The sequence below is a fragment of the Anaeromassilibacillus sp. Marseille-P3371 genome, assembly GCF_900169665.1.
GTDB lineage: Bacteria > Bacillota > Clostridia > Oscillospirales > Acutalibacteraceae > Anaeromassilibacillus.
Genome location: NZ_LT835157.1, coordinates 3182471 through 3240141 on the forward strand (window position 1 = coordinate 3182471; position 57671 = coordinate 3240141).

Sequence of the window (57671 nt, forward strand, 5' to 3'; positions counted from 1 at the left end):
ACTGGCCTGTACCAGTGTCACTTCTGCAGTGAAAGTCTTACCGGTTAAATCGTTGACGACTGTCAGGGTTACCTTATCACCTGGCTTTTTCTTGCTGACATAGGAGGTGATGGTCGTACTGTTGGTAACTTCCGTATCGTCAATCTTGGTGATGATGCATCCCTGAGTGATCCCCGCATTCGCAACGGACTCATTGTTGATGGATGCCACATACATGCCCGGCGTCAAACCGTAGAAACGGGCCGACATGCTGTCCAGATATTGGCCAGTAATCCCGAGCACCGCTCTGTCTTTGACATAACCGTACTCCTTCAGATTGCTGATGACAGATTGGGCGTCGTCAATCGGGATAGCAAATCCCAATCCCTCAAAGCCCTCTGCCACGATCTTACTCGAGTTGATGCCGACCACCTGGCCGTACATGTTCACCAGAGCACCGCCGGAATTTCCGGGATTGATCGCTGTATCCGTCTGGATGCAGTCCATGGTGTAACCTGAATCGCTGCTGGTGATCTGGCGGTTCAACGCTGAAACAATTCCTTGCGTTACGCTGGAACTCAGTTCCAGACCGCCTGGATTGCCAATTGCCATCACGGTATCGCCAACCTCCAAATCGCTGGAAGAACCAAATTCAGCGGCTTGCAAACCGGTGGCCTCTATTTTGATGACGGCCAAGTCTGTGATATTATCGCTGCCAACCAGCTTTGCCTCATAACTTTTGCCGTCAGACATAATCACTTTCAGAGAAGAGGCTCCTTCTACCACATGCGCATTGGTGATGATATATCCATCGCTTGTGGCAATGATTCCAGAACCTTCGCTTGCCGGGGATACTTCATCGCCGGCCTGCCCATTCTGCGGTACCCCATTAAAGAAGTACAGAATGTTGCTATTGTTGGTGTTTTGATAGTTTTGAATACACACGACGGAAGGAATGACTTTCTTCGCCACCTCCTGGGGTGTGAGTTCCCCCGAAACCGTGCTAGTCGGTTGACTGTTTCCCACCAATTTATTGATGGTAAACGCGGGTTCCGTAGAGCTGCCAGAGTTATTGACGGAAATGTATCCGTTGTTGATGAGGGCAACAAAGCCGCCGATCGAACCAACCGAAACCATCAAACACGCCATAACCCCTGCAAGAACCTTCAAGGCGGTTTTTTTACCCTTGGACATCGGCTTCTTTTCTTTCTTAGGTTTTTGCGGCTTTGGTGCGGCCTGTGCATATGGGTTTTGGTAGCTGTGGTAGTAGTCTCCCTGCCACATCACCTGATTCTGATGGCCGCTGTACTCATGCTGCCCGTTTGCATTGGGATAGGCGCCATAAGTGTTTTGATAGGGTCCATTCCCCGGTTGATTGTTGTAAGCATTGTACGGCTGCTGGCCATAGTTTGCCTGATAACTGGTATAGCTGGCTGGATTCGTATAAGCAGAATGATAAGACGGCGCCTGCGGCTGTCCGGCAGGCATTTCGTTTGAGGCCGGTTTTGTATGGCCTTCCTGACCCTGTACAGCTTCCGGAGCTGTCTGTACCGGCTCGTTCTTTTCTTCCGCCACAGCCTTTTCAGCGGCATTCTGCTCTGTGGAAGCGGCGTCCGCCTCCAACTTGTTTTCCTGCGGGATGTTTAACCCTTCGTTTTGAGTATTGTCCATTTCATTCGGATTATACATAAGCTCATTTCCTTTCCCAGAGAACCTTTATCGCAAGTCGATTGTTTTCTTCATGCACCCTTGGGTTTCTTTCATCCCCCTCGGTGTGCTTTTATTATGCCAATACAATGTGACCGCTGTGTGAAGGCTATTTTATGTTTTTCTGATAACTTGCGGAAGAGTCTCTGTCGAAAGAACTTCTTCACTCCATTGTTTCCAGACACTCTCTTCACTTATGATACCTATTATAAAAGCTATTTTACGGCTACTTTTGAAAAGGACGCCTTACCAATTTCTTAAATTTTAAGGGAGAATTGTATTTCCTACCAAATTGTGCTATTCTAAATTTTGTTGGACCACTGTGACAATCGGCAGTGTATCCGAAATGGAACCCATACAAACGAAAAGGTTTTGTTTCTATGAAGGAGGTAAAACAGAATGTCTGTAAAGCAGAGTTCCCGGTTCGTTTCCCTAATGCTTATATTGACCCTAGTATTCGGTACATTTTGTGGTACGGCCGCTTTTGCTGCGAGTTCCACAACCGTGACGATCTATCATACCAACGACATCCACGGAAAAGTGAACAGCACTTATGCGGAGGACGGGACGCTCACACAGATCGGTATGGATGTATTGAAAAACGTCAAGGCCAACACGCCGAACTCCCTGCTGATCGACGCGGGCGACGCCACCCAAGGCGTTGCCTTGGCTACCTACAGCCAAGGCGCAGACATCATCAAACTGATGAATGCGGCTGGTTACGACGGTATGACATTGGGCAACCATGAATTCGATTATGGCCGCGATGCGGCACTGTCGAACGCCAAGTTGGCCGGTTTCCCCGTTGTGGCTGCAAACGCAATGGACAACGGCCAGACTCTTCTAAAAGGGGTCAACAGCGCCAAGACAAAGGGTTCGGGAGACCTCTATGATGAAAATGGCGGCTGGTTTATAAAAACTGTCGCAGGTAAGAAAATCGGTTTCTTTGGTATCTCTACCACAGAGACCGCTTATAAAACCAATCCGAACAACCTAAAGGGTGTGACATTCGCCGACGAAATTGCAACTGCAAAAGCCCAAGTTTCGGCCTTACAGGCGCAGAAAGCAGATGCAATCATCGGCATCATGCATGTGGGAATCGACGGGGCCAGCAAGCCCACCAGCCATGAAATCGCGCAACAGGTGGCAGGAATTGACGCGATTATCGATGGGCATAGCCACAGCACCGAAAGCACCAAAGTCGGCAATACGGTCATCCAGCAGACGGGTACCGGCGCCGCCAACCTTGGAAAGATGGTGCTCTCCTTTGATTCGTCCGGCAATCTGACGATTACGGCGTCGAACCTCACCCCCGCCGAGGTGGGAAAACAGTTCCAGGCAGACGCAACCGTCACCGCCCTGTATGATCGTATGGCTGAGGCTCTGGCTCCCACGCTGGAGCAGGAGGTCGGTTTTACCGATACCAGCTTGTATGGAGGCACCTACCATGGAATGAACATTTGCCGTGTGGGTGAGACAAACCTTGGTAGCCTCATTGCGGATGCAATGATCTATGGAGGAAAAGAGCTGATTGCCGGTCAAACGCAGTATGAAAACCTGCCGATGGTCTCCCTGGAAAATGGTGGCGGCGTGCGTACGACCATTCCCGCCGGAAAGATTACCGTCGGTGATGTCATCAATGTCCTTCCTTTTGGCAACTCCTTGTCTGTGAAGGAAGTGACGCCCGATAAACTCTATGCTGCTTTGGAAAATGGCGTAAAAAATGAGGCAAAAGATGGTGCATTTACCTCTGCCGAGGGTTCGTTCCCGCAGGTCGGCGGCATGCGCTTTACCTTTGACATCGCCAAGCCAGTCGGAAGCCGTGTGACCGAAATTGTGTTGTTGGATTCCAATGGAAAGGACACCCAAAAATTGAACCGTAACGACACAACCACAAAACTCCTACTTGTCTCCAACGATTTTGAGGTTGCCGGAGGCGATGGTTATACCATGCTGGCCGGTCTGCCCTATGTGGCGGAAGGTTCTGCGTTGGACCTTGTCACGGCAGATTATATCCGCCAACTTACCGAGCAGGGTGGTGGAAGTTTTACCTATGCGTTACAAAAACGTATCCGTATGGTGAACAACGGTCAGATCCCCGCCAATTATGAAACAACCATTCAAGTGATGGACGGTTCCAGCCCGCTGGGCAATGCTACCATTTCTGTACAGGTAGATGGCGGAAAATCCGTCCAGGCCAAGACCAATTCTGTGGGCAAGATTCTGGTCAAGAACCTTTCTTCCGGTGGCCACAACATTTCTGTGACATACAATGGTAAATATGGGGATGCGTTCGTCAGTGACGTCGCACAGCTCACAGAGGGCCAGGCGAACCTAGCCGCCGTGAATTCACCTGCTAAACAGATAAAGGCCGTTAGCGACACCACTGCTCCGGTTTCTTTGCCAAAAAATGCGGCCTACACTTTGAAAGTAACGGTACCACAGGGAACTACCCCGCATTTTTCGGTTGGCAACGGTGAAGTGCTGGGCGCAACCATCGTTCGCCGCTCCGGTAATGATTACTACTACCAGATTCACGCGGTTGGCAACCCAGGAGAAAAGACCGGCGTCTATTGTACATTCGACGGGCAGGCTGCTCAATTGCTTTGCTATGCGTCAGTCGCATAATCTAAATTCTTTGCCGGCCTTCCAACCACTTGTTGGAAATCTAAATTGGCTAACCGTATTTGCCTATTAGGATATAGGCAAATACAAGTCATAACGGATTTGACGGTTGGACTTGCTTGCCTACATTCCGATACAGGAAAACCTGACACGCCATCGTGATAGTCTGTCTTGCTTGCCTCTATAGGCAAATTTATCCAACTACCATGATCGCATCATAAACACAAGATATTGTAAAGGGCGCCTTCCTTCGCTTTTAAGCGGTTGGAGGGCGTCTTTTTTGTATATATTTTTTGCAGGCGTATTGGCAGAAATTCGTCGCACCAGTTGCGTTCCCTTCCAAGGGTAGAGAATTTCCTTTTAATGAACCACATCCAACCAAACCCCGCCACGAACGTCCATTGTTCAGAAAAATGGAAACCTCCCCTTAGTATTTTGGGCTTCGATCCAGGAGCAGCCGGCGGCATATCGAAGGAAGCGGGCCCCCCATTCTACGGCTATGGGAGGACCGTTCCATGCCTCTCTGGCACAGTACAACTTCAAAACCGAATCGTTTTTGTGGAAATATTTTCCCGACAGGAACTGCCTTTACACACAAGTGGTTTTGAAAATCATCTGTATGCCGGTTGTTGCGTCTGACCGTACACCCTTGTATAAACCCGCTCTTTATCTTATAATTAATAAAAGCAATTCCGTTGGATGATCCAGAAAGGGTTTCTCTCCGGCCACAGCGAATGCTTCTCCATAGGAGGATTTTGTCATTCTATGAAAAGTTTGGGCCGGATCGCTTGTATTATCATTAGAGGAGAGGAGGACGCAAGGTGGAACATAAGGAGCAGGCGGAATTCGCCGAGCTGCTGAAGAAATATTCCGCTATGGTACTGCGCATCGCTTTCTCCAATGTAAAGAATTTACAGGACGCTCAGGACATTGCTCAGGACGTCTTTATGAGTGTATTGACAAAGCAGCCTCATTTTGACAGCGAAGAGCATGAAAAGGCATGGCTCATACGTGTCACCATCAATCGTTGCAAAAACCATGTTAAGAGCTTTTGGAACCGCCGTACCGAGGGCCTTTCTGAGGATCTCAGTTACATGCCCAAGGAAGAAACTGGGGTGATGGAGGCGGTCCTTGCTTTGCCACAAAATTACCGCAACGTAATTTATCTTCACTATTACGAAGGTTACAGCATCAATGAGATTTCAGAAATTCTACATAAAAAGCCCGCTACAGTGGGCACTTGGCTTGCACGCGGCCGTGCAGCCTTAAAAAACACATTGAAAGGAGGGTTTGACGAATGAAGCCGGAAGAAAATCATCGTTCTCGAGCAAACATAGATCGGTATCGGGCTGCAATGGATCATCTCCGGTTGCCGGAGGACTTTGAACAGCGCACTTTGGAGCTGGCAAAACAGCATATGGAATGTGCTAAGGGAAAACCATCCTCTCGTGACATCTGGCGCGCCAAGCCCTTCTATCGCCGGCCGGCCGCACAGGTGTGCTTTGCTCTGCTGCTATTCCTGGTGATCGGTATATTTCCGGTATTGCACTTCACACAGCCTTTTCTGGCCACACGTAGTAACGATTCCGCCGCCGTTACGCAGTATGACGGTGGGGAAAACGGTGCTTTATGCGGCGGCGTTCCCTCCGGCCCTGTAAGCGGCGAAATCGAGAGAACCGATGGCACCGCAGAGGCCGCGAACGCCAGCGAGATTCCCACAGAAAACAGCGCTTCGAGCGCTAACTCCTCAGAGACTGCCTCTGCGCCAGCAGCCGGCGCTGGAATCGAAGAGCAGGCGCTTCTGGCTGATCCGGATGAACCTGCGGAAAAACGCTCTCGGAACACAATTCCCGGCGACGGAACAATGGATACGGACACGGGGCTGCCGTCTGACGAATCTGTACCATCTCCGTCACAACCGCAACTATTTCAGGAAAATGGCGCTGCGTCCGCCCAATCAGGGCAAAATACCGGCGAGGACGGCGCGCAAACACCTGCGCCCAGCGCTTTGCTTCGTTCCGCCCCAGAGAATGCTTATGAAGAACCTGGATTACCATTGGTTGCTTCCGACGGAGAAAAGCTGTATTTTCAGCCGTATCCATCCCAGAAGAACGGCGGTTCTTTGATGGTATGGGATGGGACGGCTCTATCTTCCACAGGAATTTCGCATGCGGACAGCCTGATCGCTGTCAATGGCGGATATTCTTATACCATCGAGAATAAACTGTATCATGGATCGTCGCTGGTGCGCGACTTTTCCGACGAGGCGCTTCTTGGGACTCACGCTTTCTCACTGCGAGTATTTGGCTCCGACAGTTCTTATTTTTATCTTTATGCGAACGCTGCCGACTCGGTTTCCGGGGAGGTTTCCCCCTATGTCATCCTGCGCGTATCGCTCGATGGTCAAACAGAACAGCTTTTGTTTGGCGCCGATGGTCTTACTGCCGGCGGACGGATCTCGCAGGCCATTCTGGCGGAAAACACAGTGTATTATTCTTTATCAGCGGGCAACAGCGGCATTTATGCATTGGACTCTGCTGGCGGGCAGCCACGGCAGCTTTCCTCCATGAGTGTGTCTGGTTCCTTCAGCTATTGGAATGGCGAGTTGATCTTTACCGATACAGGTACAAACTTGTGTGCTATGCAGTCGGAGAGCGGCAGCAATCGACAGCTCGTAGAGGGCGGCGTTCTATCTCCGCCGGTAGTCCGCGGCGGGACGGTCTATTACAGTGCGATGTCTCCGAACGCCGCCACAGGTGCAATCTATGCATACGACCTGGCGGGGGGAGAATCCCGTCGATTGCTGGAAGAACAAGGCACGGCCGGTGGCTTTTGCCAGCTTCTCCCCGCATCCGACGGCCTATTCCTGGTAAACGCCTCCGGAGATGTATTCCACTATCATATACAGACAGGGATTCTCACCGAAATTACCTGATGGGAGGCCATTATGGAAAAGGGATTGATACACATCTACTGCGGCGACGGCAAAGGAAAAACCACCGCAGCCGTTGGCTTATGCGTGCGTGCCTGTGGATGCGGCAAGAAAGTCCTGCTCGCACAGTTTTTGAAGGACGATTCCTCGGGGGAACTTGTTTCTCTTGGCTTGCTTCCTGGCTTCTCCAGGATACCAGCGCCCAAAAGAGTCAAATTTACCTTTCAGATGAACGAGGAAGAACGCCGGGAATCGGCCAAACGGTGTGCACAAATGTTGCAAGATGCACGCCGTGCCGCAGAAGCGGGCGCGTGTGACCTGTTGGTTTTGGATGAATGTTTTGGCGCGCTCTCCACTGGCATGTTGAATATGGAAGCGCTGCTGGATTTTGTCGAGCATAAGCCGCCAAAGCTCGAGCTGATTCTGACTGGACGCAATCCACCGGAGGAGTTTATGGCCCTTGCAGATTATGTATCCGAGGTCCGCAAGGTCAAGCATCCCTATGATGTTGGGACTCCGGCACGGCGCGGAATCGAATACTAAATGAGCAGGAAATAAGGGAAGCCCTTTGGGGCGAATGGGGAGAGCGAACCGACATGCAAATGGATATGCGGGGTGCCGCTTGGCGCAGATGGGCCATCGCGGTACCCATCCTTGTTTTTGCCGTCGTCGTGACGGCATTTCTTGTTGTAACCCTTGTCAACAGCCACCAACCAGAACCACAGGATGGTGTATATCCGGAGGAAGTTTTTGGTATCCCAGTACATACAGAATTGATTCCGGAAACCTTGCCAGCCCGCCCCTGTGAAAAGCGGACCATCAAATATGTGGTTATCCACGAGACTGGGAATACCGCGGAGGGGTCGAACGCCGCAGGCCACAGCGCCTATCTACTGAGTGGAAAGAGCGGCGATACCTCTTGGCATTATACGGTGGACGACCACGAAATCTATCATCACATTCCCGACGATGAAATCGCTTGGCATGCGGGGGACCGGCGTACACGTGACGGCGGTAATCTCTGCGGAATTGGGGTAGAACTCTGTGTCAATGCGGACGGCGATTTTGAAAAGACCTTCGACAATGCGGCACGTTTGACGGCATATTTGCTTCAAACCTACGGCCTCAAGCTGGGAGCTGTGAAACAACACGCCGACTTTATGGACAAAAACTGCCCACAGACCATACGGGACAATGACCGTTGGCCAGAGTTTCTGGAAAAGGTTCACGAATACAAAAATCTACTATACGATACGGAGTCACAGGATGTTGCCAAAGCAAAGCAACCGTCATCCCCTGAATGAAAGGGTAATCCCCCGGGCGCCTGGAACCTGGCCAGCTGGCCAGATCCCAGGCGCCCTTTTTTGCAAAGACTGTACTAGGAATATTAAACAGCCGCTTCTTCTAAACGGATAAGCTCCCAACAGGTGAACGCGGTACAAAGTCCTCTTGTAGGACTTGTTTCCAAATCAATGTCTGGAATAGGTTGACAAATCCGTTTTCTTAGAGCGAATCGATCATACGATAACTCACCTGATTTCCCGACTTAATACCCAGCCAATTTTCCTGTGGATTTATCAANAACTGTATCATGGATCGTCGCTGGTGCGCGACTTTTCCGACGAGGCGCTTCTTGGGACTCACGCTTTCTCACTGCGAGTATTTGGCTCCGACAGTTCTTATTTTTATCTTTATGCGAACGCTGCCGACTCGGTTTCCGGGGAGGTTTCCCCCTATGTCATCCTGCGCGTATCGCTCGATGGTCAAACAGAACAGCTTTTGTTTGGCGCCGATGGTCTTACTGCCGGCGGACGGATCTCGCAGGCCATTCTGGCGGAAAACACAGTGTATTATTCTTTATCAGCGGGCAACAGCGGCATTTATGCATTGGACTCTGCTGGCGGGCAGCCACGGCAGCTTTCCTCCATGAGTGTGTCTGGTTCCTTCAGCTATTGGAATGGCGAGTTGATCTTTACCGATACAGGTACAAACTTGTGTGCTATGCAGTCGGAGAGCGGCAGCAATCGACAGCTCGTAGAGGGCGGCGTTCTATCTCCGCCGGTAGTCCGCGGCGGGACGGTCTATTACAGTGCGATGTCTCCGAACGCCGCCACAGGTGCAATCTATGCATACGACCTGGCGGGGGGAGAATCCCGTCGATTGCTGGAAGAACAAGGCACGGCCGGTGGCTTTTGCCAGCTTCTCCCCGCATCCGACGGCCTATTCCTGGTAAACGCCTCCGGAGATGTATTCCACTATCATATACAGACAGGGATTCTCACCGAAATTACCTGATGGGAGGCCATTATGGAAAAGGGATTGATACACATCTACTGCGGCGACGGCAAAGGAAAAACCACCGCAGCCGTTGGCTTATGCGTGCGTGCCTGTGGATGCGGCAAGAAAGTCCTGCTCGCACAGTTTTTGAAGGACGATTCCTCGGGGGAACTTGTTTCTCTTGGCTTGCTTCCTGGCTTCTCCAGGATACCAGCGCCCAAAAGAGTCAAATTTACCTTTCAGATGAACGAGGAAGAACGCCGGGAATCGGCCAAACGGTGTGCACAAATGTTGCAAGATGCACGCCGTGCCGCAGAAGCGGGCGCGTGTGACCTGTTGGTTTTGGATGAATGTTTTGGCGCGCTCTCCACTGGCATGTTGAATATGGAAGCGCTGCTGGATTTTGTCGAGCATAAGCCGCCAAAGCTCGAGCTGATTCTGACTGGACGCAATCCACCGGAGGAGTTTATGGCCCTTGCAGATTATGTATCCGAGGTCCGCAAGGTCAAGCATCCCTATGATGTTGGGACTCCGGCACGGCGCGGAATCGAATACTAAATGAGCAGGAAATAAGGGAAGCCCTTTGGGGCGAATGGGGAGAGCGAACCGACATGCAAATGGATATGCGGGGTGCCGCTTGGCGCAGATGGGCCATCGCGGTACCCATCCTTGTTTTTGCCGTCGTCGTGACGGCATTTCTTGTTGTAACCCTTGTCAACAGCCACCAACCAGAACCACAGGATGGTGTATATCCGGAGGAAGTTTTTGGTATCCCAGTACATACAGAATTGATTCCGGAAACCTTGCCAGCCCGCCCCTGTGAAAAGCGGACCATCAAATATGTGGTTATCCACGAGACTGGGAATACCGCGGAGGGGTCGAACGCCGCAGGCCACAGCGCCTATCTACTGAGTGGAAAGAGCGGCGATACCTCTTGGCATTATACGGTGGACGACCACGAAATCTATCATCACATTCCCGACGATGAAATCGCTTGGCATGCGGGGGACCGGCGTACACGTGACGGCGGTAATCTCTGCGGAATTGGGGTAGAACTCTGTGTCAATGCGGACGGCGATTTTGAAAAGACCTTCGACAATGCGGCACGTTTGACGGCATATTTGCTTCAAACCTACGGCCTCAAGCTGGGAGCTGTGAAACAACACGCCGACTTTATGGACAAAAACTGCCCACAGACCATACGGGACAATGACCGTTGGCCAGAGTTTCTGGAAAAGGTTCACGAATACAAAAATCTACTATACGATACGGAGTCACAGGATGTTGCCAAAGCAAAGCAACCGTCATCCCCTGAATGAAAGGGTAATCCCCCGGGCGCCTGGAACCTGGCCAGCTGGCCAGATCCCAGGCGCCCTTTTTTGCAAAGACTGTACTAGGAATATTAAACAGCCGCTTCTTCTAAACGGATAAGCTCCCAACAGGTGAACGCGGTACAAAGTCCTCTTGTAGGACTTGTTTCCAAATCAATGTCTGGAATAGGTTGACAAATCCGTTTTCTTAGAGCGAATCGATCATACGATAACTCACCTGATTTCCCGACTTAATACCCAGCCAATTTTCCTGTGGATTTATCAAAACGTCCGCAGCTGGTACATAGACCAGCTGCGGACATCCTCTTTATTTTACTCCTGCACTCCTTAAAAAAAGATGTTCCAATTCCTTTTGGCTTTTTAGCCCCAGTTTTTTTAGGAGCGCAGTCTTTTGATTGGCAATCGTCTTTTGCGAGGACTGTAGATGTACATCTCCCCCCAGCATGATGGAAAAGACCGATCGTTCGGCTGGCGACAGGTCGGCCTGTATCAGTGAAAAAATCAGCATCTCCTGTGGTGTAGGCCCTTCTGCGGTCTTTCGCACCGTTTCCGTAAGAATGCTAAATTGACTTTTAAACACATATGCGGAAGCAAAGGAACGTTTACAAGCATCGGTCACAATATGTTGCGACTCAAACGCCGTCACCAAAATCACTTTTGCATAGGTAGTCAACCGAATCTTGCGGGCTGCTTCAATGCCATCCAATTCAGCCAAGGAAAGATTTAGGTCCATCAGGACAATGTCCGGTTCCCATTTCTTGGCAAGTGCAACCGCCTCTTCCCCATTGGCAGTAGTGCCCAATATCCGCATGCCGGGTTCTCTTCCGAGCGTATTGCGGATTAAATAACAGAAATCCTCGTCATCCTCAACCACTAGAACTCCAATTGTTCCATCCTTCATCCTCATATCCCCCACTTTGCCCTTTCAGTTCCTTTTTACAATGCTGAGAAGCTTTTCACATTCTCTTCTCCCACCTATTTTCTGTTCTTGGATTGTAAAAAGTTATAAGCCGGGAAATCGCAGAACAAAAGTCGTCCCGCGCCCCTTATTTTGCTTTGCCTCAATGCTTCCGCCATGTTTAAGCATCACATTACGGCAATAATAAAGCCCCAATCCCATGTGATGGTTGCTGGTCTTTGTTGTGTAGTATGGCGAGAAGAGCTGTCCCCATTCTTCCTTTGGAATTCCGTCGCCTGTGTCCGATACATAGATCGCATAGCCAGTTTTCCCAAACCGTTTCCCCTCTATAACAATGCTACCCTGTCCGTGCATAGCTTCATCGGCGTTGCTCAAAAGGTTATTCATCACTTCTGTCAAGTGCGCACGGTCACAAAGCAGTTCATCCGTTTCATCGCAGAGGATTTCGACCTCTATGTCAGGCGACAGCTTGTGAAAATCCGACACGCAATCCCGCAAAAGCGGCGCGGCCAAATACACCTGCCGGTCCAGAACAATGTCCTTCGAATAATCCAATGCCTTGGTAGCCAAACCTTTGAGACGGGCAGTTGACCGCAGAATGATGCCGGCAAAGTCTGCGGATTCTCCATAGGCGGATTCCTGAATATTTTTCGCGCACCACTCCACTTTAATCACTTCATTTTTCAGCATATGCTGTAAAAACTGCGCGCTCTGATTGACCAGCTTTCCATCCTTATCCCAATCATAGGCCTCATGCTTGAAGCGCGCCCCCATAAAACCACCCTTAAAGGCATTGTATAGATAGAAGATAATCAAAATCAATATGATTAAAAGGTTTCCCTGCCATGCCTTGAAAAAATCTTTTAGCCCCAACAGGTGAATCAAAAAGGCGCTAATCAATTCGTACCAAATCGGCACCAAAACCAGGACCGATACCATCATCTTCTGCCGGTAGACAGGGGTCCCCCTTTCCCTCCAAAGGGTTCCCAACAAAAGGACCGTCAATAGAACCCCATATATCCAGTTGTAAATCGCTGCACAGAGATAATACGTCCGGTCATACAACTGATAATAGCGCGTATCCCAGTATGGATACAGGATGCCGAATACAAGAGCTGGCACAAACACCAAGACGCGCGCCCAGCGAAATAGGATTGGCCGGCGTTCCTCCATATGGCTGAAATAGAAACCAAAAACCAGCGCGGCCGGCATTGCAAAATAATATAGAACCGCTGTGAGTATGGAATAAATCCGCACAGAGAGCGCCTCGGTCATCCAACCAGGCCATACCTGCATGATATAGGGAAACAACGTGAAATAGAGGTATTCCTTGAATACCCCCATACTGAAACACATCCCACTGATAAAACACCAGCGATTCAATTTGTTTTGCCGGTTTCCCAGATAGATCAGGAAAAACAGTACCCAAATGAGAACAGCAAACAGCAATAGGAATTCGCCCGGTAATCCTTTCGAAGTTCCAATCAACATTCCCAACACCCTCAAATGGTTTTCTTTCATTATACACGATTTTTCAAACTTCCGGGTCCGGGGGATGTAAAAAAGAGGGACTGGTATTCCCAAAGTTTTTAGGAAGACAGAAATAAAAAGATATGCTATAATGAAGTCCGCTAAATGGACAACATGTTTCGACACTTTTCAACGTCTCCGGTACTGTAAAAAGCGTATGACCAAACATTATTCACATTTTTTCGGTTGAAATTCCTATCTTTATCCGATATGATGAAGTGTACAGGAAATGAATGATACGATTTGATGTAGAAGGTGAAACACAGGATATGAACAACAAGTGGATGCTTCTCCCATTGGCGGCAGCCCTTCTTTTGACTTCCTGCCAAAGCGCCAGTGGCGCTGTAATCTACCACAACCAATCGCTCGCGCTTGCAGAACGGGTGGAACAAACGGTCCGCAAATCGACCGAAATTCAGCTATCTGCCAACCTGGGGACCGGCAATCCGGATGCACCCGAACAGGAGGCTTTTTCTTCGTGTCTGCACTTTGTGGAAGCCAACCGTGAACGCTACTTGCTTTATCAAGAGGCGCATCCCGATTTAAGTGAATGGGATATTGTCACGCAGGTGAATATCGGTTTGGACCATCCTTATTATACAAACGTCCAGACGGTCAGCGACCCCAACAGCCTGCTGGTGTTGTGCAACAAATACTGGAAATTGCCGGATGGATACGAACCCTCGGACCTGCGCAAGCTTTCTTCCAAAGTTGCTGTGGGATCTGCTAACCAGATGCGAGCAGAGGCGGCTGACGCATTCGAGCGGCTTTGTGCGGATGCTAAAAAAGAGGGATATACCATCTTCGCACAGTCCGCCTACCGCAGTTATTCCCGGCAAGTCTCCCTGTATAATCAATATGCTGCCCGGGATGGCGTCGAAGGAGCGGACACTTACAGTTCGCGTGCAGGCCACTCCGATCATCAGACAGGTTTGGTGGTGGATGTCAAGAATGCAAGCCTGCCTTACAACCGCTTTGGTGAGACCGCAGAATATCAGTGGGCCAAGGACAACATACACAAGTACGGTTTTATCATCCACTATCCCCCTGGGAAAGAGGGAATCACCGGCTATCAGACCGAAGAATGGCATTGGCGTTATGTGGGCCAAAAGGCTGCAACGGAAATCTACAACCTGGGGTTGACGTTGGATGAATACTGCGCAATCTTTTTGGCCAATTCATCCGACGAGATTCCTTCCCTGCTTTCAGATACACCGGATGCCCTCACCCTTTCACAGGGAAGTTCCTATACGTTTTCTTTCCAGCCGGCCGGTGCATTGGCTGTTCCAACTTTCACCACCGGCGATGGAACCATCGTAACTACGTCTGGTTTTCAATATCGCAGCGGCTCTTACTTGCTCTCAGTTCAGGGATTGGCCCCAGGAAGCACCAATCTATATGCTACTTTTGATGGACAAGCTCCTATCCGGCTTTGTTCCATCACGGTAAGAGCATGAGCCTCTTGAATAGGGTGCGTTTTTTGTCTGGAATTCTTGTTTTTACGCAGAAGATCTGCAAATACAACTTTTTAAAATAGGCGGTATAGCCATGCGGCTGTACCGCCTATTGGTTTCCTGGAAAAGGAATCGTATGTAGTTGATCAAATGCGAAGCCTTTTCTACGCCCTTGACAAAACCGCATTTTTCGCAAATAATAGAGGCATACCCCCAACCGTATAGGAGGTGTTAAGGATGAGACAATGTATGGATGCTGACAATTTGCATCGCCGCCTGAAAAAAATTATTGGGCAGGTGCAGGCCATTGATCGAATGGTCGACGAGGACGTCCCGTGCGAGGATATTCTTTCGCAAATCAACGCAGCAAAATCAGCGCTGCACAGGGTTGGCCAAGTCGTTTTGGAGGGGCATATCCAGCACTGTGTGCGCGATGGAATTGAGCATGGAGATGCGGATAAGACCATTGAAAACTTCACGAAAGCTGTTGAACGTTTTTCAAATATGACTTAATAAGCATATATTCGCTAAACTGACCGTTTTTAATCGGTCAGTTTTTTGTTTATATAGAAATTTAATCATTGGCCGTTCATCAATATCATATACCCCTTGGTACAAACGCAAGAATCTTTATAGAAATACGTTTGTTTCTTGACAACCCATACCCGTATAAGTATAATATACATATACCCCCATAGGTATAGAAAGGATGACGTACATATGCATACGTTAGAGCGCTTTTTGGAATGGGGCGGAACCAAAAAGGATGTCACCTGTCTGGTGATCTCCGGGCTTGCACTAATCGTCAGCATCTTGGATCGATTCCCCCTGCCCTTTGATGCAGCCTGGATCGCAATTATCTTATGCGGCATCCCTATTCTCTTGGAAGCCTTTATCGGTCTGGTGACCGCCTTTGACATTAAAGCAGATGTTTTGGTTTCCATCGCCCTGATTGCTTCGATAGGTATTGGGGAGGCCTTCGCTGCTGGGGAAATTGCATTTATCATGCAGCTGGGCGCTCTCTTGGAAGATTTAACCGTGGCAAAAGCACGGGCTGGTATTGAAAAACTGGTACACTTGACCCCGCAGACAGCCCGCCGGATAATCGGTGGCACAGAGCAGGTCATCCCTGCCGAGGATGTCCATGTAGGAGATTTCCTCCGAGTACTTCCCGGGGAGACCATTCCGGTCGATGGAGAAATTCTTTCGGGTGAAACCTCTATCAATCAGGCGGTGATGACGGGAGAATCCCTCCCCGTGGATAAACATGCCGGAGATTCGGTTTCCAGCGGTACAGTCAATCAGTTTGGTTCCTTCGATATGAAGGCGACCAAGGTAGGAGAGGACAGTTCCATTCAGCGGATGATTCGTCTGGTGCAATCTGCCGATGCTGGAAAAGCAAAAATTGTCGGTATTGCGGACCGATGGGCTACTTGGATTGTGGTCATTGCCCTAAGTTCAGCTGCTCTTACCTGGTTGATTACTGGGCAGATCATTCGGGCCGTAACCATTTTGGTTGTCTTTTGCCCGTGCGCTCTGGTTCTCGCCACCCCAACCGCCATTATGGCCGCTATTGGGAATGCCACCAAACACAGTTTTTTAGTGCGGGAAGGAGATGCTCTTGAGCGTTTGGCAACGGTTTCAAACATTGCCTTTGATAAGACAGGGACGCTCACCTACGGAAAACCGGAAGTCACCGCCATCCAAAACGATTCTAACGAACTTTCTGACGAGGATTTATTCTTTTATGTGGCCAGTGTTGAATCCCACTCGGAGCATCCGCTGGGAAAAGCCATCGTCGCCAGTTTTCGTGACTCCCAACACCGAGAACTTGCTGCTGTAGAGCACTTCCAATTGCTCCCAGGACGCGGGGTGAAAGGCTTTGTCCATGGAAAGGAAGTTCTGGCAGGAAACCTGGAGATGATGGCAGAAGAGGCAATTCCTGTTTGTTCTGCGGATCTCGCTAAAGTTACCCCATACCTCAACCAGGGGTGTACCGTTATTTATTTAGCCGTCAATCGTATTTTGGTTGGATTCGTCGCACTTGCCGATACACTGCGGGAAGATTCCAAGGAGACACTTCATGCGATCAAGGAAACGGGAGTAACTCCTGTGCTTTTGACTGGCGACCATGAAAATGCAGCGAAACACATTGCTGAACAACTGCAGATTAGCGATGTACATGCAGATTGTTTGCCTGAAGATAAATTGAAGTGGATCGACATCTATCAGAAGGAGCAAAAATATGTCTGTATGATCGGCGATGGAATCAACGATGCCCCCGCACTGAAAAAAGCTTACGTGGGCATTGCCATGGGTGGTGTTGGAAGTGACATTGCGGTGGACGCAGCAGACATAGTTCTCGTAAACGACGATATTAAGGAGCTTCCCCATTTACTCCGCCTCGCAAAACGGATGATGATTACGATCAAATGCAACCTGACCTTCTCCATGACACTCAACTTCATTGCCATTATCTTGGCAATGACAGGGATTTTAAATCCCGTAGTGGGGGCGTTGGTTCATAACGCCGGTTCCGTATTGGTAATCATCCATTCCTCCCTGTTGCTAAAGTGGGGAAAAAGACGTAAACGGTACGGGGACAGCCAATTGGCACAGCTTTAAAGGGACGAACAGCTGTTGCAAGATTTTCGATGGATTGGCGGGACAAAAACAATTTCACGATACAATTGTAAGATGAGGGTATCCCAAAACTCCAAATTTTTAGATTCATAGGAAGGGGGCGTTCCCTTTCTATCTGCAAAAATATCTGAGTTTCTAAAAAGCGAGGGGCTCCTTCGTCCATTCATGGCTCTTGGGACACCCTCACCTTTTCTACATTATGCAGATAAAATCCGCCGGTGATTCCAGCTTTTTTGCGTTCCTGTTTTCAAGTTGCGCTATCAAAAACACAGTCCTTTCTACCCGTCATAGTTTTTCCCTCTGGCACGGTGTCCAGATCCCCATTTCTGAGTTTCCAATCCTATTCCTTCTGCAACGGCCAGTCCATCTCGTGTTTCATGGTTTGAAATCCGTACCGTTCGTAAAGGGGCCATCCCATCTCCGTTGCCTCCAAAGATATAGCTGCTATTCCTCTTTTACTGACCTCCTGCATCAAGAGATCCAACGTATGCAGGGCGATGCCTTTTCTGCGGTAGGCTGGGGTAGTGTACATATTCATAATATAAGCTTTCTTCCCTGAGGGGTTCCGATAAGTCGGCATCACTTGATAAAAGCTGACTCCGCCTGTCCCCACAACGGTATTTGAATCCCATACCAAAAGTGCAATATGCTGACCGTTTTGAAGCGATTCCTTATAGTACCTGCGTGTATGTTCCTCCACTTCTTGTAATCCAACAGAGGAGTCCAACCGATTGGCTGCCCGAAGGACTTCTATTCGTGTCTTTACCAGAAGTTCCAGTTCCTCAATGGCCGCTCTTTTGTAGAGAAAATGCATTGTCTTTTCTCCTTTCTTTTCATTTAGAATAAATCATACATATGGATATTGCTTGTACGGATGGATAACCAACCCGGCATCCGTATTGTTCTTCCGCTTTTCAGCCACCGCTGAATCGCTTCAAATTGTAACGAAAGGTTCCGGCAATTTTTTGTGTTATACAAAGATACGATTCGTAATCCCTTTTTAAATGGGTGTCCAAGCGGTCATACAGCCGCAAGAGCCTTTGTCAAAAAACGATTCCCTATAAAAAATCCCCTGCTGCAATCATGCAGCAGGGGATTTCACCTGTTGTATCATAAAGGGATATGCCTGGAAATTGCACGAAATTATTCTGCGATCTCGCCCTTGGAGAGCTTCTCCAAGTGCTCGTAATTCTCTTTTGCAACCTTCTCTGCTTCCGTGAACAGCTTCTCAGCACGCTCCGGGAAAGCACGAGTCAAGGAGTTGTAACGAACTTCGCCCATGATGAAGTCACGATAGCTGGCGGTTGGCGCCTTGCTGTCGAGATGGAACGGGTTCTTGCCCTCTTCCTTGAGTCTCGGATCATAGCGGAAGTTCTGCCAATAACCGGCCTCAACCGCCTTCTTCTCTTCTCTCTGTGCAATGCTCATGCCACCCTTAATACCGTGGTTGATGCAGGGAGCATATGCGATGATGAGGGACGGGCCGTCGTAGCTTTCTGCCTCTGCAAACGCCTTGATGCACTGGTTGTAGTCAGCACCCATAGCGACGTGTGCAACGTAGACATAACCGTAGCTCATTGCGATGGCCGGGAGGTCCTTCTTCTTGGTCGCCTTACCGGTCGCTGCAAACTGTGCAACAGAACCGATCGGAGTGGACTTGGAAGCCTGGCCGCCGGTGTTGGAATAAACCTCGGTGTCGAACACCAGGATATTGACGTTTTCGCCGGAAGCGATCACGTGATCCAAGCCGCCGAAACCGATGTCATATGCCCAACCGTCGCCGCCGAAGATCCACATGGACTTCTTCGCAAGGAAATCCTTATCTTTCAAAGCCTTCTGAGACAGCTCACAGCCAGCCGCAGCAGCCTTTTCCAGCTCCGGAATCAGAGCGTCGGTTGCCGCGCGGTTCAGCTTGCTGTCGCTGAAAGTATCCAGATAGTTCTTGCAGGCTTCCTTGAGCTCTGCGGAGGACTTATCGGAAGCAGCGATCTCTTCGACATACTCGGCCAGTCTGCCGCGGATTGCCTTCTGGGCAAGCGTCATACCATAGCCGAACTCTGCGTTATCCTCAAACAGGGAGTTGGACCATGCCGGGCCGTGACCCTTTTCGTTGCGGGTGTACGGAGTAGCCGGTGCGGAACCGCCCCAGATGGAGGAGCAACCGGTTGCGTTGGCAATATACATTCTATCGCCAAAGAGCTGAGTGACCAGCTTTGCATACGGCGTCTCACCGCAGCCTGCGCAGGCACCGGAGAACTCAAGCAGCGGCTGCTTGAACTGGCTGCCCTTGACGGTAGTCTCCTTGAACTTGTCGATGACTTCCTGCTTCGGGCCAATCTTGCGGCCATAATCGAAGCCCTCCTGGCTCTGCAGCTGGGTCTCCATCGGCTTCATGACGAGAGCCTTCTCACCCTTCATGCCCGGGCAAACCTGTGCGCAGGAACCGCAGCCGGAGCAGTCCATCGCGGAAATGGTCATCGCGAACTTCATGCCCGGCATACCCGTCATGTCCTTATACTTCTGACTTGCCGGTGCGTTAGCAGCCTCTTCCTCGGTCAAAGCAACCGGGCGGATAACTGCGTGCGGGCAGACATAGGAGCAGAAGTTACACTGGATGCAGTTCTGCGGATTCCATTCCGGAATATCGATTGCAATGCAGCGCTTCTCATATGCAGAAGAGCCAGCCGGAGCAGTGCCGTCCTCCATGCCGAGGTCGACAAACGCGGAAACCGGCAGATCATTGCCCTTATACTTATTGCAGGGATTCAGGAAATTCTTGACATATGCCACTGTATCGGCATTGCCCTCGAGAGCGACGTCGGCCTTTGCCTCGTCCACAGCGTTCTTCCAGGACTCCGGCACATTGACCTTGTGGTACTCGTTTGCACCACGCTCAATCGCCTCGTGGTTCATGGCGACAATCTTTTCGCCCTTCTTGCTGTAGGACTTGGTAGCCGCATCCTTCATGTACTGGATGGCCTGGTCCTTCGGGATAATGTTTGCAATGCTGAAGAAAGCGGACTGTAGAATGGTGTTGATGCGGCCGCCCAGACCGATCTCCTTGCCCAGCTTCACGCCGTCGATGGTATAGAAGTTGATGTTGTTGTCCGCAATATACTTCTTCATCTTGGCCGGCAGATGCTGGTCAAGCTCTTCATCGCTCCAGAGGCAGTTCAAAAGGAAGCTGCCGCCCGGCTTGACATCCTGAACCATGTCGTACTCGTTGACATAGGACGGCTTATGGCAAGCTACGAAATCAGCCTGGCTGATATAATAGGTGGACTTGATCGGCTTGTCGCCAAAACGCAGGTGAGAAACCGTCAGGCCGCCGGATTTTTTCGAGTCATAAGCAAAGTAACCCTGTGCGTACATTTCGGTATGGTCGCCGATGATCTTGATGGAGTTCTTGTTTGCGCCGACCGTGCCGTCTGCGCCCAGACCCCAGAATTTGCAGGAAGTGATTCCCTTCGGCGTTGTGTCCGGATTCTCTTTGATCTCGAGAGAGAGGTTGGTCACGTCGTCGACAATGCCGATGGTGAAGCGCTTCTTCGGGGACTCGGACTCCATGTTGCGGTATACAGCAACGATCTGGCCCGGGGTGGTATCCTTGGAGCCGAGACCATAGCGGCCGGTATAAACCTTTACCGTGCCAAACTTCGTCCCGGACAGAGCTGCCAGCACATCCAGATACAACGGCTCGCCGATGGAACCGGGCTCTCTGGTGCGGTCGAGCACGGAGATAGCCTTCACAGTCTCTGGCAACACGCCTGTGAGGAAGTCCGCCACGAACGGACGATACAGGTGAACCTTTACAAGGCCGACCTTGTCGCCAGCAGCGTTCAAATAGTCGACCACCTCTTCTGCGCATTCGCAGACAGAACCCATCGCAACGATCACGCGCTCTGCGTCCGGTGCACCATAGTAGTTAAAGGGCTTGTAATCGGTGCCGATCTTCGCGTTGACCTGATTCATGTAGTCAACCACAACTGCCGGCAGATCATCATAGTATTTGTTGCCAGCTTCACTCGCCTGGAAGAACGTGTCGTCGTTCTGTGCCGTGCCGCGGGTAACCGGATGCTCTGGATTCAGAGAACGGCGGCGGAACGCATCAACCGCATCCCAGTCCAGCATATCGGCCAGGTCCTTGTAATCCCATACTTCAATCTTCTGAACCTCGTGGGATGTACGGAAACCGTCGAAGAAATGGAGGAACGGCACGCGGCCCTTAATGGCAGCAAGGTGCGCCACAGCGCCCAGGTCCATAGCCTCTTGAGGGCTGTTGGAGCAGAGCATCGCATAGCCAGTCTGACGGCATGCATACACGTCGGAATGATCGCCGAAGATGCACAGCGCATGTGTCGACAGCGAACGTGCGGAACAATGAATGACACTCGGAAGGAATTCACCCGCCATCTTATACATGTTCGGGATCATCAGGAGCAGGCCCTGGGAAGCGGTGTATGTGGTGGTCAATGCGCCAGCTGCAAGGGAGCCATGCACTGCGCCGGCTGCGCCCGCCTCGGACTGCATCTCGGTAACCTGTACTTCTCTTCCGAAAAGATTCTTTCTGTTTGCAGCAGCATACTTGTCCGTCTCATCCGCCATCGGGGAAGACGGGGTGATCGGATAGATCGCAGCAACATCCGTAAACGCATACGATACATGCGCGGTGGCGGTGTTGCCGTCCATAGTTTTTCTTTGTCTTGCCATTATGATATTTTCCTCCTTTTAAGGATCTTGATATTTCTCCCGGTACAATACACCCACACTGTACCAATCTAAATTTTAGCATCTTTTATGGCGCATGTAAAGGAAAAAACCGCATTTATCCAGAGAAATAAACAGAATATCGTCCATATCAGAGGGAAAGATTTTCCTAAACCATCTGTCAACTGCAAGCTTCCTGTTCGCGCTGCTGCCAGGGGATGATTCCTTCGCAAAATAGGTCTCTCACACATTCTACAGGGCCGTATGACGATTGACAGCAACCCATCGTATAGGATAAAATAAGAATTACCATAATAACATTATACTATGCAGGTTCTGCCTGCCGAAAGGGGAAAATTTATGCCTCCGGAACCCGTAGGCCATTTATGGCCGCTGTCTACAAGCGTGCAAACGGCTTCGGCCCAAACGTCCTTCTCTGCCTTTTCCATTGTGCTCCTGATTGTTCTCATTTTAATCAACGCTTTCTTCGCGGCTTCTGAGATTGCGATTATCACATTGAACGACAATAAGGTGCGTAAAATGGCGGAGGATGGCGACAAACGCGCCAAACGTGTCCTCAAGCTCACCAAGGATTCCAGCCGGTTTTTGGCCACCATTCAGGTCGGCGTCACGTTGGCGGGCTTTTTGACCTCAGCAGCGGCTTCCCAGACGTTTGCCGGAAAACTGGCAGACGCCTTTGCGTTTTTGCCAATTCCATATGATGTGCTCTTCGGTATATCCACGGTATTGGTCACTTTGTTCCTGTCCTATTTCTCACTGGTCTTTGGCGAGCTGGTTCCGAAGAAGATTGCCATGCAGCGTGCAGAGGCGCTGTCCTTTAAATTTGCAGGCATCTTGAACGGCATCTCCTCCTTCTTCCACCCGTTCATTTCCTTTTTGACGGTTTCTACCAACCTGGTCCTCAAACTGATGGGATACGACCCACACCAGAATGAGCAGACTGTCACCGAGGAGGAAATCCTGATGATGGTCGATCAAGGGGAAGAAAAAGGTGTGATCGGCGAGAGCGCCAAAGATATGATTTCCAATATTTTTGATTTCAGCGATGCAACGGTCGATGAGGCCATGACCCATCGCACCGACGTCACGGCGGTCGAGGATACCGCGACGATTCAGGATGTGGTAAACCTTTCCTTGGAAGAAGGCTTTTCCCGCATCCCCGTGTATCACGAAGACCTCGACAATATCGTTGGAATCCTCTATGTGAAAGATCTCCTGAAATATGTAGGAAAGCAAACCGACGATCACATTCCGTTGACCAGTTTGATGCGGAGTGTTTACTTCGTCCCGGAAACGAAACAGTGCAGCCAACTCTTAGCGGAAATGATCGAGCGCAAGCTGCAAATCGCCATCATTGTGGATGAATACGGCGGTACCGAGGGTCTGATTACCATGGAAGACCTGTTGGAATCCATTGTAGGCAATATCCAGGATGAGTACGACCACGAAGAGGAGGACATCTACCAGGTTGGCGAAAACAAGTTTACCGTGGACGGCACCACGCCGATCGATGAGATTTCCGACCTGGTGGGCGTAGAGCTTCCGGAAGGGGAATACGACACGGTCGCCGGCTTAATTGTAGAAAATCTGGGGCATATTCCGAAACCGGAGGAGCATCCGAGCATCGACATCGACTGTCTGACTTTGACGGTTCTCGCGGTGGAAGACCGCCGGATTGCAAAAGTTTTGATTGAAAAGCATGTCTCGCCGAAGGCGGAGGATGGCCAGGAATTGGATTGATCGCCGAAAAGATGGATGATCTTATGCTGGTTTATTTTTGCGGTTGATTGTATCATCGGGGAAAAGGAAGGATTTCGGGAGAAGGGGTGTCAAAAATGGAAGAGCCTAAAAATGACAAACGTTCCAAGTGGTATGACCGGGGATGGGCGACAGGTTGTGTCTTTCCTCTGCTTGTTGCGATTGTTACTGGGGTGCCCTCTTGGTTCCTGTCGGAGTACCATACGGAAACGCAGAATGTGGCGGAGATCGCTGCAAAATTTGACAATGTGGACGAGGGTATGAAGTACCAAGACGCCATCAATATCATTGCTCAGGAAAATGAAAATCTAAAAATTGAGGTGAACACATTACAACAGGGTTCGGATTCCCTCACCTCACAGCTCCAAAATAAACCGGACGTCACTTTTTACAGCCCGTCGGTCATCCAGGACGGCCTCAAGGTGATGGACAGCGTCTCCAAGGGCGTAGCGGACATCAACGGCAGGATTTATATTGCGGCAGAGGCCATTGACCCCTTAATGGATGGGACGGTCACGTTTGACCCGTCCCAAAACCTCCTGTCTGCCGGGAAATCCGGGGAAGCGGAAATTACCAAAGTGGATCTTCTGGACACGACCGCCCTGCACGACGGGGAACGGTGTATGATCTACCGGCCGTCCGAGGGAAAAAGCTTTTCTGTGGGCGGGGTTCCGTATAATAAGGGCTTTACCCTTGATACATATTGGAATGAAGGGCTGGCTTTAATCAATCTAAATTATAACTACGCAAAGGCGTCTTTTAACGTCGGCCATGTTGACGGGACAGCCTTGGGGGATACGACCCTCCAGGTATTTCTTGGCAAGGATATTTATAAAGAGTACCGCATTTCCTCGGATATTCCTTCCACTCCGATTGAAATTCCGGTCAACTATGCGGGAAGTATGAAGCTTCAACTGAGCGATTCAGAAAGTTTTTCTTCTACGTATGCCTTTACGGATTTCATTCTGACCAAGTAATTCCCTATTCCTTTGTGATATTCATTTCCTACACCGTACTCTACCCGGCACATAAGGCTTGTCTTTCCTCTGGAAGCCTTATGTGCCGGCTTTTTCTGCAAAATCCTTAATGAAATCTTTATACATATCTTGCTTTTCTCTACGAATTGTAGTACATTAAAGGGACTGCTCAGGGTATTTTCTACTGGGTGAGCAGGGTCAGTCGCAAGCTCCTGACCTAAAAGAAAACTACGGAGGAATCACAAATGAAAAAACAAACTCGCAGCGCGGTCTTCTTGGCGCAGGGCGCCATGATTGCCGCCATCTACACGGTACTGACGCTTTTAGCCGCTACCATGAACCTCGCCTATGGACCGGTACAATTTCGGTTTTCTGAGGCGCTCACCATCCTGCCGATGTTTACTCCGGCAGCGGTCCCCGGTCTGACGATCGGGTGCCTGCTGAGTAATATCTTCAGCGGATACGGGGCGGCTGATATGATCTTTGGAACGCTTGCCACCTTATTGGCGGCGATTTCCACACGGATGTTGCGAACTGTCCGGATAAAGGATATTCCCTGGCTTGCTCCACTGCCGCCGGTGCTGTTCAACGCCGTAATCATCGGGGCGGAAATCGCGTTTTTTGCCCCGGAAGGCTTCCTTTGGACTGGATTTGCAGCTTCCGCCCTCTCGGTTGGCCTGGGAGAACTGGCCGTCTGTTATGTGTTGGGGCTTCCACTTGCGATTTTCTTGGAACGTTCGGGCCTCAGCCGCTATCTCTCCGAAGGCCCTTTACGCCTCTCCAATCGTTGACTTTTCCGCAAATGCTTTTAATTTTATGAATAACATCGCTGTCCGCTCAGGAATGTGTGGGCTGTGTATTTCGGGGTGATCGAATTGCAGGAGGGCTTTCCTTTAACGAAACGTCTAAAAAACATGCCGCCTGTCCGTCTCATCGTCTCCAGCTTTTTTGCCGTCATTCTCTTGGGCGCTGTTCTGCTTACGCTTCCGATCATGAGTCGGAGCGGTAACGCAACATCCATGATTGATGCCCTGTTTACGGCGACATCGGCGACCTGTGTGACTGGTTTGGTTCCTTTTGACTCCTGGACGCACTGGAACGGTTTGGGGCAGGTTGTCATCCTGTTTCTCATTCAGATTGGAGGCCTGGGCGTTATCACGTTTACCACCGGTTTTACGCTGCTTTCGCGCCGGAAGCTTGGCCTGCGGGAATTACAGCTTGCAACGGAAAATACCGCGGGCAATGCTATGGATATTTACCATTTGGTAAAGATCATTTTGACTTTTACCCTCAGCAGCGAACTGATCGGAGCGGCTATTCTTGCCCTTCGTTTTGTCCCGAAGTTTGGGCTTCATGGAATTTGGATCTCCATCTTCACCGCTGTTTCGTCCTACTGCAACGCCGGATTCGACATCCTTGGATTTGAAAAACCGGACAACAGCCTCATCGGGTATGCCAACGATCCGTTGGTCTGTATCCCGGTGGCCCTGTTGATTATTGTGGGCGGCCTTGGCTTTATTGTCATCAGCAATATTTATTTTGCCAAGCTTTCCCCGCTTTTTCACAAGAAAAAGCCCACCTCCTTGAACCTACATTCCAGCATTGTTCTTCGTATGACCCTGATCCTTTTGGTAATTGGTACCATTGGCTTTTTGTTCTTTGAATGGGATAACACCTTAGAAGGCAAGAATATCTTTCAGAAAATTTTGACAGCCTTTTTTCAATCCACCAGCGCCCGTACCGCCGGCTTTGCCTCGGTTGACATTGCCAGCGAACATGACATCACCAAACTGTTTACGGTCTTTCTGATGTTTATTGGCGCCGCGCCTGCCGGTACCGGCGGCGGTGTCAAAGTGACTACCTTTGTTGTTTTGATCGCAACGGTAATCAGCGTTATGGCTGGTAAAGAAGATACAACCTTACACCATCGCCGTGTGGAAAAAGGGACGGTATACCGTTCCCTTGCCATTGTAACGGTCGCGATTCTGGTTGTCGTCTGCACAACCGGCGTCATTCTTTCCACCAATGCGCATCCCATCAGCGCCATTGACGCGCTATTTGAAGCAACTTCTGCATTTGGAACCGTGGGACTGACGGCTGGATTAACCCCCTCTTTGAGTGCTATCTCAAAATTTGTACTTTGTTTAACCATGTTTATCGGGCGTGTAGGGCCGATCTCCTTGGCGCTGGCCATAGCAATCAAACGTGCACACAACAAGGGCGCTGTCCTTCCCGAAGGAAAAATTATTGTCGGATAGACATTTGATGTTGTTTCCCGTCGTGTATCCTTACCGTTTATTGGGCTTTTAAGATGGGGCTCGACACAATCGTTTCCGTAAGATCGATCTACAGGCGTCATGGAGGAAACATTTGAGCATGGATTTCTTTTTTGGGTGTATGGCAAGTCCTGTCTTTGCAAAACCAGAAGAAGCCGTTTGACAGATTCGGATATGTATTGCCTTTTATAGTTAAAATCATACGACAAGAGGGTGACCCAAAAGTCATGAAATGACTTTTGGGTCACCCTCGCTTTTTTAGAAACTCAGATATTTTCCAAACAGGTAGAGGTTGCCGCCTTTCTATAAATCGAAAAATTTGTCGTTTTAGGGCATCCTCTTTATTCACGCCTGAAAAATTCCTGGATAAAGGCCCTTTTTCTTTCAGCCCCGGCACTTTCAGCATTTTTTACCATCTTCTGCCGGTGCTTACCGCGATATTAAGCAAGTGTATTGCCGGATACCTGTCCAATATAGATTTCTTCTGCCTTTCCAGTATTCTGCACTTCCACTTCTGCGGTACAATCCTTTGCCGGATCACTCAACATGCCCGCCAGGCCGCCTACATAGATCTTTCCTGCTGTACCCGTGCTTTGATTGGTTACCTTTCCCTCTACATGGGAATCGGTAGCCGTTCCAAGCAGCCATCCAGCCAAACCGCCTACAGCGATGGTCTTGCCTTCCTTCGTACTGCCTGTCATCTGAACATTTCCAGTAAATGTGCAACTGTCAATGGTTCCAGAGTAAAGCTCTCCAACCAGACCACCCACATTTACGGTCGATTTCGCCGTTCCTATAGCCGTCACTTCTGCGGAAACAGAACAGTTCTTTGCAATTGAATCCGAACCGATGAGATCTCCTACTAAGCCGCCCAGTTTACAAGAACCTTTTGTATCGTCCCACACGATTGTACCACCATTTACCGTGCAGTTCTCTATACGGGTATTATTTGCACACCCTACCAAAGCGCCACCAAATTCACTTGTTTTTACCTGAGGCGCTTCGATAACAATATTCTTCAACTCTGCACCATCACAATAGGCAAACAACCCCGCATATTTCGGCGCGCCCGATTGGCCGCTCGTTTTAACGCTCCGTCCAGTTTGCTCGTCCTGCCCAATATTCAATCCTGTAATCTGATACCCACATCCATCGAAACCGCCGGTAAAGGTTTCATCCGTTTTTTCTCCGCCAATCGGTTCCCAGTTATAATCGGAAAGGTCAATATCCCCTCCAAGACGGTAGAATTGATCCAAGCCATTGCCGATACTCATCAGTTCTTCTGCGGAACGAACCCAAATAGCCTCTTCCGCAGAGCTGCCATCCCCATCTTCTTGAAGCTTCACCTCAAAGGAAGCGGTCTTATCTGTCTTGGACACCACTTTCGAGGCGTTCGGATCTACCAGTTCATATCCTGCGCCGAGCTTGCTCAAATCCGGCGTCAAAGTCATCGTGGTTTCGCCCTCAGGGAACAGCACCAGATAGGAGCCGATCACCTTTCCGTCCATGACCCACTGTACCGTCGCCATATCCGCTGCGCCCGCACCTTCATCGGTCTGGAAAGCATTTACCACAACATTTCCATGGAAGTGCTTTCCCTGATATGCGTTGCCCGCGGTATCCGGCAAATAGGCACCGATCACATAGGTCTGTGTGCCGCTCGCCGCTGGAAGTACCATGGCCGGCGTATAGGGTTTTCCGTTGGAATCGGGGTTCAAGTTATCTGATACGACTGTCCACGAGCCATTGACCTTTTCAAACAGCACCAACTTCAACACATCGGCCAAGCCGTTTGTACAAGCAACGCGCACATTCGAATGGTCTGGGCTATAAGCCTGCTTGATCGTCTCTCTGCCCTGGGCATCCTTGACAATCTCGATCTTCTTCTCCCCATTCTCCGGGCATTCTACATCTTTCATATCCAGAGCTTCCACCGAAAGCTCTATGTAAACCGGAAGAGTCCCTGCGTTGTTAACAACCACTGGCTGGAAATAAACCGGTTTCGGATCATAGCCATCTACAGATACATTGCCATTGCCCGCTTGATTGATCTCTGCCAGAAACTTTTCGTATTCCATGGGACGCAAATTGTCAAAGCTCAAAGGTGTCTCCGCATCTTTGCCCGGCTCTACCGTAATGTCTAAAACACCTGCTGTGAAGTCCGCATTTACCTTTTCCGTATCCGTAAACCATGCCATGGTTCCACCTGCTAGCAAGCAGAGCATCAACAGAATGGATACTCCCGATAACAGCAACCTTCTCTTTTTCATGTCTAGTCCTCCTCTTTCAATCATTGTTTCTACAGCATATGGAGCTGTAGTTTGAAAAAACTGCATTACATATTCGCTAATAAATATGCATGTAAATTTATAGGGATATTTTACCATTCCATAGACAGTCTGTCAATCCTGCAAATTTTTTGTATGTTTAGGGTGTATATTTTTGTTTTATTATATAATATTTATAAAATATTTTTAAATACCACTGGAAAAACAGCGAAAAAAAATAAACAAACGAAAGGGCACATGTGCATTTTTATGCACATGTGCCCTTTCGGGCGTTTATCTGCGTTCCCGTAAAATCTTTAAGAGTTGTTTTTGACTCTTGCCTTCACACACCGCGACTATTTCATCATTCGCATGAATCACTGTATTGCCGTTTGGAATCATCATAGACTCCCCACGAAGAATGGAGATAACCAGTGAACTATCCGGTAAATCAATATCCTTCAGCATCACACCCTCCAAGGCTGTATCCGCTGGAAGCGTCATCGCACAGATTCCCGCGCGCCCTTTGTTCAGGGTTGCCAAAAGATGCATTTCCGCCACATCAACTTCTTGCTCAATCAAATTTGTGATGATTTCTGTGCTGCTGACGGCAATGTCCGCCCCCAAAATACGCAACGCATCCATGTTTCTCGGGTCGTTTGCGCGGGCAATCACCTTTACTGCCTTAAACTGCCTTTTCGCCAACTGTGCTGCTACTAGATTGTCTTGGTCTTGACCGGTAACTGCGATAAAACAATCTGCGTTCTGCGTACCCGCCTCTTCCAGCGTTTCGATTTCTGTTCCATCGCCACAGATCACTTCTACGTCCAGTTCATTTGCCAATCGCATACAACGGAGTTTATTTTTTTCGATCAAACGAACGTCGTGTTTGCTCTCCAACATATTCGTAGCCAGATGATACCCTAGCTTTCCGCCTCCAACGATCACAATTCGCATCGTTTTTCCTCCCGAATTATACGATTTGTATATTTTATTTATTTAATACAATTCATTAATTCCCTATAAAAATCAGGCCGTTTTCCCCGAGGGCCCTTTTATCAAACATGCGCTTACCTTTTATACATTTGCGCACAGCAAAGTTTTCCACACATTCTCTGCGATAAAAGTTATACGAGGAAGTCTTTCCTCATTGTCAATCAATAATGTTGGAGAAGACCAAACGGTCATTTTCTCCGATCAGCTGATCGCGTCGCCCCGTATTGAGCACCATTGTGCCGTCCGCATGAACCAATCCAAAGAGCTGTTCCCCATCTTTTACAGGGAATTGGCTGAGCGAAAGTCCATACCAAGAGCGGTCTGCCTCCTTCACATGGAAAGCCACCGTTGCCGTTCCGATGGTCAGCTCCTTGGAATCCCAAGGCTGTGTCAATGCCGTAAACATTGCGTCTCCCGCCAATTTTGTATGGCACACCGTCTTGAGGCCAAAGCGCTTAAAGACCTTTTCGCGCGCGGGGTCCGAAATGCGGGCCACTACATTGCGCACACCAAAAAACTCCTTCGCAATCTGCGAAATGGTGATGTTTAAATTGTCATCCGGCGTACAGACTGCCACCGCATCGCAGCTTTCAATCCCTGCATTCTTCAACACTTTGGTATCCATTGGAAAACCGGTAACGGTCATCCCATTAAAATCCTTCTCCAACATGCGAAATGCATCCGCATCCGAATCGACTACAGCGACATCATGTCCATGGTGATCCAGCAGTTCTGCCAGACGCCTCCCCAGCCGACCACATCCAATTACTAAAACGTTCACCCAGAATCTCCTCCCGGTATTAAAATAATCCTTTTCTTCCATACCGCGGTATAAAAGCGGATGCTTCCACACCGCCTATTCTCTGATGAAATTCTCTAAAAATGCCCCGATTGCAATGATTCCTCAAAGCGGGCCAACCAAGGCCCCCATGTTAAAACGTTTCCCCTCAAAAAGTTCCACACAATAAAAATACCCTCTCCTACCAAGGGAAAGGGTTTCCAACATGGCGCAATACGCCATCCTCTATACAAAATTGGCTCAACCGGTTGCACACGGAGCAACCGCTCTCATCTGCTTTTTTCTCCTTTGCGCAATACAAGGCTACGTCCTCCATTCCTTGTACACGGCAGTTTCCTTTTTCCAACGGCTTTTTCCGTTGAATCAACAAACGTCCGGAGAAATATCCTCGTGCTACAACCGCCAAACCCAATGAAAGCTCTATATTCGCGGCCCTGCACAATCTCCCGTTTCCAAGAATACCGTCCCCTTCTCGCCTGAATCCTTTCAGATTCAGGCCGCCCATAAAGAGGGCAAAGAAGGAGCACGCTGTGTGAAACTTCACACACATCTGGCCCGCCCGGAGGGATTCGAACCCCCGGCCTTCAGAATCGGAATCTGCTGCGATATCCAGCTTCGCTACGGGCGGATATGAAAACTGATAGTAATTATAACACGCTGTAGCATAAATTTCAATCATTGTTTGGAGAAACCATCCGATTTTTCCATTCTTTTGGCAAAGCGCCAAATAAAAAGAATAGCAGAAGCCATTCAACCTCGGAAAACCGATGCTGCTGCCTTCTGCCGTTCTTTTATAAAAATGGGTTAAGGAAGATGAAAAAGAAAAGGAATAAGTAAATTGATTCGATGCTCCCTTTTCCCTGGTTGCCGCCCGGAAAATCCGGGCGGCCCCAAGAGAAAAGCAGCTTTGCTGGGCAGTAGATTTCTGTTGCCCATCAACCGCGCCCAGCCTAGAGAAGTCCTTACGCTGCAATGGTTACTACACAGTGCTGCTGTGCGGCCTGACCTGTCAACGTGGTGTACACGCCGGTGGACTCGCCCACATCACCGATTGCCCAAATGCGGAAGTAGTAGTCATTGCCAATCTGCGTTACAAACTGAGTCTTAAATACGCTGCCATCGCCAACGGTGAAGAGCGGCAAAATATTGCTGCCATTGACCAGTGTCATCTTGAAGCAATATGCCTGGCCCTGCTTGACTGTAAACGGAAGCGTCGTGTCAGATTTCACATATGGACCAGTGACCGTTGTACCAGTACCCGTTCCTGGTGTTGTTGGTACACCGCTTCCCTCTTCACCATAGGTACTATCCGCAGGCACATAAACAGTCGTGGAACCGCCGCCAGAAGAGGAAGAACTGCTTCTCGGAACCAACGCCTTGATGGCGTCGTTGATCGCCTGTACGGCAGCATCCACTGTGGGCTGTGTTGCTGTAGACGGCAGGGCCTTTGCTGCTGCAACCGCCTCTTGCAATTTCGCCCAAGAGTCGCTGGTATACTTGCTGGAAGAGCGGGATTCCGCATCCTGAATAGCTTCATTCAGATCTGTGAAGTCTGCATCGAAGATCTGATACGGATAGTAGACGATGTTCGCTCTACCGTAAGAGGCATAGCTTGCATCTCTTCTTGGATAGACGGTGGGTTCAATGCTGCCGTCGATGATGCCTTCTGCACAATTCATCAAGTCATCGAGGTATTCCTCTGTGAACGGCTCCAGGTTTTCCGCATGGCCGGTACGCAGCATCATTTGGCGGCCGTTTACCTTATCGATAAAGTGCTGCAAAGACTTGGTGTAGGTCTGAATCGAACACATGCCGATCTGCATCCATAGGTCTCCGGAACCCACAGCGTCGCCGGTAAATACGTCCTCATCACCATAGAACAGAACAATGGAGCCTGCCGTGTGGCCGGGAACTGCGACAACCTCTAGGTTTTCACCGTTACCAATACTGATGAAATCGCCATCTTTGACAATGGAAACTTTATCGGCATCCGGTCCCATCTTCTTAATGATTGCGTCCTTATCTCCCTCTGCGACATAAACGTTCTTCACCTGGTCCTTGCCGACAAAGTCGTCCAGGCATCCGATGTGGTCACCATGGTTGTGTGTCAGAACCACATTCATGTTCGCATTTTTGTTTTCCAGGACATTGTTGACAATGTAATCAAACAGATCACCTGCGCCCATACCGGTATCGATTACCGTGGCGCCATCCTTGTTTTCGAGCACCCAAATCTGGCCGAGTTCATAGTCGCGCACAACCGTCATACCCGGTTTGATTGTCTCCTTGGTGTACTCCAAGGACGGATTCTGTGTATGATTCTTCGAACGGCTCAACGACTGCTGGAACAGCCAGTTGTACGGTGTGCCATTGCGGTCGCTGTACACATACTTCCAAACCTGATGCGGGTCCGGAGTGGTAGAGCCGGCACTGTACTCTTCATACTTGATACACTGGCTACCAACTGCCTTCAGAGCCTCCACCACTTTGCGGGTATTTTCCACCGGAACAGTGCTGTCATCCGCATTGTGGAAGGTCCAGATTGCCATATTCTTGATCTTCTGGAATGCTTCGTTGTTGTTTGCATAGTAGCTATCGTCCACGCCACCGCACATCGGCATTGCTGCTGCAAAGATTTCCGGATGGTCGAGGATGATCTTCCAGGTGCCGTAACCGCCCATAGACAGGCCCTGGATGTAGATACGATCTGTGTCGATGGTGTCTGCATGCTCTGCGATGAACTCATCGAGCATCTGCATGACAAGCGCTTCGTTGTCCTCCTGAACCCAGCCTTCGGCCATGCTCGGGCACTGCGGCGCCAGCACATAGCACGGGTTCATGTCCACACGGTCTGCCCAAACGACGGCGCCCTTGTTCGCGATGATATGGGACAAATTATTGTCGCCGGATTCACCCGCTCCGTGCAGGAAGATTACCACCGGATACTTGCCGTCTGCATCCTTACCAGCGGACTGGATCGGGTCGTAGTAACGATACGGGATCGTCTTGCCCGCTTTGTTCGTAACTTCTGCCTCCTGGAAGTCGTCCACGGTCAGGTTCGTAATCGAAGTATTTGCATAGGTCCCGCCTGCTGCTACAGTCTCGCCGTTGGCCAGCTCGACATCGCGCAGCTGGGTAACCTCATAGGAAAGGTCAAACATGAAGGTCTGGAACGCATTGTAATCGAAATAACTGGTGCCTGCGATCGTATCCGTGGGGTCGAGGGAGATCGTAACCTGATTCCCATCCACCTGCACACCGGTGATAGTCCGCATGCCGACGTTGTTAAAGGTTGGGTTATCCGCTGTCTGTTCCGCACGCACCTGATAGGTCGCTGTAGAGATAGAATCCGGATTGACATCTTCTGGGTAGGTGACAACCGCTTCAATTACCTTCTGGCCGTCGTCCATCACCTTCGTGATGAGTTCTACCTCACAGGTGTCGGTCACCTTCGCAGGATCATAAACGATGGAAGCCGTGCCATAAGTTGCGATCTTCGCATCGCGGACATTGCCGCGGATGTACTGCTCACCTTCGATAGATCCATCCACAATTCCCTTCGCACATTCGAGAATATCGCGGACATATTGGTCGGTCATTGTGCCGCGATACTGCGTGTGGCCGCCATAAACGGTCAGGTCACGGTCGCCGATGGAATCGTTGAGGTGCTGCAGGGAGTTCACATATTCTTCAATGGAGCACATGCCGATCTGCATCCAGACATACCCGGAACCAATCGCATCACCAGTGAAGAGCTTGTCTTCGATCATGTAGCCAACGGAACCAGCCGTATGTCCCACAATATCGATGACCTGGAAATACTTGTCGCCGAACGGGATCTTATCGCCGTCGTTGACCGCTGTGAGCTTCTCGGTGCTGACGCCCTGACGCTCCATCATCGATTTCACTGTGGCTTCGTCTGCTGCGCCGATGTAGATATGTTCCACATCTTCTTTATCTGCGAACTGATACGCCTGAGCAGTGTGGTCTCCGTGGCTGTGGGTCAGTAGGACATCAATCTTGGTCACTGTTTCGGGCAACATGGCCTTGAGCTTGTCATAGAGATTGCCCTGGCCCATGCCGGTATCGATCAGAACCGCGCGGTCACCATTGACCATCACATACATCGGATCGACATCGTAATCCCAAATGGCCTGTACACCGTCGCCATAGTCCTTGACCGTGTAAAGGGTCTTCGGGTTGATCGTGCCATTCTCGGTTCTGGACTTATTCTGTTCGAACAGCCAGTTATAAATTTCTTCATCTTCATACACGGCCTTCCAGCTGTGATGATGATTCGGCCAAATGGATTCCGGCAAATATTTGTAATATTTTACAGAAGTGTTGCCGTGTGCCTGCAAGGCTGCAACTGCATCGTCCGAGCCCTGAACGTTGACGGACGGGTCATCCTCTGCATGGGCAACCCAGATCGGCATATTTGCCAATGCGTCAAACTTCTTGCCGCCATCTTCATAATAGCTGGTAGAAACACGCCCGCAAATCGGGATTGCTGCTGCGAAGAGGTCCGGGTGTTCCAGGATCATTTCCCAAGTGCCCATGCCTCCCATCGACATACCCTCGATGTAGATGCGGTCCGTATCCACCTGCGGATGTTCCTGGATAAATTCCTCCAGAATTTGAACCACCAGGTCCTGGTTTTCCTTGTTGATCCACCCAGAGGGTTCGGTCGGACACTGCGGCGCCAATACATAGACCGGATTGCGCGCAATGCGGTCCGGCTCTACCCAAGCGACGGCGCCCTTGTTTGCGATCAAGTGGGACAAATTGTTGTCGCCCTTTTCTCCGCCGCCGTGCAGGAACAGGATCAGCGGATATTTGCCATCCTCACTCACACCATTGACCTTGATCGGGTCATAATAGCGATAGTTGAGGGATCTTCCGTTGACATTGCCGCCCGTTGCACTCTGGAAGTCATCTACAATGCGGTTGGTGATGGAGGTATCCTTGTATTTTGCGGGTTCAACAGTCCCCTCCGCTGTTTCGATTTCTCCCTTTTGTGTTACAAGATACGAAATATCGTACGGGGTCGTCAAAGAACTATAGAAGCTTGTCACGGCTGTTTCATCCTCGGGATCGAGTTCAATAGTCACAACATTGCCATTGACATCGATGTCCGTGATGGTGCGGTAACCTTCCAGATCGTTGGAACCGTCTCCATAGGTAAGGGTTGCCTTGATCTTGTAATCATCCTTGGAAACGCTGTCCTCATCGACTGCACTGTCGTAAGTCAAGTTGATTTCGACTACGCGCTGCCCATCGTCCAGTACTTCTGTAACGATTTCTGTGGGAATGTCGCCATAGGGGATATTATACGACATCTGCAAATCGTCCTCGGTCAGACCGAAGGAATCCAGGTTTGCCGCCATCATCAGGCGGTCGCGCGCCGGATAATCGGATTTTGTTGTGCAGACAGCCGCTACGCCGTCCTCCACATCCTTAAAGTGCATGAATGCACCGTTCGTATCCGAGGTACATTCTTCCCAAACCGGGAGGCCCTCTCCATTTGGATCACCGGTCTTGACAAAGTTTGCCCAGTAGGTGGACATTATATCGCCCAACTCATGATCCGCATCGGTCCAGTTGCGTTGGCCTTCAATGTCGTCCCGCATGGAGTTGAACATATACCATAGTTCACTGGAATGGAAGGAACCGTAGAAATCCTCATCGCGGTTGCCTACGATCTCCGGATCGTGTGGCGCCAAGTCGTGATCGAAATAGTAAACATAAGCGTTGTGATTTTCGTTATGCGTCTTGCCGTATTCAGCAGAGATCCGGTACTTCGCCAAACTGCTGTCGCTGGTGGAACGCAGGTTCATGCGATAAGCCTGTTTCTCGTTGAGCGCATTGTAGATAGAGCGATTGTACAGCTCTCCGTACTGATTTTCCATCTTTTCCTGGAATGCTTCAACATCCATCGTGCCATCCGGCGTACCGGACAAGGAGGTATACTCGTCCGCTGTACCGCCGATCATGATGTCGATGCCGTCGAGCGCACCCTCAAGGGTCAAATCGATGGATTCCTCTGTAAAGACATAGTTGTCCAACGTATTGTTGCCAGCCGCACTCTTGAGGGAACTGTAAACGTTATCCGCCAGGAAATCTTTCGCATCCTTTGCGCGAAGCTCTTCCAGGGTGACGCCCTCTCCGAATGCTTTTTCAATAGCGTTTTGGCAAGTTTCTTCCTTCTCCTCTAAGGATTTATAGCTGCCAGGTGCTGCATAACCGCCAAAACCACTCTGGATAATCGCACGGTTAAACAGCCCGTCCGTCATGTCTGTGGAAAGCAGCGCTGTTACAGACATGGCGCCTGCGGACTGGCCGCAGATGGTGACGTTCTTTGGATCGCCACCGAATTCTGCAATATTCTCATTCACCCATTCCAGCGCCTTGATCTGATCCAATGTACCGTAGTTACCGGAAACGCCTTCCTCATTTTCTGCGCTGAGTTCCGGCAGAGCCAGGAAACCAAATACATTGACACGGTACTGGATACATACCACGATGATCCCCTGCGCTGCCAATTTGGAAGCATTGAACTCCATTTCGGATGCATGGCCATGGTCGTAACCGCCGCCATGAATCCAAACCATGACCGGAAGCTGCTCGTCTTCCGCATGTTCCGGTGCATAGACGTTCAAATACAGGCAATCTTCGCTGATTTCGGGATTGTAATCTTCGTCAAAATAGAACTCGTCGCCCCAGAATTCGCCAACGGGGTTCAAGTTTTCTGGCTGCATCGCCTGGTTGCCCCATTTGTCGCAAACGCGCACATCATCCCACGTTTCTGTGAGATCCTGCGGCGCTTTCCAGCGCAATTTTCCCACCGGAGGCTCCGCAAATGGAACACCTTTGTAGACGGTGACACCCTCCGTATCGGATGGGACGCCCTGAATCTTACCATTTACATTGTCGCCACTGCGAATGGTGACAATGCCCGGTTCTTTCATCTCCGGTTCTTCCGCGCGCGAGGTTGCTGCAAATGCGCTGGTACACGTGCCCAGCAGCATTGTAAAGGTCAGAACCAATGCCCAAATAGATCGATGGATCTTTTTCATTCTGCTTTTCTCTCCTTTTCCTAAAATGTAACCGTTAACTCTGGTCCGCTCGTATGTCCTGCATGGGCATCCCTCCATTCGAAAAAAATGTGTAGAAAAGAAAGCCTGCCAAAGATTTGCTTTTGACAAGCATGGGTGCGCGTATATAATGCTATCCATAAATGGCCTTTCGGCCCGATCCTTCGTCTTTCATCCAGCGAATGACGCCGCTGTAAAACGGTACTTCTACTTTCTACGATGAACGTCGCTCTGCCAACCAGTGGTCTAATTGTTTTTGCTTCTCTGCAAGGATTTTGTCAATACCCGCTGCTCTGAGTTCTTGGTTCATACGCGGCAATGTGACTGCCGGGTCGAGAGAACCACATTCCAAGGCATTACGATATTCGTCCAACACCGCATTGCAGGCGCTGACCTCTCCAAGCACCTCGGTGTTATCCCATACAAATCCGCGTGCTGGGGATGGGTGTGCCTCTTGATTAAAGGTCTCCACCTGCTGCCAAACATCCGGCGGATCTTTCTGCCATACATGAGCGATTAACTCATTAGGCCATGACCAAATAATAAACCCATAGGGTACATTGTCACTGTCAATCCCCTTTGGAAATCCGACAATATTTTGCTCATGGTCCAGTATTTGATAGGTTTTCCCCTCAATTCCATAGGTGAGCAGGTTTGCCAGTTCTGGATTGGTGTACATCTCGTTGAGTACCCGCATGGCTTTGTCGGGCTGCTCGCTGGTATGACCGATGCTCCACATCGAAGAAACCAATGTGGTCTCGCTATACGGCGGGACAATTGAAAAAATCCCAATTTCATATCCCACACTCCGGATGACCTCACCATATTTATCGGGTTTTACATTGGCAAAGTGCCCAAATCCCTTTCCTGCCCGCATCAGCGAAAACTCGTTGTCCGTATTGGACGCGCCGTCCGGCATCAGCAGACCTTTCTGCGCCCAATCCCACTGGAGCTCCACCATCTGCCGGTAGGAATCCGTCTCAAACAGATTGACAACCTCCGTGGAATCCGTAAAGCTGTTCTCCAGCACACCTAAGTCGTCTCCCAACCGGTCATATGGCATTGGGAGCCTTGCCAAGCCACTGCTGGTGACGACCGGATACATGTCCGGATATGCATCCCGTACTTTTAGCAGAAGATCTTCAAGATCCTGTATGGTCTGCAAATCCTCTTCCTGATACCCCAACGCCTCTGCTAGATCTTTCCGGTAAACAAACCCGCGCCCGGTCGCTTTTTCCCGGTTAATCGGTACGCCACAGATCATTCCATTGAACGTGACACACTGCCAGTCCTCCGGTGAAATGTCCTCTTGAATCTCCGGGCCACACAAAGACAGATAATCGTTCAAGGGGGTAATCAGGCCATAGTTCACCATAACAGCCACGCCCGTTTCAAAAGTCGGGAAAAGGTCCACTTTTTTTCCGGTGGAAACCGCCAGTTTCACCTGTTGGAGGCAATTTTCCTTTGTCCCCTGATAGGTCAAACGGATCTTGGCCTCGCAAGATTCTTCAAGGATGGCGTTTGCACGCTCTTCGATTTCTTTTCTCAGCGGTTCAGAAGCCCTTCCCAACGCATACACATCCACCGTATAAAAATCCTCAGAAGAACTCTGCGAAGAAGGTGTTTGCTCTGTCCCAGTTGTTCCATTTGTACAGGCTGTCAAATTCCACAGTAGAACTCCCGCCAGCAACATCGCCAGCCATCCTGTCCGCTTCATGATTGGCCCCCTTGCTCTCTTTTTATCGGGGCAACTCTCCAAAATACTATCGGAATTCCTTTTTGAAGCCTCGCAAGGTTTCAGCCGTTTGTTTTGCAATCCCCCTTTTTTCATTTGATCTTTTTGATTCATTGTATTTATATTATACTCGGTTGATTTTTTGATTTCTGCCAAAATCCTGACCTCCACTATCAAAAAACTGACAACTTTTCTATAATTTTCTGCCTTCGAACCATTCATTATCAAAAATCCGACCTCGTCTTATCACAAATCAGACCTACTATGTTTGTGATTGGGATCTTCTCCCGTTTCACCGTGTCTATCATATCCTGGCGGTTCCCATTACAATGATTTATTACTCGATAAGCAATAGGAGCCGCTTCCCGTTTTATAGCCGTCCTTTGATGACGGTTGCCTTAGTCACATCTGCCCGTTTGCTCATCTGCGACAGGGATATGAGGCAATAGTAGGGCTCATCCGATTGCGAATATACTTCGACAGTTTTATTTTAATGCAAAAGAGGGACAAATTGAATAACTTTTTCAAAAGCAAAATCTAGGAAAAAGGTTCCATATGAAGAAAGGCCGTTTTAACAATATCCACGGAGACAACAAAAAGCCCACCTTCCAGCATTTTACTGGAAGGTGGGCTTTGAAATTTCATGGGACAGTGTACTCAATTAAGAAGCATAAGCATCCTGCAAGATCGAACGTACTACGAACTCGCCCGGTGCATTTGTGGGACCCTCGACAAAAGTCTTTTCTGCGGAAACACGGTGCTTCTCCAAAATATAACGCAGGATGCTCCATCCAGCATCCAAAACACAGATTGCGTATACGTGGCCGCTGCATTTATCGCGGATACATTCCGCAATGGATGCTACATCTCCTTTGTGCTCGCCATCGCGAATCTGCGGAATGACCACATGATATTTGTCCTCCAACTCTTTGAGGTCCGAAATTTTTGTCCAATCGCCTGGATATACCATCAGGACGGTCGGTCCGTCCGCCTTTCCAATCTCAACAAAGTTCATATGATAACGCTCCCTTTTCGTCGATCCGGTTCTATCACCGGTATGATTTGATTGGATCTCGATTCGTCGATCCATTTTTACATTCCCACACAGCGGGCGGACTGTCCCTCAAACAAGTGGACATTTCCGCTCAAACAATACTGCTGTAGTACGGACCACAGCTTTTCTATATCGTGTTTTTCCATCGCACACAGCGGTGGCCTACACGGTCCTACGTCCATTCCCATCATGCAGAGCGCCTGCTTTACAGGGATGGGATTGACGTCCATAAACAAAGCCTGCATCAGATTCGTATATTGCAGCTGCAATTCACGACTGCGGGCAACATCTCCGTCAAAGAAACTCTGGCAGATCGAATGCATCACACTCGGCGCCAAATTCGATAACACAGAGATGATTCCCTTTGCCCCCAGCGCCAAGGCGGGAAGCGTCTGATCGTCGTTTCCAGAATAAATGTCCAGACGGTCACCACACAGGGCAGCAATGGTTGCCATTTGCGAAAAGTTCCCGCTGGCCTCCTTCACTCCCACAATGCGGTCATTTTCACAGAGCGCCAAATACGTTTCTGGCTGGATATTGACGCCTGTACGCGATGGAATATTGTATAGGATGACCGGCAGATCGGTTGCGTTTGCACATGCATTGAAGTGCTGCACCAGCCCCCGCTGCGATGCCTTGTTGTAATAAGGCGTCACATGCAGAAGCGCATCTGCACCCGCTCGGGCCGCCCCCTTTGAAAGCTCCACCGCATGTGACGTGTTGTTGGAGCCTACGCCGGCGATCACCGGAATCCGGTGGTTGACACGGCGTACAGTGTGTTCTACCACTTCACAGTGTTCTTCATCGGTAAGCGTGGACCCTTCTCCCGACGTACCGACCACCACAATGGCGTCCGTATGTCCGGTGAGCTGGCGGTCAATCATTTGATCCAGCATGCTGTAGTTGATGCGAAGGTCCGGGTACATCGGGGTGACCAGCGCCACTCCCGCGCCTTGGAAGACCGTTTTTCCCATCTGTGCTGACATCCTTTCTAGGGTGGCCACAGTTTTTCTCTGTCTGGGGGAGGCGTTCTTTCATACAGCGGCTATGGAAAGCCCCAATAGCCCTCAAATCTTCCCCAATGAAGATTGAGGCTGTCACCGCCATCCCGCCAGATCTTTCTGGCCATGCCCTGACAAAGCTTTTTGGCTTTCTTTCCTAAGGGAAACCCCTCAGAAATTGCCCCTATTATACGTCCGTCCTTCCAAAAAGGGAATCAAGAACACATTAAGAACCCTTCTTCTTCATAAAGACTTCATTAAAATTTGCTGGCCTTTCCGTTCTTCTGATAGGTCTGTCTGTTTCTTCCAAATTATTATCCAATTCCTTGTTCGTTTCCCATAAAAGGACTGGTGAATGACGTGATTCATGTGTACCCAAAAGAATTTTTTGACCCGCTTGCCCTTTGCCTAAAAAGCTTCTATTGGACAAATCGTCATGAATACAAAACGCTTCGATAGATTTGAAACAATAAACATTGAGCTATATTTTATGAAATCTGAAGCGGTGGAACTACAAGGCCGATCAAATGTCTTGGGCACCCATAAGACGGCTTCAAGACACAGGGCCCTTATAATCGTGATACAAATTGTATCCGGCTTTCTAAACTACCCCGAAAGGTTATAAACCATTATTAAAGCGTTATAATGGCGCGGCGAGACCCCACCCTTGCGATCCTTGTCTATAGGCCAATTCTTTGGTGTCCTGGATGTGTTACACCACCAAACATTCTTTCATAAACAAAAACGTAGTATCTTATCTAGGGTTTCGATGTGTCTATCAATTCTTTATTTCCATCCCCCTTTCCCTATCATGCAACAGGGTTCGGTAGCTAAAATGGGATGATCCAAAGCCTCATAAAAAGATTCCATTTCGTCCTGTGTTGTACGATATGTGATTCCATTCTGAGTGGCAAAGAATCCCATCAAATTGCCTCCATCGACTTTTACAAAACCAATCTCTACGAAATAGAAACGCAATAAAAACAGGGCAGGAAGTACGAGCAAAAGGCTTGATTTTGTACATTTTCCAACATGTTCCATACATATGGATAAATATTACTCTGGTCGTGTTTTTCTCTTCAAACAATAAAAATTGCGCTGCGGTTTTCGCAGCGCAATTTTTATTGTTTCATTCATTTTATCAGACGATAAAAGCCATCACTTCTGATTTTTCGTAAAGTTCCAGGAATCCCGGCACATATCGTCCAACGTATATTTGGCTTCCCAACCGAGCTCCTTCTTTGCTTTCGAAGCATCCGCATAACACTCCGCGATGTCACCCGGACGGCGCGGTGCAATCTTGTAATTGATCTTTACACCGGAGGCCTTTTCAAAGGCTTTTACGACATCCAGAACCGAGCTGCCTTTTCCAGTGCCCAAATTGTAGATTTCCGCCCCCTGGACGCTGTCCAATTTTTCCAGTGCCTTGATGTGGCCGACTGCCAGGTCGCACACATGGATGTAATCGCGTACACCGGTGCCATCTGGGGTTGGATAGTCGTCTCCATAAACCGAGAGGCACGGCAGCTTACCAGCCGCTACACGCGCAATATACGGCATAAGATTGTTCGGAATGCCGTTTGGATTCTCACCAATCAGCCCGGACGGATGGGCGCCAATCGGGTTAAAGTAGCGCAACAGCGCAACCTTCAGGTCCTTATCCGCAACACAGACATCCTGCATGATCTGTTCGATAAAGAACTTCGTGGTGCCGTATGGATTCGTGGTGCCGCCTGCCGGCATATCCTCCTTAAACGGAACCTTGTTGTTCATCCCGTAGACGGTCGCAGAAGAACTGAATACGATCTTCTTGACCTGATATTTGCGCATGAGATCGAGCAGGTGCAATGTTCCCGTGATATTGTTGTGGTAATATTCCAACGGCTTCTGGACAGATTCGCCCACCGCTTTAAGTCCTGCAAAATGGATCACTGCGTCGATCTTGTGCTCTTTGAAAATCTTTTCAAAGTTGTCGTAATCGAGCATATCACATTCATAGCTGGGGAAGGTCTTCCCTGTGATCTTCTCTACGGCACGCAGTGCGTCGGGAGAGGAGTTCACATAGTTATCCATCACAACAATGTCAAAACCATTGTTGAGCAGCTCCACACAGGTGTGGGAACCGATAAATCCGGCGCCGCCGGTCACCAGTACTGTCATAATCAATCATCCTTTCTGGTATCCGGCCGTCATTGGACGCCCGACACACTTTTGCGCCAGGGGCGGCAACCGCCGGTAATCTGATCTTGATGGACCATACAGCGCATTGCTTTCAGCCAACCATTTTTACACGCCAGCTGCCCTACAAGCGCCATCTTACAATTTTATTCGCCCTTTTTGCTTTCCATAAACTTCGCGTACGCTGCGCGGAGTTCCTTGGAAGTTTCCTCTGGGCAGGTCGGGTTGCAGTGAGCCCATGCGCCCGTCTCGCTGGAAGCGTTAAACTTCTGCTTATCAGCACTGCGCATTGGTGGGAAGAACTCAATGTGGAAATGGAAATCCTTGGAGTAATCGCCCGAATTGACCGGCGCATTGTGCATGCACATCATATAGGGGAAACGGTAGTCAAATAGGCTGTCGAGCATCCCCACGGTGTCGCGGATAGTAACACCAAGGCTGTACTTTTCTTCCTCCGTGAGGTCTGTAATATACTGCACATGGCGGTTTGCCATGATATAGACGCCATAGGGATATTCGCAATAGAACGGGAGATAAACCGTGAAGTGCTCATTCTGGAAGATGATGCGCTTTTCTGCCTCGAGTTCATGTTTCAACGTATCACAGAACAGGCAGTTGCCGGTTTTTTCCAAATATTCCTTTGCGGACGCGGTTTCCAGCGCAAGCTTCTTCGGAATAAAAGAATAACCATACATCTGGCCGTGCGGATGGGGCATGGTCACACCCACCACTTCGCCGCGATTTTCAAAGGGGAACACATATTTGATCTTTTCGTCGGAACGCATTACATTGAACCGTTCACACCACAGGTCCACCAGCTTCTTCATGTGGTCATAGGACAGCTCCGGCATGGTCACCGTATGGCCGGGAGAATACAGGATGACTTCACACTTGCCGTAGGACGGCTTTACCTTGAAAAAGTCGTTTGCAATCCCCTCGTCCGGCTCCGGTGGATTTTGGGAAAGCGCCGGGAAGTCGTTGTCGTACTCCAACACTTCATAATCCGGTACATTGCCAAAGCTGGGGCAAAACGGGCAGTAGTCCTTGGGCATCTGGGGGCGTCCCTGCCGGTTCGACGCAATCATCACCCAGTCCTGAATCAACGGATGCCATCTCAATTCTGCCATAATTCATTTCCTCCTATATCCCTATGTATTTGAAAATATAAATTTGATACAAAAAGCAGGTCTGTATTACAGGATACGCGTGCCGCCTACCGGGCGGATGCGCAGGTTGTGGCAGCTCCCCTCTCCGGTGACCGCCTCCATTGCTTTCACAAACTCTGGCAGATAATCCACCGGAACAAAGGTCTGTACGGTGCCGGCAAAACCGCCGCCGTGTACACGGTAAGCGCCGCCGCGCTTTTCCAACAGGCGCTGGGCAAGCGCCAGGACAATCGACACACCCTGCTGCTGCGGATGGCTCGCCGAGAACACATTCTGCAAATACATGTAGCTGGAATAGCCGGATTCGACAATCAGCTTTTTAAACGTATCAAAATCATTTGCCTTCAGAGCCGCGGCTTCGTCGAGCACACGGGCGTTGTCCGCAAAGAAGTGCATCGCACGCAGCACGCAACGGTCGCCCATCTTCTGGCGAAGCGCTGCAATATTGGCATAAAACTCCTCTTCATCGACTTCGCGCAGAACCTCTTTGCCAAAGAATGCCGCAACTTCCTTCATCTCTGCCGGCACCGCCGCGTAATCGGGCGTCAGGTCGGAGTGGCTGCCCTTGGTGTCAATGATGCAGAGTGCATAACCGCACTTTGTGAAGTCAAAATCCACTTTCTGCGCTTCTGGATGGTCTTTATCTTTGAAGTCAATCTGGACAAAGCCGCCCACCGAACTGGCCGCCTGGTCCATCAGCCCACAGGGCTTTCCAAAGTACACGTTTTCTGCGTACTGGCCGATCTGAGCAATGGAAAGCGCGCTTTCCTTTCCCTCGCAGAACAGTTCATTGACGATGGTCCCTACAAGCACTTCAAAAGCAGCGGAAGAAGAAAGACCGGAACCCGTCAGAACATTGGACGTCGTGTAAGCGTCAAAGCCGCCCACTGTATAACCCAACTGCTGATAGCGTGCACAGATCCCGCGAATCAAAGCACGGGACGTATTCATCTCAGAGGGATTGACCTCCTGGTTTTTGGCGTCGATTTCATCCCCTCTGTGACCCTCGGACTTGATACGCACCTTGGTGTCCGGGTTCAACGCTACAATAGCGATGACATCCAAGTTGACGCTCGCCGCCAGCACGCGCCCGCGCTGATGGTCGGTATGATTCCCGCCAATTTCGGTGCGTCCAGGTGCGCTGAAGATCGAGATATCGCGGTCTGCGCCATAGAGTTCTTCAAACGTCTCAATCGCATGTACGAATCTCTCACGATAGCCAGCGACATCCGCCGTGCTGCAAGCGTAGATGTAAGCCATCTTTTCATCCAGCCCACCGCTGGAGATCATTTTTTTTACTTCTGCTGAAAGCATGATTGGTACCTCCCGTTTTCATATGTTTTTCCAGAGCGGAACGCGCGATCCGCCATCCGGTTTATTTCCCTTTGTCTTGCTTTCATTGTATCCCCATTGGGACGCGCAAACAAGGGCAATCCGTATCAATTTTATGGATATTTGATGCAGGATTCCAGTTTTTCCCCGATATGCACCATTCCCTCCTACAAAGGGACGCACTTTTTGAAAAAATGCTATATTTATTAAATTATACCATAATTTCCACAGATTACCACTGCTTTTTAGAAAAACATCTCACCCTTTCCCGTAAAATGGTCGATTCTTCCCAGAACCACTGTATTGATCTATCCAAATTTTTATCTGTACTTTTTCCCTATATTTTTTTGTATATTCTGCGATAAATCGGTAAAGAACTTGCTTCGTTGTCAATTTATGATAAAATAATAGAAATCGGTAGAATAACAGGAGAGGAAACGGCACGTGCGCTATGAAAATTCACATTTCCTCCAAAAAGCAAATTATTCAGGTTTTGATGCTCTTTGTTGTGCCCCTGGTTTTGTTCCTGGTCGGTTACAATTTTTATACGATGCAGGCCATGAACGAGCGCGTGGCGGAGAGCAACCGCAGCACGGTATACCTATATAAGAGTTCTCTGGAAAAAGACCTACAGGATATTGATCTCTTCCTTGCCAACCTTGTGGTAGGCGATACCAATTTTCAACGTTTGCGCAGTCCCATGGACCCGCTGGAAGCACACCTCTGTTCCAAGCAAATCATCAACCGGTATCAGGAAATGATCGCTACCAAGCGGATCATCGGAGGTATGTTCCTTTTCACAGAGCCGAACGGACTGCATCGGGAAGCCTATGGCGGTTCCTACACCTACACCGTCAAAGAGCAGCTGCGCTCCTATCTGGAAGAACTCACTGGCTCCGGAGAGATAGACCGCAGCCGTTGGCAGATCTATTCCATGGGAGACGAGGCCTTTTTGCTGCGAATTCTCGGCAGCGGTGGGGTCTATTCCGTCTGTGCTGTGGATCTAAATCGGTCGCTGCGGCCGCAGGATTCCACGGACCCACAGAATGGCGTATTGTTGTATGCGGCTCCGGATGGGCAGCTGTTGACTTCACAGGAATGGGCAAAGCAGGAGGAGGTTCAAATTCAGTGGACTTCGGATTCCTTCTATCAGGCTGGAAATGGCCAATATCTCGCTGTGCAACAGTACTCCGAGGTGGCAGGGGTCTGGTTCGTCTATCTGACCCCCTATCGAGATCTTCTTCACCATATGGATTTCGCTCAGCTTTTGCTGTTGATGGCTTCGATCGCCCTGCTGGTACTTCTTCCCATCTGTTACTATATTTTAAAACGGCTGTTCTTTAAGCCTATGGAACAGTTGGTACAAACCATGAACGCTATTAAATGTGGCGACTTGGATGCTAAAATGGAAACCGACTATCGTGTGGTGGAATTTAAGCAGTTGAGCGATACCTTCAATGGCATGATGGAGGAGATTAAATCCCTCAAAATTGCCGCCTACGAAAAAGAATTGGAGCTACAGAAGGCACAACTACAATATTTGCAGATTCAGATACGCCCGCACTTCTTCTTGAACTGTCTAAAAAATCTGTATGCACTCGCGCAGGAGAGGCGTTTTGAACAGATTCAACAGATGATTCTGGCCCTGTCCGACTATCTGCGCTATCTATTTTCTGATAATATGACACTGGTCCCTCTGCGGGACGAGCTACAAAGTGTCAGGCGCTATCTGCTTTTACAACAGATGAGCGCCTCCTGCCCTCCCACCTGCGACATCGACGCGGATGAACAACTTTTTGATTTTCAAGTGCCTCCGATGTCCATTTTGACCTTTGTGGAGAATTCTGTTAAGCATGCCTCTCTACCTGGCGAACCCCTCGCAATCTATATAAAGGTCATGGCACTCAAAACGGAAGAGGCGCGATATATCAATATTTCCATCTCCGACAATGGAAGTGGGTTTCCACCGGAAATGCTGGAAGCGCTTAACCAAGCGGGGAAATTTGAATACACGGGGCAGCATGTCGGTATCCTTAACGTGAAGTATCGTTTTGCGTTGCTCTATAAAGGTAAGAGCATTTTCTCGTTCAGTAATCTGAAAAGAGGTTCCCGAATCGAAATTTTTATTCCAGAAGAAGGTGACAGCGATGACCGTTCTTGTGGTCGATGATCAATCCAATGTGGTTGGTGGAATCATCTCCGGCGTGCATTGGAGTGATATTGGGGTGACAAAGGTTGTCCCAGCATATAACGCCTTTGAGGCAAAGCAGATTCTATTGACACAGCGGGTTGACATTATGCTCTGCGACATTGAAATGCCTGTGGAAAATGGGCTTGCTCTTTTCCGTTGGGTTCAGGAACAAGGCCTGGACACCGAATGCATTTTTTTGACAGCGCACGCAGATTTCTATTATGCCAAGGAGGCTGTTCGCCTGGGTGGATTCGATTACATCCTTCAGCCCGCCCGTTATGAAGATATCCAAGCATCTGTCCTTCGGGCCATACACAAGGTGGAGACCCGCCGGGAACTTCAAGAGTATTCCTCCTATGGAAAAATGATGTATCGACGCCGCGATGTTCTGTTGGAAGGAATGCTCAAAGGTTGGTATTGTGGGGAAGAGGTTCAACTCTCCACCATCCTAGAGGACTTCGAAAAGTTAGAAATACCTATCCACGGCGACACGCCGGCCTATTATGTTTTGATCCAGCTTCTCCGATGGAACGATTGTACAAACGGGTGGAACCGTGACCTTGTAAAATATGCCTTTGCAAATATCTTATCTGAATTGTTTGCCCAGTACGGCCAAAAGATTCTTTTGGTTCAGCTGGATCGCTCTTCTTTTGCCTTTCTCTCCTATGCAGAGGAAAGCATCTTTATGGATGAATCGGCTTTAAAAAGACAGCTGACCTCCTTTTGGGAGGCTTGTGCCAATCACTTCCATTGCGAAGTCGCGTGCTATGCCGGCCCTCGTCTGTTCCCTTCCGAATTGACCGGCCGTGCGCGTGTACTCCTGCATCTGCGCGAACAAAATGTTGCGTTGGCCAGCGGGGTCTTTTTTCCTGGGGACATCGCTGAGACCCCACATGAGCACAAAGAGTCTCCCAATTTCAAACGTTGGGAGAGCCTATTGACCAGTGGATATGCGCCCCTAGTCGGTCGTGAAGCCAAGGGATATTTGGACAATCTGGCGCAAGCCGGGACATTGGATGCCGACACCCTTCAGTGCTTTTATCAATCTATGTTACAAATCCTGTGCAGCGCTGCTGAGGATGCCTCCATTCCTCCGGGAGAATTCCTTCCCGAAAAGAAATACAGCCAGCGTTCTCTGAACAACTACCTGACCATCGACGATGTGAAGGGTTGGCTGGATCGTGCCACCAGAGCCTTCCAGACGGATGTCCATTCAGACAAAGATACGAAGGGGCAGATGGAACAGATTGTTCAGTACATTCAGAATCATATCGAACGGGACATTCGTCGTACAGAAATTGCAGAGGAGTTCTACCTGAATCCCGACTATCTCTCCCGCCTTTTCAAAAAAGAGATGGGTGTACAGCTCAAAGATTTTATTGTAGCTGAAAAAATGAAGGTAGCGCAGGACCTTTTGCGCACCACAGCGTTGCCTGTAAGCATGGTTGCAGCAAAGGTCGGATATTCCAACTTCTCCCATTTTTCACAGGTTTATAAAAAAGTGATCGGCCGTTCGCCCGCCGAGGATCGCGCGTCGCAGGGGGAAAACGTCCTTTAAACTGGCAAGAATTGTCGCTACATTTTCGTTTTATCAACAAGAATCTGTTTGGGAATGAAGAACTCTATGCGCCCTGCCGCCAACATTTCCTTTTGGACAACCGTAAAAAGGCCCGCGGAGAACCATCCGCGGGCCTTTGCTATTTTATTCCGTTTGTGTGAGATAATCCATCTCTTCCTGCACATTCTCTTGCGTGACAATTCGATGCGGCGCCCGCACATATTGACCGTTCATCCGCTGTACCGTTGCCTGTGGATCTTCACCGTCCGCCAATGTGCAGGCAATGTCCAACATTGCTTGAGCCTGAATCTGCGCGTCATTGACCACAGAACCGAGCATTTCTCCATTTTGAATCGCCTCTAGGGCAGACATTGTGCCGTCCACTCCTACGACCACCGGACCGTTCTCCAACATGTCCCGCTCCTTCAGAGCATCGATCGCGCCAAGTGCCATATCGTCGTTGTTGCTGAGCACCACTTCAATTTCGTCACCGAATTGGTCCAGCCAGGCAAGCATTTTCGCTGATCCAAGGGACCTCTGCCAGTTCGCCGTGTCATTCGCCAACTTCTCCATTTGAATGCCTGTGGCCGTGATGGTCTTAACCGAATATTCGGTTCGGATCAGGGAATCTTGATGGGCCTGTTCCCCTTCCAACATTACATATTGCAGCTTACCATCGCCATTTTTATCAATTTCTGGATTCTTTTGTACGGCATCCAGAATAATCTGGCCCTGCATGATGCCGGATTCCTTGGCATCCGTTCCCACATAGTAAGCGCGGTTCCACATCCGGATGTCCTCCTCCACTGGCTCCCGGTTGAAAAAGATCACTGGGATGTCCGCACGCTTGGCCTTATCGATGATGACCGCAGCGACCGTACGATCTACCATATTGACACAAATGACATCATACGACTGTGAAATGAAGTTGTCCACCTGATCGTTTTGATTGGACTGGCTGTTTTTCCCATCCGTAATATTCAGAATGATTTTCTTCCCCGTCTCTGCCTCCTTGTCCTTGGACAGCCGTTCCAGATCATCACACAGGGCCGCAATGAATGTATCATCGCTCCGGTAAGTTGCCACGCCAATTTTGACGGTCTGTATCGGATGCGAGTTCCCGTCAACATGACAGGCGGTGGCCCCGAAAAGACAAGCCATACTGAGCAACAGGCAAAGTACACTTTTCACGAGTCTCTGTGTCACAGGATCATCCCTTTCTGCGGCTGCTCATCGAACAAACGGAAATAGCAGCCTCTGATTTTCTGGAGTATACATGTCCGCATAATTGACAATTGCAAAGTTTATGGTGGCGTTTTCGCTCCAGTCCCCCTTGATCTGGCTGACCGCAGTTGTCACCCCCAGATAGCCAATATTAAATTCGTTTTGCACTCCAATGGAGGTGATGACTTTTTCTTCCAGATAGGAAACAACCTGGTTGGTGCGTCCCACGCCAAATATATCGACTGTAGTCACTCCCGGCGGGCTGAGCTCCTTCTCCGCACGGGCAACCGCCTCCAAGGTAGCTCCATCCAACGCCACAGCCTTGTTGACATCCCTCTTCTGCAGGAGCTTTTTGGCGGTTTCATACGCTTGCGTCGGGTCATCCGGGATCTCCCAAAAGCTTAGTTCCATCCCATTCTGTTGTAAGACCTCCAACATTCCTTGGTACCGCTCATATACGCTGGAACAAGAAAGGCTACTTTGTAAAATAGCCACTTTATTTCCCTTTGCGCCTTGTTTGAATATTTCTTCCCCTAAGGCTCTCCCCAGGGCAAAATTGTCGCATCCAATATAGGGGAGGTTTTCCAGTCCTTCCACAGTAGATTCAATGGCAACAACCGGCACAAATTTCTGCGCTTCCTCAATCGGAGCCCGCAGATCCTGCGAATTGACCGGCGCAATCATCACAGCGTCTGCGCCGTTCTGCACCTCACGCTTTAACAGTGCGACCTGCTCCTCCACATTGTTTTCGCTGGACAGATAGATGGACGTGATCTCAACGTTCAGATCATTGGCGGCCTGTTCAATCCCCTGTTCGATTGTACTCCAACTTTCCGTTTTTATCCCTCGGGCAATAAAAGAAATCTGAATGGGTTCCTCATATCTTTTATTCCAGCCGCTGTCGCCGGACAACCCAATCAAGGATACCCCCAATAGGATAAACACGACGGCAACCACCAATATTTTCTTCTTACTCATCAAAGGCCTCCCAAATGGTTTCCGGTCGGAGCAAGCTCCTTCCCTTTATTTGGCAGGAAGATGGATTCGGGCCGTAGTTCCCTCATCCGGTTCACTGTACAGGGAAAGGCCGTAATCTGGGCCAAAGTAAAGTTGTATGCGCTCCTGTACATTTTTCAACCCAATGCCAGAGCCCTTGCCGCGCACCTTCCCGGTGTCCTTGGTCAGCAGAGCATCCGCCTGTTCCTGTGGCATCCCCAAGCCATTGTCCACTACATCGATATAGAGGTCCCCATCCTTGCGATACGCACGGATATAAATTTCACCGTCTCCGTCCATAAACTCCATTCCATGGTAAATCGCGTTTTCTACCAATGGCTGTACAATCAGTTTGATGGTCTGGCAATGAAGTGTCTCGGGTTCCGCCGTAATCTCATACGTAAATTTATTTTTGTAGCGAATTTTCTGAATTGTTAAATAATTTCGGACATGTTCCAGCTCGTCCGCAACGGTAATGATATTTTTTCCCTTCGAAAGGCTAATTCGGAACAATTTTGCCAGAGATGTCACCATTTGAATAGCGCCTTCGTAGCGCTCATTTTCCACCATCCAAACAATCGAATCCAGGGTATTGTAAAGGAAATGGGGATTGATCTGCGATTGCAGCGCATCCATTTCACTTTTTCGTTTGCTCTCCTGCTCTGTAACTACGTCGTCCATCAGTTTTCGCATCTGTTCGGCCATGGAACGGATTGCTTTTCCAAGATGCTGAATTTCGTAGGAACCTTTGATACTGATATGAGCATCCAGGTTCCCCTTTTCCAGTTCCTTAACCGAACGTTCCAGAGATTTTACCGGATTGGCGATTCTCTGAGAGAGAAACATGTTCACTGTAATCAACAAAAAGATGGCAAAGCAAACAAAGAACATGGAAAACAGCTGGAATTGACTGTAATCGTTTGTAATATCCGACATGGGCACCACGCCGACAATCCGCCAGCCCGTGTATCCTACCGTCTTGACGGTCACCAAACGTTGCTGCCCCTCGAAGTCCTCTGTATGGGTGCCATCCTCGTAGGCAGCCGCCTGCAAATTGTTTTCATGGATTAAATTGGAGTAGATCAACTGTTGGCGCGGATGATAGATGATTTCCCCATTCGCGTCTATAAGATACAGGTATCCCGATTCCCCCAGATCGACATTCTTGCAAATCTGTTCGATGCCGCTAAAATTCATATCGACCAATAGCACCCCATGCACAATGGAACCACTTCGCGTAAGCTCGACTGAACGGCTCAACGAGACAACCCAGCTGTACCGGTTATCCGAATTGGTAAACAAATTCTGTACATGCGGTGTAGAAAAATGTAAGTTTTCAATCCGCTCATTTGCAACAACGAACCAGTCCTGGCTCTTGGGGTCCACTGTAAATTTCAGCTGAGAGAGCGGCTCCGCAGCGACTACTTCACCGCTGTCTGTAAAAACGGCCACACTGACCAACAGGTCCCGGTTTGTTTCATAAAGCAAGCGCATATCTTTGACGAGGCTGTCCATGTCCGTCTCAATGTCAACATTTTTGATGACACGGTAATACATGGAATCCGAGACACGCATCATGTTATGCAGGTAATTGTCCAAGTTTAAATTGACCTGGCTTAACATACGCCGGTTGTCATCGGAGACCATTTTCTCACTGGAATTGATAAACCGCGCGGACAGTATGACGGCCACCAGAATCATTCCGGCCACCGCCACCAAGGTAAAGGTGATCGAAATCGTAAACTGGATGCTGCGTTTTTTATAAGCATGTTTGATCCTCTGCGAAAAGTTTCTCAGACGTCTCAGCATCACAATCCTCCATGGGTTCGCGTTCCACACCCCACCTCTTCCCTACAATTTCTCTATTTTCCCACAGGCTTTTCGGAATTGTCCCTTGGTGGGGGCGCCGCTTGACGGTATTTGGAAGGGGAGACGCCGAAACGCTTTTTAAAAACATAGCTAAAATAGTTCGGCTCCGTGTAGCCTACTTTTCCAGCGATCACATACGTCTTGTCGTCGGTCGTATTGAGTAAACTCAGCGCATGTTGGAGCCGTACCTCTGTCAAATAAGAAACAAAGCTCATCTCTGTTTCCCTCTTGAAAACCGTCGAAAAATAAGCGGGGCTCACATGTAAAACCGCACACAGCTTTTCCACAGAAATCTCCGGGTCCATATAGTGTTCTTCAATATATTGTTTGGCATTGCGTGCCAGAAGTTTTGTAGAGTCCAGGCGTTCCCGTTTGACCTGAGCACTAATTCGTGTACAAGCCTCGATCAACCACTGCCGGATCTTGGACGGTGAATGTGAAAAAATCGTGGTAAAATAATTGAATTCTTCGCCAAAGACCTCATCTGTATTGAGTTCATAGGTGCGCACAACACGCAACAATGCAGTAACCAACTCTACCAAATAAACCTGATATTGACCGACCGGAATGAGCTGCGCTTCAAAACGCGAAAACAGCTCGTTGACCACCTTTGTGATCTCCTCTTCCCCGCCCAATTTGATGGCGTTAATCAAGGCACGTTCTTCCTGTTCTCCAAATTGCAGTTGTACCGAAGTGTCAGGTTCCACGTCCTTAATATATATTGCACGGCCTTCGCCCATGATAGCGCTGTAATCCAATGCGCTTTGCGCCTGCTGATAAGAGCGGCTAATCTCATTGAGATCCGTGCAAAGGCCGCCTACGCCGGCGGAGATGTCCCCGCCCAATACACGGGATGCACTCTTACAGACTTCATTCAATCCAGTAATCAAGGAAGTGACATCGTTATCACTCTGAAAATCCGCCAGAATGACAACATTATCCATATAAAGAAAACTTGTGAAATGGCAAAACCGCCCCAAAATCTCTCCGACCGTTTTTGCCACGGAAAGCGGAACCAACTCCTGCGCGCTACGAAGAGGCGTTGCATCGGCCAAAGCCTGTGCAGAATCTCCCTCTGCATGCACCAATGCGACCGTCCAATATTTTGCAGCCAAGTGAAGTTGGAACATTTCTGCCTGTGCTTGTACGCGCTGCTGTGGAACACGTCCTTCCAAGAGTCCAACCAAAAATTGCTCCCGCAGCACAGGCAAGCTTTCTTGATAATTTCGGCGCAACTTTTCAATATCACGCTGATCTGCAAGCTCCTGATCCAATTGGCATTTCAGCTTTTGCAGGGTCTGGGTGAGCTCCTGCGCATTAACTGGTTTCAGCAAGTACTCCGTGACGTTCAATTTGATTGCCCTTTGCGCGTACTCAAAATCATCAAATCCGGAAAAAATAATCATCTTCACAGAGGGCATTTTCTCCGCGATGTGTTGACACAGTTGCAAGCCATCCATGAACGACATTTTAATATCGGTCATGATGACGTCTGGATGCAGGTGTTCGGCCAATTCCAATGCCTCTACGCCATTTTCCGCACTGCCGACTACCTCATATCCCAGGGCATTCCAGTCGATTTTCCGGATAATCCCTTCTCGAATCTCCTCCTCATCATCCACCACAATTACTCGATATTGTCCCATATGTGGAAACTCCTTTGTTTGTTTTCAGTCCACGGCCTTTCTTGTAGCATCTCACAATTTCCGCTTTCATGACAATGATTCTTTAACTATTTGATTGTTCTTTAAATTTATTGTACCATTCTTACACAAATTGCGCAACACTTTCCATTTCATAGGCACACTCGGTCTTTCTGCGGGCAATTCGATGGAAAAAACAGCACGCATTGACCGATAATATTGAGAACATATCCGCTCAAAAAGCGGAATAAAAGACCTTGTACAAGCCCATCTAAAAATCGTTATTTCGTTTTATTGTAACAGAAACCGAAATCATATGGCTGCATAATTCAGAAATTCGCCGCAGAGACAAGGAAATTTTTCATCCTACCCTTGTTTTTTCTCTCCCCATCGTTGCACCTCTCCGCAAATTCAATTGGAAATAAAAAAAGGCCTGTTCCAGAAAATCTGGAACAGGCCTGAATTTTCAGATGTAAATTACTTTCTTCTGTACTTGGACAGGTCGATTGCAACAGCGATCGCGATAATGATGCCCTTGATCACCTGCTGCCACATCGGGCTAACACCGATGAACTGCAGACCATACTGGATGACCGTAAAGATCAACACGCCGCTGATGATGCCGCCAACCGTACCGATACCACCATTCAAAGATACGCCGCCGACCACGCAAGCCGCGATTGCGTCGAGTTCGTAGCCGTCGCCATAGTTGTTGGTTGCACCAGCTGTTCTAGCAGCTTCCAAAACGCCGCCAACACCATACATGAAGGAAGCAAGAATGAAGATGCCCATGATGGTCTTGAACACGTTAACGCCGGAAACAACAGCCGCTTCACGGTTGCCGCCGATCGCATACACGTTCTTACCAAATACCGTCTTATTCAAAACGAACCAGATAGCAATTGTAAAGACAACTGCAATCGGAACCAGGACGGAAATCTTACCAAACAGCTTTGTCTGGCCGATAGCCGAGAAGTCCGGGCGGATACCGCCGATCGGCTGGGAACTGTTCGGAGGCATATCGAAATACAGAGAACATGCACCGTAGATCATAACCTGCACAGCCAAGGTGGCGATGAAGGGATGCATGTCATACTTTGCAACCAAGAAGCCATTGACCACACCAAACAGCATACAAGCTACAATTGCTGCGATGATCGGCAGAACAACCGGCAGCTGCGGCAGGTCCGGATAGAAACGATTTGCATATGTAGCTGTCTGCAACATAGAGGTGGAGATAACAGCTGCCAAACCGACCATACGGCCAGCGGACAGGTCCGTACCTGCAATCAACAGGGTGAAGCAGATGCCCAATGCAATAATCATTCTGGTAGAGGACTGCGTTAAAATGTCCAAGAGCACCTGAATCTGCATGAAACGGGGCTCAATAAAGCAAATCACGACAACCAACGCCAACAATGCCAGCATGATT

Annotated in this window: 37 protein-coding genes and 1 tRNA gene (2 of these 38 running past the window's edge); 17 read left to right on the plus strand and 21 right to left on the minus strand. The window is 49.4% G+C overall.

What is annotated here, in order from left to right; all coding sequences use genetic code 11:
* Nucleotides 1-1668 carry the 5' portion of a S1C family serine protease gene (locus B9Y59_RS13445; protein WP_242967324.1) on the minus strand. The gene continues 9 nt to the left of window position 1, outside the view, so the window shows 1668 of its 1677 coding nt (coding positions 1-1668); it begins with the start codon at nt 1666-1668; its stop codon lies off the left edge, out of view.
* A gap of 417 nt (nt 1669-2085) precedes the next feature.
* Here B9Y59_RS13445 and B9Y59_RS13450 point away from each other — a divergent pair, with 417 nt between their 5' ends.
* From B9Y59_RS13450 to B9Y59_RS13490, 8 genes are all read left to right on the plus strand, one after another.
* Nucleotides 2086-4314 carry a bifunctional metallophosphatase/5'-nucleotidase gene (locus B9Y59_RS13450; protein WP_085534090.1) on the plus strand — a complete coding sequence of 743 codons (2229 nt, stop codon included), beginning with the start codon at nt 2086-2088 and terminating at the stop codon, nt 4312-4314.
* A gap of 818 nt (nt 4315-5132) precedes the next feature.
* Complete coding sequence (locus B9Y59_RS13460; RefSeq protein ID WP_085534094.1) at nt 5133-5612, plus strand: RNA polymerase sigma factor; 480 nt, start codon at nt 5133-5135, stop codon at nt 5610-5612.
* Nucleotides 5609-7246: a DUF5050 domain-containing protein gene (locus tag B9Y59_RS13465; protein WP_085534096.1), complete on the plus strand. Its 1638-nt coding sequence runs from the start codon at nt 5609-5611 to the stop codon at nt 7244-7246. Before B9Y59_RS13460 ends, B9Y59_RS13465 begins: the two co-directional genes overlap by 4 nt.
* Before the next feature lie 12 nt (nt 7247-7258).
* Nucleotides 7259-7786: a cob(I)yrinic acid a,c-diamide adenosyltransferase gene (locus B9Y59_RS13470; protein ID WP_054323277.1), complete on the plus strand. Its 528-nt coding sequence runs from the start codon at nt 7259-7261 to the stop codon at nt 7784-7786.
* A gap of 53 nt (nt 7787-7839) precedes the next feature.
* Complete coding sequence (locus B9Y59_RS13475) at nt 7840-8547, plus strand: peptidoglycan recognition protein family protein (RefSeq protein WP_054323278.1); 708 nt, start codon at nt 7840-7842, stop codon at nt 8545-8547.
* A gap of 301 nt (nt 8548-8848) precedes the next feature.
* On the plus strand, nt 8849-9538 hold the full coding sequence (locus tag B9Y59_RS13480) for a DUF5050 domain-containing protein (RefSeq protein ID WP_158089039.1): 690 nt from the start codon (nt 8849-8851) through the stop codon (nt 9536-9538).
* Between the two features lie 12 nt (nt 9539-9550).
* On the plus strand, nt 9551-10078 hold the full coding sequence (locus tag B9Y59_RS13485) for a cob(I)yrinic acid a,c-diamide adenosyltransferase (RefSeq protein ID WP_054323277.1): 528 nt from the start codon (nt 9551-9553) through the stop codon (nt 10076-10078).
* Nucleotides 10079-10131: 53 nt separating this feature from the next.
* A complete protein-coding gene (locus tag B9Y59_RS13490) occupies nt 10132-10839 on the plus strand; it encodes a peptidoglycan recognition protein family protein (protein WP_054323278.1) in 708 nt (235 codons plus the stop codon).
* A 319-nt stretch (nt 10840-11158) separates the two neighbouring features.
* Here B9Y59_RS13490 and B9Y59_RS13495 read toward each other — a convergent pair whose 3' ends face one another.
* Together B9Y59_RS13495 and B9Y59_RS13500 are read right to left on the minus strand one after the other, a co-directional pair.
* Entirely contained in the window at nt 11159-11752 is a 594-nt protein-coding gene (locus B9Y59_RS13495; protein WP_085534100.1) for a response regulator transcription factor, read from the minus strand.
* 102 nt (nt 11753-11854) lie between these two features.
* The gene (locus B9Y59_RS13500) at nt 11855-13261 is read right to left on the minus strand and encodes a sensor histidine kinase (protein ID WP_158089040.1); all 1407 of its coding nucleotides are present in this window, start codon (nt 13259-13261) and stop codon (nt 11855-11857) included.
* A 272-nt stretch (nt 13262-13533) separates the two neighbouring features.
* Between B9Y59_RS13500 and B9Y59_RS16030 the strand changes: the two genes are divergently transcribed.
* The 3 genes from B9Y59_RS16030 (at nt 13534) to B9Y59_RS13515 (ending at nt 17379) form a co-directional block, all read left to right on the plus strand.
* Nucleotides 13534-14757 (plus strand): M15 family metallopeptidase, encoded by a 1224-nt coding sequence (locus B9Y59_RS16030; protein ID WP_085534104.1) that lies wholly within the window; start codon nt 13534-13536, stop codon nt 14755-14757.
* A 234-nt stretch (nt 14758-14991) separates the two neighbouring features.
* The gene (locus B9Y59_RS13510) at nt 14992-15267 is read left to right on the plus strand and encodes a metal-sensing transcriptional repressor (RefSeq protein WP_085534107.1); all 276 of its coding nucleotides are present in this window, start codon (nt 14992-14994) and stop codon (nt 15265-15267) included.
* Nucleotides 15268-15474: 207 nt separating this feature from the next.
* Entirely contained in the window at nt 15475-17379 is a 1905-nt protein-coding gene (locus B9Y59_RS13515) for a heavy metal translocating P-type ATPase (protein ID WP_085534110.1), read from the plus strand.
* 358 nt (nt 17380-17737) lie between these two features.
* On the opposite strand, the gene B9Y59_RS13520 is transcribed toward B9Y59_RS13515, so the two are convergent.
* Nucleotides 17738-18211 (minus strand): GNAT family N-acetyltransferase, encoded by a 474-nt coding sequence (locus B9Y59_RS13520; protein ID WP_085534112.1) that lies wholly within the window; start codon nt 18209-18211, stop codon nt 17738-17740.
* Nucleotides 18212-18540: 329 nt separating this feature from the next.
* Nucleotides 18541-22107: a pyruvate:ferredoxin (flavodoxin) oxidoreductase gene (gene nifJ, locus B9Y59_RS13525; protein WP_085534114.1), complete on the minus strand. Its 3567-nt coding sequence runs from the start codon at nt 22105-22107 to the stop codon at nt 18541-18543.
* Nucleotides 22108-22464: 357 nt separating this feature from the next.
* On the opposite strand from nifJ, the gene B9Y59_RS13530 reads away from it, so the two are divergent.
* The 4 genes from B9Y59_RS13530 (at nt 22465) to B9Y59_RS13545 (ending at nt 27118) form a co-directional block, all read left to right on the plus strand.
* Complete coding sequence (locus B9Y59_RS13530; protein ID WP_085534117.1) at nt 22465-23865, plus strand: hemolysin family protein; 1401 nt, start codon at nt 22465-22467, stop codon at nt 23863-23865.
* A 95-nt stretch (nt 23866-23960) separates the two neighbouring features.
* Nucleotides 23961-24860 (plus strand): hypothetical protein, encoded by a 900-nt coding sequence (locus B9Y59_RS13535; RefSeq protein WP_085534119.1) that lies wholly within the window; start codon nt 23961-23963, stop codon nt 24858-24860.
* Between the two features lie 245 nt (nt 24861-25105).
* The gene (locus B9Y59_RS13540; protein ID WP_054323284.1) at nt 25106-25651 is read left to right on the plus strand and encodes a QueT transporter family protein; all 546 of its coding nucleotides are present in this window, start codon (nt 25106-25108) and stop codon (nt 25649-25651) included.
* A 63-nt stretch (nt 25652-25714) separates the two neighbouring features.
* Nucleotides 25715-27118, plus strand: coding sequence for a TrkH family potassium uptake protein (locus tag B9Y59_RS13545; RefSeq protein ID WP_242967325.1), 1404 nt, complete (start codon nt 25715-25717; stop codon nt 27116-27118).
* Between the two features lie 458 nt (nt 27119-27576).
* Here the strand turns inward: B9Y59_RS13545 and B9Y59_RS13550 are convergent, their stop codons facing one another.
* The 11 genes from B9Y59_RS13550 to B9Y59_RS13610 form a co-directional block, all read right to left on the minus strand.
* Nucleotides 27577-29406 (minus strand): TasA family protein, encoded by a 1830-nt coding sequence (locus B9Y59_RS13550; protein ID WP_158089041.1) that lies wholly within the window; start codon nt 29404-29406, stop codon nt 27577-27579.
* 291 nt (nt 29407-29697) lie between these two features.
* On the minus strand, nt 29698-30360 hold the full coding sequence (locus B9Y59_RS13555) for a potassium channel family protein (protein ID WP_085534124.1): 663 nt from the start codon (nt 30358-30360) through the stop codon (nt 29698-29700).
* Nucleotides 30361-30556: 196 nt separating this feature from the next.
* The gene (locus B9Y59_RS13560) at nt 30557-31180 is read right to left on the minus strand and encodes a potassium channel family protein (RefSeq protein WP_085534126.1); all 624 of its coding nucleotides are present in this window, start codon (nt 31178-31180) and stop codon (nt 30557-30559) included.
* A gap of 569 nt (nt 31181-31749) precedes the next feature.
* Nucleotides 31750-31826: transfer RNA gene (locus tag B9Y59_RS13570), tRNA-Arg, on the minus strand.
* 334 nt (nt 31827-32160) lie between these two features.
* Nucleotides 32161-38274: a carboxylesterase family protein gene (locus B9Y59_RS13575; protein WP_158089042.1), complete on the minus strand. Its 6114-nt coding sequence runs from the start codon at nt 38272-38274 to the stop codon at nt 32161-32163.
* Between the two features lie 232 nt (nt 38275-38506).
* Entirely contained in the window at nt 38507-40009 is a 1503-nt protein-coding gene (locus B9Y59_RS13580; RefSeq protein WP_158089043.1) for an ABC transporter substrate-binding protein, read from the minus strand.
* A gap of 679 nt (nt 40010-40688) precedes the next feature.
* Nucleotides 40689-41042 (minus strand): hypothetical protein, encoded by a 354-nt coding sequence (locus B9Y59_RS13585; RefSeq protein ID WP_054323289.1) that lies wholly within the window; start codon nt 41040-41042, stop codon nt 40689-40691.
* Nucleotides 41043-41119: 77 nt separating this feature from the next.
* Nucleotides 41120-42055, minus strand: coding sequence for a 4-hydroxy-tetrahydrodipicolinate synthase (dapA, locus tag B9Y59_RS13590; protein WP_054323290.1), 936 nt, complete (start codon nt 42053-42055; stop codon nt 41120-41122).
* Nucleotides 42056-43240: 1185 nt separating this feature from the next.
* Nucleotides 43241-44242, minus strand: a complete 1002-nt coding sequence (gene galE, locus B9Y59_RS13600; protein ID WP_054323292.1) for a UDP-glucose 4-epimerase GalE — start codon at nt 44240-44242, stop codon at nt 43241-43243.
* A gap of 164 nt (nt 44243-44406) precedes the next feature.
* Nucleotides 44407-45387, minus strand: coding sequence for a galactose-1-phosphate uridylyltransferase (galT, locus tag B9Y59_RS13605; RefSeq protein ID WP_085534137.1), 981 nt, complete (start codon nt 45385-45387; stop codon nt 44407-44409).
* Between the two features lie 66 nt (nt 45388-45453).
* Nucleotides 45454-46740, minus strand: a complete 1287-nt coding sequence (locus B9Y59_RS13610) for a galactokinase (protein ID WP_085534140.1) — start codon at nt 46738-46740, stop codon at nt 45454-45456.
* Between the two features lie 469 nt (nt 46741-47209).
* Here B9Y59_RS13610 and B9Y59_RS13615 point away from each other — a divergent pair, with 469 nt between their 5' ends.
* On the plus strand, nt 47210-48928 hold the full coding sequence (locus tag B9Y59_RS13615; protein ID WP_085534142.1) for a sensor histidine kinase: 1719 nt from the start codon (nt 47210-47212) through the stop codon (nt 48926-48928).
* Nucleotides 48906-50507 (plus strand): response regulator transcription factor, encoded by a 1602-nt coding sequence (locus tag B9Y59_RS13620; protein WP_054323294.1) that lies wholly within the window; start codon nt 48906-48908, stop codon nt 50505-50507. Before B9Y59_RS13615 ends, B9Y59_RS13620 begins: the two co-directional genes overlap by 23 nt.
* A gap of 144 nt (nt 50508-50651) precedes the next feature.
* Here B9Y59_RS13620 and B9Y59_RS13625 read toward each other — a convergent pair whose 3' ends face one another.
* The 5 genes from B9Y59_RS13625 to mglC all read right to left on the minus strand — a co-directional run.
* Nucleotides 50652-51713: a galactose ABC transporter substrate-binding protein gene (locus B9Y59_RS13625; RefSeq protein ID WP_054323295.1), complete on the minus strand. Its 1062-nt coding sequence runs from the start codon at nt 51711-51713 to the stop codon at nt 50652-50654.
* 24 nt (nt 51714-51737) lie between these two features.
* Entirely contained in the window at nt 51738-52709 is a 972-nt protein-coding gene (locus B9Y59_RS13630) for a substrate-binding domain-containing protein (RefSeq protein ID WP_054323296.1), read from the minus strand.
* A gap of 45 nt (nt 52710-52754) precedes the next feature.
* A complete protein-coding gene (locus B9Y59_RS13635; RefSeq protein WP_054323297.1) occupies nt 52755-54536 on the minus strand; it encodes a sensor histidine kinase in 1782 nt (593 codons plus the stop codon).
* 53 nt (nt 54537-54589) lie between these two features.
* Nucleotides 54590-56242, minus strand: a complete 1653-nt coding sequence (locus tag B9Y59_RS13640) for a response regulator (RefSeq protein ID WP_085534144.1) — start codon at nt 56240-56242, stop codon at nt 54590-54592.
* Nucleotides 56243-56716: 474 nt separating this feature from the next.
* Nucleotides 56717-57671: the 3' portion of a galactose/methyl galactoside ABC transporter permease MglC gene (mglC, locus tag B9Y59_RS13645; RefSeq protein WP_054323304.1), read on the minus strand. The gene runs 257 nt beyond the window's last position; the window shows 955 of its 1212 coding nt (coding positions 258-1212); its start codon lies off the right edge, out of view; its stop codon occupies nt 56717-56719.

What these genes read in the sequence shown, in the direction of transcription:
- B9Y59_RS13450 (WP_085534090.1), top strand. Translation starts at nt 2,086, where the DNA reads ATGTCTGTAAAGCAGAGTTCCCGGTTCGTTTCCCTAATGCTTATATTG.
- B9Y59_RS13465 (WP_085534096.1), top strand. Translation starts at nt 5,609, where the DNA reads ATGAAGCCGGAAGAAAATCATCGTTCTCGAGCAAACATAGATCGGTAT.
- B9Y59_RS13470 (WP_054323277.1), top strand. Translation starts at nt 7,259, where the DNA reads ATGGAAAAGGGATTGATACACATCTACTGCGGCGACGGCAAAGGAAAA.
- B9Y59_RS13475 (WP_054323278.1), top strand. Translation starts at nt 7,840, where the DNA reads ATGCAAATGGATATGCGGGGTGCCGCTTGGCGCAGATGGGCCATCGCG.
- B9Y59_RS13485 (WP_054323277.1), top strand. Translation starts at nt 9,551, where the DNA reads ATGGAAAAGGGATTGATACACATCTACTGCGGCGACGGCAAAGGAAAA.
- B9Y59_RS13490 (WP_054323278.1), top strand. Translation starts at nt 10,132, where the DNA reads ATGCAAATGGATATGCGGGGTGCCGCTTGGCGCAGATGGGCCATCGCG.
- B9Y59_RS13495 (WP_085534100.1), bottom strand. Translation starts at nt 11,752, where the DNA reads ATGAAGGATGGAACAATTGGAGTTCTAGTGGTTGAGGATGACGAGGAT.
- B9Y59_RS13500 (WP_158089040.1), bottom strand. Translation starts at nt 13,261, where the DNA reads ATGTTGATTGGAACTTCGAAAGGATTACCGGGCGAATTCCTATTGCTG.
- B9Y59_RS16030 (WP_085534104.1), top strand. Translation starts at nt 13,534, where the DNA reads ATGATACGATTTGATGTAGAAGGTGAAACACAGGATATGAACAACAAG.
- B9Y59_RS13510 (WP_085534107.1), top strand. Translation starts at nt 14,992, where the DNA reads ATGAGACAATGTATGGATGCTGACAATTTGCATCGCCGCCTGAAAAAA.
- B9Y59_RS13515 (WP_085534110.1), top strand. Translation starts at nt 15,475, where the DNA reads ATGCATACGTTAGAGCGCTTTTTGGAATGGGGCGGAACCAAAAAGGAT.
- B9Y59_RS13520 (WP_085534112.1), bottom strand. Translation starts at nt 18,211, where the DNA reads ATGCATTTTCTCTACAAAAGAGCGGCCATTGAGGAACTGGAACTTCTG.
- nifJ (WP_085534114.1), bottom strand. Translation starts at nt 22,107, where the DNA reads ATGGCAAGACAAAGAAAAACTATGGACGGCAACACCGCCACCGCGCAT.
- B9Y59_RS13530 (WP_085534117.1), top strand. Translation starts at nt 22,465, where the DNA reads ATGCCTCCGGAACCCGTAGGCCATTTATGGCCGCTGTCTACAAGCGTG.
- B9Y59_RS13535 (WP_085534119.1), top strand. Translation starts at nt 23,961, where the DNA reads ATGGAAGAGCCTAAAAATGACAAACGTTCCAAGTGGTATGACCGGGGA.
- B9Y59_RS13540 (WP_054323284.1), top strand. Translation starts at nt 25,106, where the DNA reads ATGAAAAAACAAACTCGCAGCGCGGTCTTCTTGGCGCAGGGCGCCATG.
- B9Y59_RS13550 (WP_158089041.1), bottom strand. Translation starts at nt 29,406, where the DNA reads ATGAAAAAGAGAAGGTTGCTGTTATCGGGAGTATCCATTCTGTTGATG.
- B9Y59_RS13555 (WP_085534124.1), bottom strand. Translation starts at nt 30,360, where the DNA reads ATGCGAATTGTGATCGTTGGAGGCGGAAAGCTAGGGTATCATCTGGCT.
- B9Y59_RS13575 (WP_158089042.1), bottom strand. Translation starts at nt 38,274, where the DNA reads ATGAAAAAGATCCATCGATCTATTTGGGCATTGGTTCTGACCTTTACA.
- B9Y59_RS13580 (WP_158089043.1), bottom strand. Translation starts at nt 40,009, where the DNA reads ATGAAGCGGACAGGATGGCTGGCGATGTTGCTGGCGGGAGTTCTACTG.
- B9Y59_RS13585 (WP_054323289.1), bottom strand. Translation starts at nt 41,042, where the DNA reads ATGAACTTTGTTGAGATTGGAAAGGCGGACGGACCGACCGTCCTGATG.
- dapA (WP_054323290.1), bottom strand. Translation starts at nt 42,055, where the DNA reads ATGGGAAAAACGGTCTTCCAAGGCGCGGGAGTGGCGCTGGTCACCCCG.
- galE (WP_054323292.1), bottom strand. Translation starts at nt 44,242, where the DNA reads ATGACAGTACTGGTGACCGGCGGCGCCGGATTTATCGGTTCCCACACC.
- galT (WP_085534137.1), bottom strand. Translation starts at nt 45,387, where the DNA reads ATGGCAGAATTGAGATGGCATCCGTTGATTCAGGACTGGGTGATGATT.
- B9Y59_RS13610 (WP_085534140.1), bottom strand. Translation starts at nt 46,740, where the DNA reads ATGCTTTCAGCAGAAGTAAAAAAAATGATCTCCAGCGGTGGGCTGGAT.
- B9Y59_RS13615 (WP_085534142.1), top strand. Translation starts at nt 47,210, where the DNA reads ATGAAAATTCACATTTCCTCCAAAAAGCAAATTATTCAGGTTTTGATG.
- B9Y59_RS13620 (WP_054323294.1), top strand. Translation starts at nt 48,906, where the DNA reads ATGACCGTTCTTGTGGTCGATGATCAATCCAATGTGGTTGGTGGAATC.
- B9Y59_RS13630 (WP_054323296.1), bottom strand. Translation starts at nt 52,709, where the DNA reads ATGAGTAAGAAGAAAATATTGGTGGTTGCCGTCGTGTTTATCCTATTG.
- B9Y59_RS13635 (WP_054323297.1), bottom strand. Translation starts at nt 54,536, where the DNA reads ATGCTGAGACGTCTGAGAAACTTTTCGCAGAGGATCAAACATGCTTAT.
- B9Y59_RS13640 (WP_085534144.1), bottom strand. Translation starts at nt 56,242, where the DNA reads ATGGGACAATATCGAGTAATTGTGGTGGATGATGAGGAGGAGATTCGA.